Here is a 56,475-nt window from a genome sequence, read left to right on the forward strand (position 1 = left end):
CGATTTCTTCCGTGTGGCGCCCGGAAAAGTGCACACGGGTCAGTTACGGATCCAGGCTTCATTGCCGGGGCCGCTCAGCTCTGCGCGCACGGATTCGGTTTTCAACTTGTCGGTCCGAACTTCCCCAGCAAAGCCGATCCTCCACCGCCTCAAGTGGTGTAATGCAAAGTTAGGTCGCACCCTGCCGCGAAAAAAGGGCCAATAGTCCCTAGCTTTGAGCCCCCGCGGACACGTCATGAAAAAAGGGCCGGAGGATCAATTAATCCGACGTCCACGCGGTCGGAAAATAATGGCGGGAACCGCGATTTTGTGGCTCGTTCACCCTTTATTACGCAATGGATGGCGATGTTTACGCTGCGGTTCAACGCCCGTTGCGCAATGGCCATATGAGCGCGGAAGAGTCTTTTGGGTCAGCAGTGACTGACGCGCAATTTAGATAAACCTTCCTATCGAGGAGATTGTCCGTGACGCCTTTGGCTGCACAATCGAGCACACACGATCGACAAAAGCAGTTTTTCCGTTCCTTCCTTGCCGGTTCACTCACGCTCGCAGCCCTCTCCGCCGCAGTGGGCCCGGCATCAGCGCAGGCGCCGGAGCACACCCGCGACATCACGGTCATTGCGCACCGGGGGGCCTCGGCCGACGCACCGGAGAACACGCTCCCCGCCGTCGACCTTGGGGCAGCGGTGAAGGCGGACTTCGTCGAGATCGACGTCCAGCGGACCCTGGACGGCGAACTCGTCGTCATCCACGACACGACCCTTGGCCGTACCACCGACGTCGAGGAGAAATTCCCCTCCCGCGCACCCTATCGAGTCGCTGACTTCACGCTTGAGGAGATCCAGACGCTTGACGCCGGGTCCTGGTTCGGGAACCGTTTCGAAGGAACAAAGGTCCCCCCACTGCAGGAGGTCCTCGACACCCTGCACGGCAGGGCGGGCCTGCTGCTTGAGGTGAAGAGCCCTGAGCTGTATCCGGGAATCGGCGCCGAGATCGCCGCCGAACTCGATTCCGAAGGGTGGCTTAACGCCGATGCCCGAGCCGGGCGGCTCGTTGTGCAGTCCTTCGACTGGGATTTCATGCGCGAGTTCAACCGGATCGCACCCGAGGTTCCGGCCGGGCTGCTCGGCGGCCCGCCGAAGGCGGCTGAGTATGCCGAACTGTCCACCTGGGCGGACCAGATCAACCCGAGCAACACACGGGTGGGCCGGGACTTCGTTGAAACCGTTCACCGGCACGGGATGGAAACTTGGCCGTACACCGTGGATGACCCGGCCCGCATGCGCACGCTGATCGGGCTCGGGGTCGATGGGATCATCACCAATAAGCCCGCCGTTCTCGCCGACGTCCTCAAGACGGACGCGAAGGCCGCACGGTAAACGACCAGTCTCACTGGAGCCATCGGCCCGGTGTCGGACGTTCCGCTGATCCGCGGCGCGTCCCGGCACCGGGCTTGTTGCGTCACGGCCTGAAGGACCGGTCCGCGGCGGTCCCGTGATCCTGTGCAACGGTTGAGTGACAATCGGGACGAATTCATTTATTGGGACACACCTCGGTCGGACAATTATCGGATCATCCGCAGCTAGAGGAGGTTGTGATGCGCCGTCCCAGACCGTCAACCATCGCCCGCTCCGGAGCCCTGGGGCTTGCCCTGCTCCTGGTGTCCTGCGGGCCGCCGGCATCGGAGCCCGGCGCGGATCCCGGGAACAGCCCGGCGGCGATCACGCCTGCCGGCGGTTCAGGCGCCACGCCGTCTGCTTCACCATCGACAGCAGATCCGACGCCGGCCACGGAGTCCCCCACGGCGGAACCGGCGGCTGGCTGGACCACCTACACGACGGCGGACGGCAGCCTGACCTTCGACCATCCCGACACGTGGACCCTCGAGGAGAAACCGGAGGACGCCGCGCCGGGCGGGGTTTCCGTCGAGGTGTTTACCGATAGGGGAAAGCCCGCCGCGACGCTCCGCACCAACATGGTCACCGGAGCCGAATGCACTGAAATGTACTACTACTCCGTGGTGGACTCCGAGCCGCTGCCCGCACTGGCACAGGAGGGGGGAGTGCCGCGCTTCACCTTCGAAACCCGGACCGACAACACGCAGACGGACCCGAAGAAGATGATCATCGCAATGTACGGGATCACCTCCGGTCCGGAGCCGACCGGGGAGAAGGCGTGCCCCATCTTCCATTTCTTCACCTGGCCGCCCAGCGGTGCAACGTTCTCCGGCATCTATGACCCCTTCGACACGACACCGGGGAATCCAATGCATGTTGACACGCCCCAGGCCTATACGGAGACCCCCGAGTACAAGGACATCAAGAAAATGATCACCTCCCTGCGGCCGGCCGGCTGAACCACAGACAGCACACGCCGAACGCGGCCGGGCATGGCAGACTGGGGAGCATGTCACCGAGTCCTGCCGAGCAGCCAGTCGACCGTCAGCCCGAAGAGAAAACGGTTGTTGAATCAACGCCGCCCGAACCTGAAAAGCCGGGCGCCAACGTTCCCGGGGCGCAGATCAAGGAACGGACCCACCTCGGGATGCGGCTCGACGACACCTGGCTTTCCTTCCAGCGGAAGCTTGCGCGCAAACGGGGCCACGTCGAAACGGTCATCCCGTACACCGGCTACGGCACCTCGAGCTGGGTGCGGGTACTCGCCCGCGTGGTTCTTGCCCACCCGCGCGACAGCGGGCCGATCGAGGGCACCGGCCCGCTCAAGCCGTTGAAGGAGGGGATCCGCGGCTGGAGGAACTTCACCAGCGCCCCGGTGCAGAACGCCGTCGTGAAGGTGGTCGTCAACGGATCCACCTTCGAAGTGCAGGCCGACCACGGCGGAGTAATCGATGTCCGCCTCGACGTGTCCCTGACGCCCGGGTGGCACACCGCGCGCCTTACGTCCGGGGATTCCCGGATGGCGGAGGCACCTATGCGCGTTGTCGATGACTCGGTGGACTTCGGCGTGGTGTCCGATATCGACGACACCGTCATGGTGACCGCGCTGCCCCGCCCATTCCTTGCAGCCTGGAACACCTTCGTCCTTGACGAGCATGCCCGTACCCCCACCCCGGGCATGGCGGTGCTCTATGAGCGCATCACACGCAGCATGCCCGCGGCTCCGGTCCTCTACCTTTCGACCGGTGCATGGAACGTAGCGCCCGCGCTTACCCGCTTCCTCTCCCGCAACCTCTACCCGGCCGGGCCAAAACTGCTCACCGACTGGGGGCCCACCCGCGACCGCTGGTTCCGCAGCGGCCAGGACCACAAGCGCACTTCGCTCGAACGTCTGGCCGAGGAATTCCCCTCGGTGAAGTGGCTGCTGGTCGGCGACGACGGCCAGCACGACGAAGCGATCTACGCCGACTTCGCCCAACGCCACCCCGACCGGGTCCGCGCCATCGCCATCCGACAGCTGTCAATCGGCGAAGCTGTGCTGGCAGGTGGACGCTCCAAGTCCGACCACACGGCCCAGACCCCGGGAATCCCCTGGATCTACGCACCCGACGGCGCCGGCATGTCCGAACAACTTGAGGCGCTGGGCATCATCGACAAGGACTCCCACGCCGAAGGCGGGCACTAGCCCTCCACCGGCTGCGCCGGGTGGGTGTCGAGCCGGATGGTGAGCAGGATCCTCCGCAGCGCCATGCCGGAGGTCGCTGCGGCGTCGATCCGCTCCTTCTCAGCAGCGCTCGCATGAACGCCCTGCATCAGCGCATCAACTGCCGCCTCGGCCCGGATGAGGCAGTCGTCGTGGGCGTCCCACACCTCAATCGCTTCGGCGGTGAGGCCGATGGCTGCGGCCAGCGGAGCGGCGAGGGACACGGGAAGCGGCGCCCGGGTTTCGGAACGCCAGATGGCGTCAGAGATGACCTCCGTCATGTCCTCGACGTAGAAGGCCACCCGTTCCATTGACTGGAGCGCGTGGTAGTCGGCATCGACGTCCCTGCGGTGCCGGCGCTGCCGGAGGTTTCCGCGTCGGCTCGCGTCGGCCAGCTGCACCGCCGCGCGAACCTCCTGGCTCAGCCCGAGCAACCCGTTGCTCCGCGAGGCCCACTCCTCATGCTCGGGTGGCCACTGCTCCTCAATGGCCGCCCCCATGTCCCTGAGCTGGCGGGCAAGCGCTGCCCGAAGCTCCTCCAGCCCCTGGGCGGCACCGTTGAGGTGAAGCGGCGGGAACACCAACGCGTTGACCGCGAGGCCCACGCCGACGCCGACGAGCATCTGCAGCGAATACCCAAGCGAATAGTTCCCGGCGTTGTCCCCGCCCAGCAGCAGGACAAACAAGGCCGCCATCGGGATCCAGTCCCTGCCCGCGCCGAGCCGGGGCAGACCCGCCAAAAGGACCCCGGCGCCGACCACCAGTGCCACTGTGATGCTTGAGGCGTTGCCCAGGAAGATCACCGGAAACGCGAGGAGTATGCCCACCGCCAGCCCGGTCAGTGTCTCAACTGCCGCCCGGGCGGACCCGGCTACGGTCGGGTACATGCTGACAAGCGCGCCGAGTGGCGCGTAGTAGGGGTAGGCGGACGCGACGCCCGGCACCAGCTGGGCGACCCACCAGGCGATGCCCGCGGCCAGCGCCGCTTTGAGGGCGAGCTGCAGGCGCGCGTGGCGCAGCACTGTGGAAAGGCGTCCCTTCAGCCGGGTACGGGCCGGAATTGGAAGTGTAGCCATCGGGCCAGTATTGCAAAGCCGGCTGGATTGCCCCTGAAGACGGATCCGGCGCCTGCGGCTTCTGGTTGACTTGAGGCGTGATGCGAATGGCGCGCCCGGACGATCTCCACAGGCTCCAGGCAATCGAGGCCGCGGCGGGCGAGGCGTTCCGCAGCATCGGCATGGCCGCCATCGCCGACGACCCGCCGCCGGAGCTCGACCACCTCGCGGCCTTCCAGGAGGCCGGGCGCGCATGGGTTGCCACCGACGATGCTGACACGCCTGTCGCCTACATCCTGGCGGGCGAGGTGGACGGGCACGCCCATATCGAGCAGGTCACAGTCCACCCGACGCACGCCCGGCGTGGCCTCGGGCGGTCGCTGATCGAGGAGGTTGCCCGGTGGGCCGAGGACGCCGGTCTTAAGGGTGCAACGCTCACGACCTTCGAGAACGTGCCCTGGAACGCGCCGTACTATGCCCGGCTCGGCTTCGAGCGCGTTCCCGAAAGCGAATGGTCCGAAGGGATTCGGCGGATCGTCTCCTCCGAAGCGGCGCAGGGGCTTGCGGCATGGCCCCGGGTCGTGATGCGAAGGCGCTGGCGGTGACGCCCGGCTGTCCGGCGGTCCGGCGGTCCGGCGGTCCGGCGGTTCAAGCCTGCCGGCTGGCGCCTTCCGAGCGGCTGCCGCGCCAGCGGTTCACACGGCGCAGGACATCCAGAGCCGTCTTCGGCGCCGGCCTCCGCAGCCCGGCGCGCACGTGCTGGATCGCCGCGTTCCACAAGGCGTCGTTGTAGGTCGGGTAGGGATGCGTCACGGCAGTGAGGTCGCGCGTCGTGAGCTTCCGCTCCACGGCGAGGGTGAGTTCCCCAAGGGACTCCCCGGCACGCGCCCCGACGATGGTGCCACCGAGAATCCTTCCCCTCCGGTCGAGGATGATCCGCGCGAACCCCGGCGTCCGTTGCTCGGTGATCGCGCGGTCGTTGTCCGCGAAGTGGAAGGTCGATGTGGTGTGCCAGGGCCCGGCGGGCTCGGTGACGCCCACGGCGGCGACCTCCGGCGAGGTGTAGGTCACCCGGGGCATGGCCTTGCTGACACGGCGGCGGATCCCGAGAACGGCATTGAACGCCGCGGTGCTTCCGTGCACGCCGGCGAGGTGGGTGTACTGCGGATAGGCAGTCACGTCACCGGCGGCCCAGATCGAGGGACGGGACGAGCGCATTGTCGCATCCACCAGGATCCGGCCCGATCCGTCACGGTCGACGCCGGCGAGCTCCAGGCCCAGGTCCTCGGTCCTCGCGCGGCGTCCGACGGCGGACAGGATGACGTCGGCTCCGAAGGTGCGGCCGTCCCGGGTGTGGACGGTGCTGCTGCCGTCGTCGTGGTTTTCAACGTGGTCGATCCCGGCATGCTCAAGAACCTGGACGCCGTCCGCCTGCAGGCTCGCGCGGACCGCAGCCGCGGCGTGGCCGCCTTCCCGGCGCAGCAGCGTTGACCGGGTGAGGATTGTCACCTGCGAGCCGAGGCGCGCAAACGCCTGGCCCAGCTCGCAGCCGACGGGCCCACCGCCAATAATGACAAGGCGGCCGGGTAGGTGATCGAGTTCCCAGACGGTCTCGGAGGTGACGACGTTCGCCGCACCCAGTCCCGAAACGTCGGGAATCAGGGGAGAGCTGCCGGTCGCGACGAGGGCCTGCCGGAAACGGATCCTGCGGCCGTCGACGTCGGCTTCGTGCGGGGAGGTGAAGCGGGCGGTGCCGGATAGGACGGCGACGCCGGCCGCCCGGAGTGTTTCGGGTGAATCGTCGGGTTCGATCGCCGCGATCGCTGCCGAGACGCGTGCCCTGACGTCGCCGTAGTCATCCCCCTCCCCGGCGAGGGTCCGCCTCCGCGCCGACGCCGCAGCCGCCCACAGGAGGGTCTTCGACGGGACGCACCCGGTCCACAGGCAGTCTCCGCCGGTGCGCAGCCGCTCCACGAGCGTCACGCTGGCGCCAAGGCTGGAGGCGGTCGTGGCTCCGACAAGGCCGGCGGTTCCACCGCCGATCACCAACAGGTCGATCACTGCATCGGGAGAGTCCATCGGATCCACCTTCTCAACGGCTGCTCGGGGTCCAAGCCTATGCTGTAGCTGTCGTCCGCCGGCGGCCTTGTGCCGGCCCAATGCCAGGAGTGAGGCCGATTCCGGACAAATACACAACTTTCGCCCCCTTCTATGACCTCCTCTCCGGTGAGTGTCCGGTCTACCGAGCTGGGCGCGTGCTCGGCATCGGGGCGCTTGGCCTGCGGCCCGGTGACCAGGTTCTCGACGTCGGATGCGGCACCGGGCTCAACTTCGGGCTCCTGCAGGAGCGCATTCAGCCAGGGGGAGTGATCGTCGGCATTGACCGCAGTGCCGACATGCTTGCCCAGGCCCGCCGGAAAGCGGTGCGCAACGGCTGGACGAACGTGATCCTGCTGCGGGCCGACGCTACGGAGGCCGGTCCGGAGGAGCTAGCGGAACGGGTCGCGGCTGCGGGGGCGCTGCCGCGCTTCAATGCGTCCCTGGCCACCTATTCCCTTTCCCTGATGCCCCGGTGGCAGGCAGCGTGGGAGACGATGCTTGGGCTCAGCGCACCGGAGGCAATGCTGGGCGTCGTTGACATGCGGGAGCCGGTTGGCCGCTTTGCCCTCGCCGCACCGCTTGCCCGGGCCGCCTGCCGTCTGGGCGGAGCCGACATCACCGCACACCCGTGGACGGCGGTGGAGCAGGACTGCATCGAGGTCGTTGCCCGGGCCGCGCGCGGCGGACACCTGCAGGTGCGGGTGGGCCGCCGCGCTTCGTAACCTACGGCTGGTTCTGCAGCAGGCGCCGGACGACCAATCCGCCTCCGGTCAGCAGGGCCGCGCCGGCCAGCGAGCGCTGGAGGGTCCTCCGCTTCCCGCTCCAGCCGCCGGTCACCCCGGCGGTGTCGGGGTCGAGGGAGGAGGCGTAGAGGTTCCCGCTCGTGTCCTCAGCGGGCTCGGTGCGGGACAGATGAGTCTTCTCCACCTGATGGGCCATCATCTTTTCGACCCGCCGCGGATTGAACCGGTGCTGGCGGACGAGGGAGCGGCCCAAGCGGCCCAGGACCACTTCGGGGCGCGGCGACGCGGCGAGGCCCACGATGGCGGAGGCAACCTTGTCGGGACTGTACACCGGGGGCATGGCCACCGCCCGGCGGCCCGTGTAGTTGGCTGCCTGATGGAAGATCGGGGTATCAATGGTCGGCGGGAGCACCGTGCACACGTGGACCTTCCGGGCCTTGTCGAGCAGCAGCTCCGAGCGCAGGCTCACCCCGAGGGCACGGACAGCGGCCTTGGACATCGAATAGGCGGCGGTGTACGGCTGCGGAACCTCGCCCACGATCGACGAGACATTGATCAGCGTGCCCGAGCCCTGCTCCCGCATCCTCTCCAGGGCGGCCCGCGCACCGTAGACGTAGCCCTTGATGTTGACGTCGAGCACCCGGTCAAAATCCCTGAGCGGCACCTTGAGGAAGGGGGAGAACAGCGTCACGGCGGCGTTGTTCACCCACACGTCGAGGCGCCCGAACTCGGCAACGGCGCGGTCGGCAAGGGCATCGACGGCATCGGCGTCGCTCACGTCGGTGGGTACGGCCAGCGCCCGCCCCCCGTAGATCTCGCACTCCTCCACCAGGGAAAGGAGCGCCTCCTCCCGGCGGCCGGCGAGGACGAGCAGTGCGTTGGTCTTGGCGAACGCAAGCGCGGTGGCCCGGCCGATCCCGCTCGACGCGCCGGTGATGACGACGACCCGCTGTTTCTTGCCCACTGGCTTTCCTCTCGACGCTGCATCATCCGCATGCGGCAGGAAGCCGGCATGCCCGTTTTCGAGGCTAGCGAGAGGCCCGGAGGCCGACAACGTTTTTCCCGGCGGAAAGCCTGCTGGAATTTACGAGGGAATGTGCTTGGGCTCGATGCTTTGTTCCTTGAGGATGTCGGCCAGCTGGTCCATGAACAGGCGCACCCTCGTACTCTGGCGGTCGCTGGTCTGCAGGGCGAAGATACTGCGGGCCAGGCGGATCTCGGGAACGTCGAGCGTCACGATTCCCGGAGGCCGGTTGAGCATTGCCAACTCGGGAACCAGCGCCGCCCCGAGCCCAGCGGCGGTCATCTCGAGGCTCGCGTTGAAGTCGTCGCAGTAGGCGACAACCCGGGGGTGCAGGTTGCAGCTGGCGAAGAGCCGCTCGATGACCGTGGCATCCGCGGTGCCGGGGTGGTGCAGGATCCAGGGCATGTCGGCGAGCTGGTCGGCGCTTACCGGCGATCCGGGGCGGATGCCCCAGGCCGCAGGAAGGACGACGCGGAAGTCGTCGTCGCCGATCCACTGCCTGCTCACACTGGTGGGCCAGGCAAGGCCGGCCTGGCCCACCTGGTAGACCAGTGCGAGATCGAGTTCGCCGCCGGTGCGGAGCCCCTGGATGGTCTGGGCCGGCTCGGCGACGTAGACCTTGAGGTTGATGCCGAGCATCCGCCACTGGGGCGTGGAGAGCAGGCGCGGCAGGGCGTAGGTGGCAAGGCTGGGGAAGATCCCAAGCCGGAGTTCCTGGGCGGTCTCCGACTGGGTACGGGTGGCGGAGGCCAGCAGCGCGTCGATGTCGGTGAGCACCTTCGCCGCGTGGCGGGACATGACAACGGCGGCCTCGGTGGGGACCGCGCTGCGGGCACTGCGCTCGAACAGCCTGGCCCCGGTGTCCTTCTCCAGCGCGGACATTTGCTGCGACACCGCCGACGCCGTGTAGCCAAGAGTGGCGGCGGCACCCGAAAAGGACCCGTGGCGGATGACTTCGAGCAGGGTCCGCAGATGAACCGGGTTGACCACGCGCCGTCCTTTCCCTGCCTCATCCAACGCCCGCAATGCAGCGGAGCAACCGCTGCGCGGTTCGACTCCGAACAATAGCCGATACCACCGAGCGTTTTTCCCTGTGTTACCTACTGATCGCGGCGCTGATGGATTAGGCTCTGGCTCCACGGCCCGTCCTCCGCTCCGGCCGCACCGAGAATTCCAGGAGGCAGTGAGATGAGCACCCCGGTTATCCGTTCCGAGTCGGGAGTCGATCCCGCGGCCTGGCCCGATGTAGCACTCGTTCCCGCAGGGGCGAAGGCCAAGGTCGCCGCGGCGGTAGCGAAGCGGCTCTTCACCTCCGCAGTGGCCGGGCTGCCGCTGCGGGTGGTCTACGACGACGGCACGGTGCTCGGCGGTGGCACGGGCGGTGGCACGGGCGGCGGGCCCGTCCCGGAAATGCGGATCCACCGTCCCGCCGACTTCTTCGCCCGGCTCGGTGACAGCTGACTGATCGGGCTGGGGGAGGCGTACATGGCCGAGGACTGGACCTCCCCGGACCCCGCCGCGCTGCTCGAGGTCTTCGCGGCGAGCGTTTCGAACCTGGTTCCGGCGCCACTGCAGAAGCTGAGCGCGATCCACCTGCCTAAACCGCCGCACCGCGAAAAGAACACCACGGCAAACGCGCGTTCGAACATCGCCCACCACTACGACCTTTCAAACGACCTGTTCGCCCTGTTCCTTGACGAGACGATGTCTTACTCATCCGCGCTGTTCGACGCCACCGGTCCCGCGCTCGGCCAGGTCACGTGGGACGCGCTCGCCGAAGCGCAGCGGCGCAAGATCGACCGCCTGCTCGACCGCGCGCGGGTTGGTGAAGGCTCCCGGGTGCTTGAAATAGGGACGGGCTGGGGCGAACTGGCGCTCAGGGCGGCCGCACGCGGAGCGGAAACTGCCTCGATCACCCTCTCCAGCGAGCAGAAGGAGCTCGCCGAGCGCCGCATTGCCGAGACGGGCGCGGGGGACCGGGTACGGATCGAGCTCAAGGATTACCGCGAGGTCGAGGGAGAGTACGACGCCGTCGTGTCGGTTGAAATGATTGAGGCCGTCGGCCACGAATACTGGCCCGTCTACTTCGATACCATCGACCGGGTCCTCGCCCCGGGCGGGAGGGCGGGCATCCAGGCCATCACCGTCCCGCACGAGGCGATGCTTGCCGCCCGCGGAAGCTACACCTGGATCAAGAAGTACATCTTCCCGGGCGGCTTCATCCCCTCGCTCCGGGCCATCGAGGAAACTACCGAGCGTTTCACGAGCCTGCGGGTGCGCGAACGGCTGTCGATGGGCGACCACTACGCGCAGACGCTGCGCCTCTGGGAGGAACGCTTCAGTGCCCGGCACGACGACGTCGCGGCCCTGGGATTCGACGAGGCATTCGAGCGGATGTGGCGGTTCTACCTTCACTACTGCCGGGCCGGATTCCAGGCCGGCTACCTCGACGTGCACCAGCTCATCCTCGATCGCAGGGCATAACTGGCGTTCACGGCCCCGGCGGAACGGCGCCATTTGCGGGCCCCGGGGGAGTCCGGGTGGAGATTGGCGCAGCTGTGCGTAGTTGCTATTGGCCCTGTGCTATTGGCCCTGTCGGTCGCGAATATGCGGGTATAGATTAATTGGGACGAGCGGGCCTTCGTACATTTTCCTGCAAGGGTGGTGCCGGAAAAGGCAAGGGTTCGCATTAGCATTCCTCAGCCGCGTCGAAGGAGCCGGCAATGGCACCCCTGATCACCCTTTTGGCCGTCACCCTGGTGCTCCGGGGAGCCGGCACAGCTGGAGTGCGGGCACTGCGGTCATGGCGGGTGTGCGTGCGGGGCGGGCTGGCAGCCATGTTCCTGCTCACCGGCACGGCACACTTCAACGACATGCGCGGGGACCTTATCGCCATGGTCCCACCGGTCCTTCCATACCCCGGACTGCTCGTCACCGTCACCGGCATCCTGGAGCTCCTGGGCGCGGTGGGGTTGCTCCACCGGCGCACCGCGCCCTGGGCCGCGGCAGGACTCTTCCTGCTCCTGCTGGCGATCTTTCCCGCGAACGTTTACGCAGCCACCGCCGGCCTCACCGTCAGCGGCAGTCCCGCTACCGCGCTGCTTCCCCGCACCCTCATCCAGTTGGTCTTCCTCGCGGCAGTGCTGTTCGTTCTGGAGCCCAGCATCCGTGGGTACCGGAACCGGCGGATCGGAGTAGAGGGAGGGCCTCCGCGCCGCGTCCCGCGCCGGAGGCCGGGTACCACTCGGGAGAGCTGAGGATGAACCTTTTCGTTGCCCTGCGACACGCCGAAGAAGACAGGACACAAGCAATTTTTTGCTGTGTGCAAGTACTCCACAGGGTGTGCACTCAGGGGTGCGAAAGTGCGGAAATCCGCGGCTCGGGGAGGGCCCCGCCTGTGGATTACATGTGGACTCAGGGCCGCCAAAATGACATACTTGTAATACATCATCTTGGGGTCTGTATCGGCAGCCCGCACTAGATGTAGTATCTAGATATCGAATCAACCGCTGGCCGGGCAGGAACCACAGGGCCGGAAGTTCCCCGGAATTTCCCCCTTTTCGGGACGCTCCACCAACACCCGCAGACACAGCAACACAGCAGGATTAAGAAGGGGACAGGGACATGACCGTAACGGTTTACACCAAGCCAGCATGCGTGCAGTGCAACGCTACTTACCGGGCTCTGGACAAGAAGGGCATCACCTACCAGACCGTGGACATCTCACAGGATCCCGCGGCGCTGGAACGCCTTCGTTCAATGGGCTACATGCAGGCTCCGGTGGTCATCACCGACCAGGATCACTGGTCCGGTTTCCGCCCCGACAAGATCAACGAGCTGGCCGAGCTGGCCGTCACCTCGGTCGCCTGATTTCCCTGCTCCTTCAGGACCAGGCCGGCCGTCACTGCCGATCATGACTACCACCGCGGATATCCTGACACCCCGCCTGGAGCAGCCCGCTCCCGGCGGGGTTACCGATGCGCCCCTGATCTACTTTTCGTCGGTCTCGGACAATACGCACCGGTTTGTCACCAAGCTGGACGCACAGGCGGCCCGGCTGCCGCTGCTCACGAAGGAACCAACCCTTCGGGCACTGAAGCCCTACGTGCTGGTCCTGCCCACCTATGGTGGAGAGTCCGGCAGGGGAGCGGTGCCGCGGCAGGTCATCAAGTTTTTGAACAATGAAGAAAACCGCTCTCTCCTTCGCGGAGTTATCGGAGCGGGTAATACAAATTTCGGCGAAACCTACTGCCTGGCAGCGGATATCGTCGCCGCCAAATGCGGGGTTCCCGTTTTATATCGGTTTGAACTTATGGGGACGTCAGAGGACGTAGACCGGGTACAACAAGGATTGGAAGAGTTTTGGAAATGAGTGTTGCAGAGACGGACACGGCTGGAGCGACAAAGCACAGCATCGATGCCCGCTACAAGGACCTGGGCTACCACGAGCTCAACGCCATGCTCAACCTGTACGGGCCTGACGGAGAGATCCAGTTCGAGGCCGACAAGGAGGCCGCGCACCAGTACTTCCTGCAGCACGTCAATAACAACACTGTCTTCTTCCACGACCTCGAGGAGAAGCTCGACTACCTCGTGAAGAACGAGTACTACGAGCGGGAGACCCTCGACCAGTACACGATGAACTTCATCCGCGACCTCTACAAGCGCGCCTACGGCAAGAAGTTCCGCTTCGAGACCTTCCTCGGCGCCTTCAAGTTCTACACCTCGTACACGCTCAAGACGTTCGACGGCAAGCGCTTCCTCGAGCGCTACGAGGACCGTGTGTGCATGGTCGCCCTGCACCTGGCCAACGGTGACGAGACGCTCGCCACCCAGCTTGTCGACGAGATCATCGAGGGCCGCTTCCAGCCGGCCACCCCCACCTTCCTCAACGCGGGCAAGGCCCAGCGCGGCGAGCTGGTCTCCTGCTTCCTGCTGCGCATCGAAGACAACATGGAGTCCATCGGGCGGTCCATCAACTCCGCCCTGCAGCTCTCCAAGCGCGGCGGCGGCGTCGCCTTCGCCCTGACCAACATCCGCGAGGTTGGCGCGCCGATCAAGCAGATCGAGAACCAGTCCTCCGGCGTCATCCCCGTGATGAAGCTCCTCGAAGACAGCTTCTCCTACGCCAACCAGCTCGGTGCCCGCCAGGGCGCCGGCGCGGTGTACCTTCACGCCCACCACCCGGACATCAACCGGTTCCTCGACACCAAGCGTGAGAACGCCGACGAGAAGATCCGCATCAAGACCCTGTCCCTCGGCGTCGTCGTTCCCGACATCACCTTCGAGCTGGCCAAGCGCGACGAGGACATGTACCTGTTCTCCCCGTACGACGTCGAGAAGGTCTACGGCATGCCGTTCTCCGACGTGAACGTCACCGAGAAGTACTACGAAATGGTCGACGACGCCCGGATCAAGAAGACCAAGATCAAGGCGCGCGAGTTCTTCCAGACCCTCGCCGAGATCCAGTTCGAATCCGGCTACCCGTACATCATGTTCGAGGACACGGTGAACCGGGCCAACCCGATCGAGGGCAAGATCATCATGAGCAACCTGTGCTCGGAGATCCTGCAGGTGTCGGAGCCCACCACCTACCACGACGACCTTTCCTACGCCGAGACCGGCAAGGACATCTCGTGCAACCTGGGTTCGCTGAACATCGCCAAGACCATGGACTCCCCGGACTTCGGGCGCACCATTGAGACAGCGATACGCGCCCTCTCGGCCGTGTCGGTGATGTCCAACATCACCTCGGTTCCTTCGATCGCCAAGGGCAACGAGCAGTCGCACGCCATCGGCCTGGGCCAGATGAACCTGCACGGCTACCTGGCCCGCGAGCGGGTCCACTACGGCTCCGAAGAAGGCCTGGACTTCACAAACATCTACTTCTACACCGTGGTCTTCCACGCCATCCGGGCCTCGAACCTGCTGGCCATCGAGACCGGCCGGACCTTCGGCGGCTTCGAGAAGTCCAAGTACGCCTCGGGCGAGTTCTTCGACAAGTACACCGACCAGGCCTGGGTTCCGGAGACCCCGCGCGTGGCCGAGCTGTTCCAGAACGTCCACATCCCCACGCAGGAGGACTGGCGTGCCCTGAAGGCCTCGGTCATGGAGCACGGCATCTTCAACCAGAACCTGCAGGCCGTGCCTCCGACCGGATCGATCAGCTACATCAACAACTCGACGTCCTCGATCCACCCTGTGGCCTCGAAGATCGAGATCCGCAAGGAAGGCAAGCTGGGCCGCGTGTACTACCCGGCTCCGTACCTGACGAACGACAACCTTGAGTACTACCAGGACGCGTACGAGATCGGCTACGAGAAGATCATCGACACGTACGCCGCGGCGACGCAGCACGTGGACCAGGGCCTGTCCCTGACGCTGTTCTTCAAGGACACCGCCACGACCCGCGACATCAACAAGGCGCAGATCTACGCGTGGCGCAAGGGCATCAAGACCATCTACTACATCCGTCTCCGCCAGCTCGCGCTGGAAGGGACCGAGGTAGATGGCTGCGTCAGTTGCATGCTTTAGGCAACTAAATTGGGTGGGTCATTCCCGAGGGAATGACCCACCCGCCGGACATTCCACAACGAAGGCATTGAGAAAGCCGACTGCAGGTATTGCATCGAAGACTCAGCCAAATCAAAGTTTTACCTCAGAAAGCGAGTCGGAGTCATGACCGAAAAACTGAAGCTTCTCAGCCATGTTGAGGCCATCAACTGGAACCGCATCCAGGACGACAAGGACGTGGAGGTCTGGAACCGGCTGGTCAATAACTTCTGGCTGCCGGAGAAGGTGCCCCTGTCCAACGACGTCCAGTCCTGGGCAACCCTGACTCCGGACGAGCAGCAGCTCACCATGCGCGTGTTCACCGGTCTCACTCTGCTCGACACGGTGCAGGCCACTGTTGGTGCCGTCAGCCTGATTCCCGACGCGATCACCCAGCAGGAGGAGGCGGTGTACACCAACATCGCGTTTATGGAGTCGGTGCACGCCAAGAGCTACTCCTCGATCTTCTCCACGCTGGCCTCCACCAAGGAGATCGACGAGGCGTTCCGCTGGTCCACCGAGAATGTGAACCTTCAGAAGAAGGCGCAGATCGTGACGGACTACTACCGTGGCGATGACCCGCTGAAGCGGAAGGTGGCTTCCACCCTGCTGGAGAGCTTCCTGTTCTACTCCGGGTTCTACCTGCCGATGTACTGGTCTTCACGGGCCAAGCTGACGAACACCGCAGACCTGATCCGCCTGATCATCCGTGACGAGGCCGTGCACGGCTACTACATCGGGTACAAGTTCCAGAAGGGCCTCGAGGGTCAGTCGGAGGCGCGCAAGCAGGAGATCAAGGACTACACCTACGAACTGCTTTTCGAGCTGTACGAGAACGAGGTCCAGTACACGCACGACCTCTACGATTCCGTGGGTCTTGCCGAGGACGTCAAGAAGTTCCTTCACTACAACGCCAACAAGGCGCTGATGAACCTGGGCTACGAGGCGATGTTCCCGTCCACCGTGACGGATGTGAACCCGGCGATCCTGTCGGCGCTCTCACCGAACGCTGACGAGAACCACGACTTCTTCTCCGGCTCGGGCTCGTCCTACGTGATCGGCAAGGCAGTCAACACCGAGGACGACGACTGGGACTTCTAAGGTCTGTAGATGGACAACCCACTTGGCCCTTTGGACAACCCACTTGGTCCTTGGACAACCCAATTGGTTGTGAGTTGCCAAGATAGTTGACACAAGTGACAAGTTAGTTGGCGAGTGACAAATAACATGGCATCCGTGACAAGTTAGTTGGCAGTTGTTGAGACACCGACTACTCGGTGGACGTGAGCTTGTCGCGTCCTCCAAACCTGACCCGGACGGCCCCGCATGCAAGTGCGTGCGGGGCCGTTTTTCGACGAATTCAGGCTCGCTCGCTGCCGTCGACGAATCTTAAGGCTCAGCTAGGGAGCTTCCAGAACACAACTATTTGATGGGGAAGAAATGGCCGAGTACAACGTAGGACCCTTTACGTTTCCGTCAAAGAAAAAAGTACTGGACTACCTGAGCGAACAGCGTGAAAAGCACGATGACGGCCAGGTTGTGGTGGATGAAACTCTTGCCCGGATCCTGACTGAGCTGGTCAGCCTCCATGACAGTCCTCAAGAAAAGATCGGGCCCGGGATCAGTCATTGGGTAGCTACGAGAAATAACGTGGATGGAAAGCGGACACGGGGTTTCTCGATCATGCAAGAGGGCGGAACAGATACAGTCCCGTTCGGGTACTCAAAGATCATCAACAAACCCGGCCCTAGGGCAAAGTTGGCCGAGGCGCTTACCCAGGAAGCTATTCATCTCACGAGAGAGTTCCGCGAGCGTGCGTTTGCTGCGGACGTTGTCACCTGTGCGGATACGGGCGTGATAATCTCCGACGTCAGACTTGCGAATGCGGTGCATCGACGGCCGGCGCGCCGTGAGTTGCACCAATTGTTCATGACCGCGGAGGGCCTGACCGTCGAGGAGATTGGCCTTGTTAAGGCCAATCCTGGATCAGGCTACCGGCTGGAAGATCGGGAACTAGCCGAACGATGGGTTGCGTTCCAGCAGGCACGAATGGATGGAATGGACATCGTGCTCTGGGAGCACGCTAACTCGATCGTCTGACGTCCGATGCATGCCCGCGAGCCTGCCCTATCGCCCGGGGAATACCGTCTAAACTCAAACGGTAATAACAGGCGAAATCAAATCCCAGGTAGACAAGGTCTGGAATGCGTTCTGGACTGGCGGCATCTCCAACCCCTTGGAAGTGATCGAACAGATAACGTATCTGCTGTTCCTGAAGCGGCTGGATGAGAACCAGACCCGTGCGGAGAACAAGGCCAACCGCACCGGTAAACCGGTCGAGAACCCGGTATTCCCCACAGGCTTCGATGACAAGGGCCGCTCCTACCAGGACTTCCGCTGAAGCAAGTTCAAAAACTTCTCCCGCGACGAGATGTACACCGTTTTCGCCGAACACATCTTCCCGTTCCTGCGCACTGGTTTGGTCCAGTTGGCCAACGGCGAAGAGTCTTCCTACGCCCAACACATGAAAGACGCGCGCTTCACCATCCCCAACGCCGGGCTACTGGAAAAAGTCGTCGACATCATCGACGAAATCCCCATGGATGAGCGCGACACCAAGGGTGACCTCCACGAATACATGCTTGGCAAGATCGCTTCGGCCGGGCTGCGCATCGAGGAGTTTCCCTTTGGATACCTGTCCAGAGGCCGGCGATGGGTTACATAGAGACAGGCCAGTCTTTGGGGAGTATTTTGTTCGCATGTACTCATTTCGGGCCATTGATAGCAACGGTGAAGAATATGACGCCGCCCCACTGCATATCGTTGGGAATCAGGACCACTCCCGCGGCCCTGGCGGGGCCTACTTCCCACAGACCCAAATCGGGAACCTGACGATGGATCAAATCGACATATGGCCACGCTGGGCAACTACCAATGAATCGCTATTCAATCGGGTTGTCAGGGAGGCCGCAGCATCGGATCTCATGATGGGAACCACTCCGGAGACATGGAGTCCTATCGGTGCAATGAACCCCACGTCTTTCGGCACGTGGAGTGCCAACGAACAAACTGCCAGTAGGGCCCCGTCTTTTCGATGGGGTGTAGACGGGGCTCTATCAATCGGTCCCACGACGTTTAGCGCCGGACAAAATGCCATTCGTGCTCAGGTCGGGGACGAGACGGTTGGCGCGATTGCCTTCTGGGGGGATGGGTTCATCGTCCCGGTTCTACCCAACACCCGCCGCGTAGAGGTTAGATTCACCTTCGACTCGGAATACGAGAAGAGGGACCGCACCGCGATAGCAGAAGAACTGCGAGACTACATCCCCAACGAACCGCTCAGTCAGTTCCTGATCTGGCGCCTCTACACCGGGGAAAATTCCCGTGTCCTCGACGGAGTAGCGAAAGCTCCCTCGGGGTCTTCGGACCTGGACCTGGGACCGATCGCAACAGTTTCCTACCTGGTTGCCCGGCTCTTCCTGGGTGTCCATCAGATGTTCCACCGCGACCGGCCGGATCCCTTTGCCGCGCGGAGACGGTGGATTCAAGAGTTTGCAGACAGGGAAACCGCTGCATCATGCCCAGCAATAACAGAACTGAAAGCCGCTGAACCGGGGTCATCGGCCGTTATCGCCGTGCATGGAACGATGGCTTCTTCGATGCCTCTGGCCGCTGCCTTGCGCTCGGCACTGGGCCCAGGAGTGTCCATATCCCGTTTCGAGCATGACACGTGGCTGCCTGTCCACAGCAACTCCAAGGAGCTGGTTCAAGAGATAAAGAGGCTCGGGCTCGAGCATGTTGTCCTCGTTGCACATTCGAGGGGAGGGCTTGTCGCACGCGAGGCACAGGCCAGATTAGAAGGCAGGCCGTGCACCGTCAAGCTGATCTCTTTGGGAACACCATACCTTGGTACACCTATCGTGGATGTGGCGAGTGGAGGTCTCCTTGGTGTGATGACCCTGTTTGGAGTGCTCAGGTTCGCCGGGGGCGTGGCCATGGACGTAGGGACACGCCTGGCGGGACTCCTCATCATGACCAAGCTGCCTCGCGGGATAGAGGCGATGGGGCGTGACTCGTCGCATATCAACGATCAAAAGGACTGGCCGCTGGATGTGACCGCGGTCGGAGGAATCATTGATCCTAGCGGGACAGCCGACACTTACAGGGGAATCTTCTCGTCTGCCGTCTCTGGGCTTGCTGCCGCGGCTTTTCCACTTACCAAAAATGACGGCATTGTCTCTCTCACGTCTGCCATCGCAGATGGACAGGTAACCGAGACGATTGAAGTACTTTCTGACCATTTCTCTTACCTTGGAAATCCCCGAGTCAAAGAACTTCTGGCGTCAATACAACTACCACCGGCTTCTGCAGCGGTGATGAACGAAGTTCTACCTTGGTAGCCTCCACAAAAAGTGCCCGCTCAGGATCGCTCAATGCGACATTTCAAGTTGAGTCATGAGTTGTGGGATGTATCGTCCGGGTACCGTTGTCACGGTCGACGGGGGTGCATGCACTGCATCCGTTGCGACTAGGCTCAAGTGCCCAAGGTCGAAAATTGCAGGCTTCGTCAATCAGGGGGAGATGTATTGACTGGAAAATGGACGCATCCTACAGTACGCCGCGGCACGATCTGGTGGACGATGCAGAGCATAGCTTTGGGCGGGATCACCGTTGCGTTGGTGTTTCTCGCCTTCTGGAATCCTTCCACCGAGGCGACTATCGCAGCCGCTGTGTCTCTTGTCCTTGGGCCCGTTCTAATTTTCATCGCTCTAAAACAGATCAAGAGCCTTCGCCATGAGTATCGATACTCCGACGAAGACATGTAGCAAGCCGAATAGAGGACGCTCGCAGGCATTAGTCAACTCACCCGTAGGCTCCCTGTTCGAGCGCGCGGACGGCTTCGCGGACCGGGGCGGTGCCGTGCAGGATCAGGACATCGATGGGACGGGCTTGGAGATAGCTGTTGTCCCCGTTGAACCAGTCCCATGCCACGGCCGGGAGAAGTTGTTGGAGGAGTGCGTCGAGGAGCGCATCGAGATCACCGGGCACCGCGCGTCCCCCGAATTGTTGAAGGACCGCGTCCTTCAACTCTTCCGCCGTGCGCGGTACGGGCAACAAGTAGATAGTTGGGGAGCCGGTCCGTCCAGGCTGTGTTCGCGCGTCGGCGTCGGCGACCATCTTCAGCACCGACGCAGGAGTGACCCGGCCCAGCCTGCTGTCCAGCACGATGCGTTCCCGGGCCTTCTCAATCGTCAGGTCGGAGGGCGGGAGCCGCAGCTGCCGGCGGAGGGCTTCGGGAAGTCTCATGGCGGTCTCGCTTTCGTCGCGCCCTGATTCTTCCGCCCACGGCGCGTGCCGTCCAGCGCGTGCATGCGACGCGGACCCGTGGGCCCGTCGACGAGCCGTGGCGGGAACCATTGCAGCCGTGCCGGGTCCACTTCACGCAGGTCGAATACAACCCACGGGACGACAGATGTTCTTTGGTCAACTCCTGCTGCGCCTGCGGCACTACAGGGACCAGATGATGTCGGCCAGTGCGGCCAGTTCGACCCATGCCGATCCGATGCTTCCGGCTGCGGCGGTGCGCATCTGGGGCATCCGGTCGACGGCGGCCAGCCGGTCCAGCCCGAGCCCGGTCAGGGCGGCGATGTCGGCCACGGGGACCTGGAAGGTGCGGAACGGGCCCAGCGGCGGAGCGTCCCCGAGGAGCCGGCGGGCCTCGTCCAGGTCCGGCAGCACCGGTGTCTGGTCCACGATGTACCCGGTGGAGGCCAGGTTCCCGCCGTGGAGGAACGCGGCGACCTTGAAGAAGCGCAGCGGGATCCCCACCCCCCGGTACACCGGGTCGGCCTCACCGAACACGGGCCCGGTGAACACGATCAGGCGCCGGCGGTGATCGGCGGCATTGTTCAGCAGGTAGGACTCCAGGCCAAGCCAGAGCTCCATGCCCTGGTTGAAGCGGGCGGCCTGCGGGGCGGCGTTGGTGTAGTGGAAGGTGTCCCGGTTGGCCCGTTCGGCCTCCTCGGCGGTGTCGCCCCAGACGGCCGAGGCCCGGCGGGCCATGTGTCCGCGGTCCAGGTCGTTGCCGGCGTAGACCCGCTCCCCGGTCTGCTGGTCCTCATCCAGGCGCGGATCCAGCCGCCAGCGCATCCCGTCACGGTCCCGGTCCATGAGCCGTGCGCCGTCGATCCCCAGGGCGGCGACGGCGGCCAGGCGTTTGTCCAGGCGCATCAGGACGCTGAAGTGGGTGTAGGGCAGCAGGACGGTTTCCACGTCCAGGGTCAGCTGCGGCACGGGAACATCCACGCCCAGGAACCGCTCGTCGAAGCCGGTGCGGCCCGCCAGGTTGTCACCGGGCAGGGACTGGGGGCCGGGCAGGGGTGCGTCCATCAGGTGAAGCTACGATCGTGGACCGAGGGAAGGCAGTATTGTCCAGGAGCTGCCGCCCCGGCGCTGCACATTGTGCGGCTCACGGATCGGGGTGTGGATCGTTGCGGGTGCCGGGCGTGTGGTGTCTACACCGTAAGAGACCAGTTCCATGAACCATTTGCCCTCCTTGGCGGCCGGCGCCGGTTCCCAGGGAGGGGTGGCGGTCAGTGCCGATTCCCGGACGTGGATCTCGAAAAGCCTCAACGCTGAGATGCCGACCGTGGCAGGTGCATCGGCGTATCTGGCACGGACCTGCTCGGCGAGGTCTCGCAGCAGAACGGGGAACTCGAAGACGCCGTTGTAGGGAGGGTCGAGGTGGTATTGGAGACGCTCCTCATCATCTTCGCCGACGATCTCAAAGTATCCGTCGGGGTCGGCCTTGCCCCGAAAACAGTCCCGGAATTCCGCCGATGCATCGCGCGCGGGTTCCATCGATTGGTGAAGGAAGCAATAGCTGATCCGGTACGTTCCGCACTCGAGGCGCGGACCGGATGGCGATGAACACACGCGGATGGGCGTGGACGCAAGCTGGTGTGACGGCACCGTGCTGATGGCCAAGCTGGACTCCTTGGGGGGTGGAGCACCTGGCAGCATGATGAGAGCCCATGGCGTGTCCGCTCGCATGAGGGCAAACATCACCCCCTTCGAAACGGACACACCACGGACCCTGCCTTGCACACGATCGATCGCGCATGCGTTGCGTGGGCGACGCTTCTACGGCTCGCGTTACCTATCTATCGGGGGTTGTTCGTGTTGTCACTAGCATGTCGGCGCCTGCCGTTCCCAGTACGGAGGCAGGGTGTCCCAGGGATTCGGCAAGCCATCGTTGGTCATGTAGAGGTAGCCGGCGAACCGCTCCTTCGAACGTGCACAGACGGTCCGGAATTCGCGGTCGTTCGCTGCGTAGACGAGGTGGCTGAATTTAGAGGCGGGCTGGGATTTGACCCACGGTCGAGGAGCCCACGACCGATATTTTGCTGCCGTTCCCTCGAAGATGACTAGAATGTCGGCGATCGGGGTTGCGCCTAGCTGCCAGGGGCCGGAAGCTACATCACCGGGGTTGCCGACGACTGTTTCCCACGCCGGGGTTTTGGCTTTGATGGAGGTGTAGAGCTCGCGGTAGTAGGCCCTGGTGGTGCTGGAATCGGTGTTGCTCATCTCGTCCAAGAAGACCCCGTCCACCTTGTAGAGCCGGTAATACTTGTCGATGTCCGCCTTGACCTGGGCGATGGGCCGTTTTCCGTAGTTGGTGTGAACGTAGCCAATGACCTTCTGGCCTTTTGCGTGGCAGTACGAAATGACGCGGGTGTAATCACGGTTGGCCGTTGCGCCCGTACCGGGACCATTGCCAGGGTTCATTATGGCGATGGAGCCGCCCCCGCGCGTGTTCATGCGGTTACACATGCGTTCCCATTTTTTGTCTGCACTACTGGGGTAGAAGTAGGCGGGTACGAGCTGGTGCTGATTGCGAACAGTGAGAGGTGCGGGCTGCCACGCTCCACCTTTCGTCCTGTATCTGATTGAGAAGGCCCTTTCGTTTACCGACCGGTCGGTCCAGCTAAGGCGGACCTGCCGGTCGCCGTCATGCCATGCCGTGAGGTTCGAGGGCGCTTGTGGAGGCGCCGCAACGGCTGCCGGGGCGGCAAGGACGGGTATCAGCAGGCCAAAGATAAACAGAGAAAGCAGTAAAACGATCCGGTGCCAGACCGAGTTCTTCGCAGGTGACTTCATGGGGTTCTCCGTGGCATATAAAAGAGATGGATCCCCTTATCCGCCGCTCGTGCGGCGGGTGCCGGCTCGACCGACGACGTAGGAGGGTCGGCCACACGGCACGCTGACGTAGCGCGGGTGGGAATCCCGGGTGTTGTTGTCAAGCAAACGCTCAGGAGCACTGCTCACTTGGTGACAGCTCTTGTGGAGCACGCATCTTCACGGCGGTCCACTGGGAACCGAGTCTCCCGTGTGCATTGATCATAGGAACGAGCGAAGATACGCCACCATACGTAGAAGTGCGTACGGTGTGCGGATCGTACAGACCTTCCAGCATGTTTCGAAACATGCGACTATGTTCTTGAGGGTTTAGTTGCAGGCCAGCGGCAACCCACTGTCGATCGACGCCGGACCTTACGGTCAGCCATCGCCGATGGCTTGAAGATGCCCTCCGGATCGCCGATGTGCAACAGCGACGACCTCACGACGGTCAGTTCGCCGGAGATCTTTCGAGCACCAAAATCTCGGCCCGGCACAGTCCGTGCTAGTGGGCCACTTCTCCAGGAGTACGTGATGACCGTTCATCACAGATCTAGCCGAAATCTGCGCAAGCCCACTGCCGAAAGTGCCCGTGGCCCGCGGGCTCGCCCAAGAACCGGGAACGGCTGGCGCAGACGGATCGGCGCATTCGCCCTGAGCCTGCTGGTCTTCAGCGCAGGGATAGCCATAGCAGGACCAGCACCAGCCGCAGAGGCCCCGAGCGCTACTTGCACAAACGGCACCAAGAAACTCAATCTTCGGTTAGGCGGCGGTATCGCATTGCCGGCGCGGCTGTCCAACCCGACATCGTCCACGGTCACGTTCACGATGCGCATGAAGTCCTCGGCTTTTTTTGGCCAAGCGCGCGACGTTATGACAATCACGATGCTACCCCGCACAGGTCGCACCCTGGGATCCGTGGTGCCCACTTACTTGCACACCCCGATCGGCAGAGCGCCTGTAGTGATTGAAGTTCGGACAAATCGCACCGGAGAACAAGTCGTGGGCAAATGCGACTACATGGTCAACCTGTTTCCACCGCTCGTCAGGAGCGTGCCTGAACAGATCCGTCCGTCAGGGTTCCTTTTCTACCAGGTGCCTGTTCGAATGTGCGCCGTACAGGGGAGCGCCCCCGCGGGTCGATCTTGGCCGGGCGCCTTGGTCCCCGCCGAGACAATGCTCAACGCCTTGAAGGGAGCCAATGCAGAGATATGGTTTCCCCAAGCCCATATCGCCTTCTCGACTGCTTCCGAGTACATTCCGGTGATCAATGATCCGTTGCCGCCGAGCGAATTCAACGGCGAGCTCGGTGAGCTTGATGCGTCTTTCGGTTATGGTGAAATCAAAAAGGCTGTCACTTATTGTGAGATCGCTTGGGAGGCTAAATTTCCCGGCCGACATGGCATTCCCGTGATCGCCGCTCGGGCGTTCCTCGATGAACCCGAAACATTGGGCTACGCCCTACCGCCCGACCGAGGACTAAATGTGGCCAGCCGAAAACCCGGCACTGGACAACGCGGGGATGCGCTGTGCGGCTCGCCTGTGAGGCTCGAACGCAGCGACGTCAGTAGCGATAAAAGGAGGCCCTTTGTTGCGATTGTAGACAAAGCCTGGAAGTTGCCGCGCGGGTCCATGACGCTCGCTCATGAGCTGGGCCACGAACTATTCCTTGGGCATGGAAACGGGCTTGATGACAACGGTGACGGCAAACCTCCCGGGACCCCCGGACCGCGTCGCTACGACGAAATCTGTGACCCTGGCTGGCTCGTGCATCCTAAGAATGAGGTCGTCGCTGAGGATGTCGAAAGCTCCACGAAATGCAGTCTCATGCATACGCATGCCTGCTCCAGCGACCTCCGTCCGCTTCAGATTGAGACCGCTCGCGGCGTCGCCCCATACACTCCTGGATTTCGGCCAGCACCCCTAACCCGGTAGTTGCACCGGAAGACGTGAAGCTGAGTTGCCAAGGCAAGTGAGCCGTTTTAGCGCAATGCGGTGCATGACGACTTTATCAACCCTTGCTGATACTACTGACGCTGCTAAGTCGCGCCTTACCACGCTGCCCAGTACATGACGGTGACAATCGGTCCCTTGCCCCGGGCAGGGTCCAGCAGCGTAGAAGGCCTCGAAAACCCGAAGCGCTGGAGTTGATAGCCGCTTCGTACGGGCGGATCTGAATTCACCGAGCAAGAGTCAGCGGACAACGACCCCCTGCACGAGGCAATAGAGACCCTTGTAGCGCTCGAACTCGGACGGTGGGACGACTTCGGTGCCTACCTGGCCGTTGAGAGCTCCAGGCGAACACGCGATCAGCCGAACAGGCGCATTGGGCTGGCCGGTATGCCGCAAAACGCCACCTCGAGGCCAACCCGCTCGAGCAGGGCGCCTGAACTAGCGGCTCAGCCTGCCACCCGATGACAGTGTCCCCGTGCCGGTGAGCCACCTCCTATTCGCCGTCTTCTTGGCTTGTCTCGGTGTCGGGGTGCTGATCCTGCGCAGGAGTGGCGGCCAGTGGTTTCAATAGTCCCAGTTCGTGTGCCGTTTGGACTGCCATCAGGCGGTCGCACACGTCCAGTTTGCGGTAGATGTGTTCCAGGTGCTTTTCCGCGGTGCGCGGCGAGATGTTGAGCCGCCTCGCCAGGCTCTCCGCGGTCAGCCCCTTGCTCAGTAGAGTCAGGATCGACGTCTCGCGGACGGTCAGACCTGGATCGGAGCGCTGCATGGAGTCCCCGGCGCTCGTCGGCGCTAACGCGAGGTGCAGGGCAAGGCCGGTCAGGACTGGCTGCAGCAGTCTGGCCAGGTCCATCTCCTGCTCGGTGAAGTCGCGGTCGGGCCGTTGGATGAGGTAGGTGTTATGGTCGACTCCGCCCACCCGCAACGGGATGGACAACTGCTGGTCCACGTTCCAGGGACGGGCCGTTTCCTCCCAGGCCTGTTTTAGTCCGTTGCCGGCCAGTGCGTCAGGAACGCGCCCGCAGGACTGGGGTTCGGACTGTCCGGTGAACATGTACCAGCGCAACAGCGGTTGCTGGCGAAGGTCATAGCCCCCGGGCGGTTCGTCGGGTATGTAGTTCCGGGGCCAGACAGCGAGGATGTGATTGTCCCATGCAGGGCCCACAAGGTTCCGCCCGGAGAGAGCCGAGTTGAACGACTGGTTGAGGAGATCCAGGAGCTGCTCCTCATGGGCCATGGGCGGCCCAGGCGGCTGCTGAAGGATTTCCCCCACGAGCTCCAGCCACATGCGGTACTGCGCGTCATTGCGAGCCACGCCTCAATTTTAGGTTCGAGCGTGCCGCGGCGACACGGGTAATGGTGCTCTGGACACGGCGCTGACAGCCGATCCGGATATACGTAATAGTGCGTATGGGTCCACATGCCGCCCTCAAATAGTCTGGTTTCAGCAGTCATACGGCCACGACAGAAGCGTGGTCCCGTTGCGAAGGCCGCGCCGTTCCCGCACAGACGGGCGGACGGCCATGTCCCAGCCCCTTCTGTCGGGGCGGTGAGCCATATCGGCCAGCAGCTAAAAATCGGCGGGCTCGAACCAAAGGAACGCCGCTGAACTCAAGAGCGCAGCACGAGTGTGCCCTGTCGAGTTCAGCATTACTCATCGAGGATTTCCCATGAAAAGCACAAGCACTTCATACCCGCCCGTTCCCGACAACGCGGTCGAGCGAGGCGGAAGCAGCCATCGACACGCGTTGCGCAGACGTGTCGTCGGAGCCCTCGCCGCCGGCGCTCTGACCGGGCCGGCACTCCTTCTTGGTGCGGTTCCGGCACAGGCTGCAGCAACAGGTGTCTACATCGAGAACGGCATCCTGGAGGTGAGGGCCGGGGCGGCAACAGCGAACAGGATCACAGTTGAACGCGTTCCCTATGGGCTTGGATGGCGGTATGTAGTCAGGGACACCGGCGGCACATTGACGAAGGGAAATGGTTGTGCCTTGCTTGATGCGCATACCGCCCGGTGCAACTACAGCGGCGTCTCAACCGTTGCTGTCAGGACCTTGGACGGAAATGACAGGATCACCCTGAGGGTGGGGGTGGGAACGTGGGTGAGCGCCGGGGACGGCGATGATTACCTGGACCTCAGCGACGTCAAAGACACTGTCTACACTGGGCGGGGTGCCGACGAGATACATGGCCGGGGCGGAGGAGACCGCATACTGGCTGGAACCGGCGACGATAGTATCTTCGGCAATGCCGGGAATGACACACTATACGGCGAAGACGGAATCGACCGGGTGTATGGCGGTGATGGGGCTGACACCATCAATGGTGGGGTAGGCACTGACTGGCTTCACGGTGAAAACGGCAATGACGCCATGTGGGGCGTACGGGGTCCGGATCAGATGTATGGCGGGGCCGGAAATGACCGGATGTACGGGCAGACGGGGGGAGATACTCTGAGCGGGCAGGACGGCGACGACACGGTGGACGGTGGCCTGGATAATGACACCTTGATTGGCGGGCTCGGGAAGGACGGCCTTTCCGGCGGTGACGGCAATGACCGACTCTTTGCTACGGACAAAACGGCCGGCAACGACACTCTCCGAGGGGACAATGGAGTAGACCATTGTGAGATGGATCCCGGCGATAAGAAATTCACCTGTGAACCCTGATCTCCTACCAGGACGCCTGTAATTGCTCACGATCAACGTGTCGGTGCCCTACCATCCGAGGAACGGGGCACCGGCCACGTTGTCCGAGTAGCCCCCGCGCAGGCGCCATTTCACGACGTGCACAGAGGCCTCCGGCTAAGCTCCTGACGGCAGTCAACGAGGAGCTGACCGGCCAGATTGAGCCCCATGGGGGCTGAGTAAAAGCAGATGATCGGGTTTGTCGCGGGCTTGAGCGTTGCAGGATTGGGGGCTGCATCTTTATGATTCCGGCCCTGGCCGGCCGTTGGGCTGGCTGGCTTTCATAGCCGGGATCACCGTGAGCCTGATCTACTTCGTCCTGCTCGCACCCTCACGGCGCGACGACGAGTAGCGTCAGCCCATGAGCAGACACTGGAAAGCAATTCTGGGGAGCGTGTGCGCTGCCGTTGCCGTTGTGCTCGTCGTCGGGTTCCTGTTCGGCTGGGACAGTTGGGCAGTGGTGATCGGCCTCGGAGCTGCGCTGAGCATGTATGTGGGAAGCCAGTGGGAAAACATACAGGCCAAAGCGACACACGGCCACCGGGAAGATTGGCTGGCCCGGCGCAGGAAGAGATCAGTCAGGCGGGATCAGCCCGAGGACTAGGGGTCGAGGCGCGCCAGGCGCGCCCGGATGCGCTCCCTGGCCGAGTTGGACCGGGGCCGCTTTTCCGGCCAGTACTCCAGCCAGCGCCTGAGCGTGTCCGCCGCGGCCTTGCGGTACCCGGTCTTGGCGTAGAGGCGGGCGGCGAGCTCGTACCAGTACTCCTGCGGCTCCCGCGGATCGTACTGCTCCAGCGTCTCGGCGGCCGCCATGATTTCCTCGAGCAGCCCCAGCGCCTCATCGATCCGGCCCGCCCTGATCAGGTCGTCGAGCTCGGTCAGCCAGTCGTTGAGGTCCCGGCCGCAAACCATCCGGCGGGCGTAGCACTCCTCCATGTTGATGCTTTTGATTGCCCGGTCGGTGTCACTCGGAAAGCCCATCGGTTACCCTCCCCGTGGTTGCAGCAATGGTGAACCTTCTATCCACGCGAACTCCTCGTCATGGCCAAGAGCCCGAACGAGGCGGTTTCGGCGATGCCAGTGCTTTCCTAGCCCGTGAGGACTGGATTGTGATCCTCCCATCAAGGTGTTGCCAGGTATAGGAATGGTGAGATGAACAACCCCGTCCAAGAAGCAGGATCACTATCGGGAGCTTACGTTCCTGGTCGATGGGCTCCCCACTTTGACCAGGATGGCGAATCGCCCAGACGATATTGATCGTCGCAAACAATAAGCCGATGACATCAGTGCCGACGAGATATACATCGAACTCCTACCTGTTGTAAGCCAAGAGGATACGCGAGACACTTCGCTGGCGACCCGGCGGCAAGGGCTCCTGCGCCCTGCACACCTCTCGGATCGCTCTACTGGTCGTTGTTTCCTGCCGACCGATTCAGGATTGTGAACACCACCAGGGTCGCGATGGCAACGGTGCCTATCAGCCAGATCATCACGGGGATGAAGTTCGGCTGCAGGAACCCTGCCATCCCCAGGGCAAGAATCAAGAGGAGCCCCACGAAAGCGAAGGTCGCCTTGTGATTTTTCATGGTAATACCCAATCCAAAATGTGTTCACCGAACATGCGTCGCTGAGTCAAGTAAGGGACGCATGCTACTTGGTCGACAGGATCAGTGGCTTCATTCCTCGGCCGATCTCAACAGAGAGAATGATGATCAAGATCAGGAAAATCATGCCCCGAACAGGTGCCTCGCTCTGTAGTACCAAGCTGGCGCAGAAAACGAAGCAGCCGGCCAGCGCCACGATCGCAATGATCTGCTTGCTCTTCCGCTGCTTATCGTCCGCGGTAGGAGGCATTCGTCGCCCTTTCATTTTCGAGTGGCGGATCGGATCCAACACTCACGGTTCTTCTCGGATCTGGTTCCGCTTTATGAGCTACTCGCGGTTGCTATCTTAATGCCGTGGATACACGCTACGTGCCGCCATTTTGGTCTCGGCGACGCTCCTTCATCGACGAGACCGCTCCACCACGATTATGGTAACGGCGCCCAAGGCGAGAAGGAGCGGTATCACGAAGAGGAGCGCCGGGTTGGAGTGTAAAGCGCCGGAGGCACCGAGCGCGATCATCGCCACAAGAACGGGAACCATTATCCCGAGCCTAAACTTCACCATCAGCTCCTATGCGCTGTCGAACCGCCAAATGAAGGTGTCTTTGTCCAGGCACTCCCCGTACTCAAGATAGTCGCTGCCGAGCGGTCCGATCCTTTCTCCGCTTTGATTCGCAAGGCCGCAAGAGCTGGTCATGCCCACCGCCCAATACGCCTTATGAACCTCATTCTATTTGGTCGCTGGGTTTCGACTCGGGCGGGTGCCGCACCATTTGTGCGCCGAGGTTCGCCATATAGCCGACGAAGAGGTACCCCGGAATGGCCGCGATGAACCATAGAGCGTCTCCTGGGAGGATCAGCTGCAAGATCAGGAAAGTAAGCACTGATACCGCCAGCCAGAACAACACCTTTGCTGGCTTGGACCAGCTTTTCATGAGGCCTGCTTCCTTCCGAGTGCCGATGTTATTTCTCAGACTACGTTTACACCGGTTCCACTCGCGGCTTGGTCGAACCTGCCAGACCACCGAAGTCAGCGTGTTCCGGCGGCCTACTCTCCGCCCCATCACTTGACTCCGATCCGGTCACCCAGCCCAGTCATCGAATACAACCAAGATGCCTAGACCGGGGGCGCCGCGGAGCCAACGGCCGGGGGCGGACTCAAGCGACGAGAGGTGAGCCGGCCCGAGAGCCAAGCCAATGTACAACCTGTCCAGCACCGAGATGCTACGTGTCGGTCGGCATCCCAGCCCTCTCCCTCCTGCGCTTCCGGTGACCACGAAGGACGAACCAGACCATGCAGAGATATAGGACGTTTCCCACTAGAACGCCGGGCAAAAAACCAAACAATTCGTAGACAAGCCATCCCACTGGCGGAGGGAAAGTCAACAAGATCAATCTCCATGTGCTGAGTTCACGGCCAGTGATGTTCAGTAACTCCGACTGGCGCTGGAGGTGCTGTGAGATTTTCCTTCGCGGCTGTGATTCGCCCGATTGAGCTTTTTCCATACAAGGGTTACGAATACAATCTGGTCGAAGCACCGCTCTTGCGCCGGTCCGCCCGTCCCCATAGGTGCGACGAGAAGATCGCACCTAGCAAACATGCCGAACCAAACCATTCGGCACCGCCTTCGAAGAAGGAGAGGATAGCGGCGACTGCAAAGACACCGACCGCGACCATGTAGCTCTTCTTTCGCTTTAGATCCATCTCATCTGTCCTAACGTCCTCGGTAGTAGGCGCCAGTGGAAACGGTGTCAGCATCCCCTATGCACGCATCGTGCCAATTGAGAGCTGCAGCACTGAATAGTAAGCCACCGCCGACTATAGCTGGAGTCGTTGCAGCCCCCGTTGAAGTTATCCCAGTACCAAGCAATGCGAGTGTGGCTGAAACGCAACTGATTAGCCCGCTGAGGTCGCGCATGTTGCACGGATTGTTCATGGCGTAGGTGTAGTGGGGGTCCTGGCCGGATGGGTCGAGCTGGGTGAAGCGGCCCATGCCGGGCCGTAGTAGCGGGCCCCCATCTTGTAGAGCCCGGTGGCGTTGTTGTACTGGCCGCCGACGTAGCGGAAGGCGTTGGCCTGTGCTTCGGTGCCGTTGATGCTGCCGCCGGCCCTACCTCTTCCGGCCGGGCAATCTGCTGCTCAGGACAATGTTGATCGCCCAAAATACGAGAGCTAAGCCCAGGAGGGCAGCCACTTTCAGGGGCGTCCCTCCTTCCGCCCAGGCGACAAGCCCGATTGCCACCGCGCAGAACGAACTGAACCGTAAACCATGCCGGGTGGACCGGACCCAATGCTCGCGGTTGTTCTCGGACCTCGCTCCGTGATCCGTCATGTAATCCGCCTCGAGAAATCACAGGAACGAGCTGTTGAACCCGCTATCGCTGTCGAGCTGGACTCGGTCCACACGCTTGGACCGGATCCAGCTCGACAGCTTCATGCCTTAGTGTGCCGTCAACATCGCTGCGGAGCTGGCTTCTAGCTGCTTGCCAGGTATAGGAATGGTGAAATGAACAGCCCCGTCCCAAGAAGCAGGATCATCATCCGGAGCTTTCGTTCCTGGCCCAACGGTTCCCCGCTTTTCCTAGGATGGCGAATCGCCCACACGATATTAATCGTCATGGCCAATAACCCGATGAACGCCAGTGCAAACGAGATATACATTGAACTCCTACAGGCAAGCGAAGCAGGTGAAGACGCCGGGCACTGCGGCTGGGGCTCCAGCCTCCTATCGAATAGTGGGGCTTATCCGGTTCCGATGTTTCGGACGAGGCGACGTCCGTTCACCGCTGCCGTGACCATGCCGAGCGAGAAAATCATCAGGAGTATTCCTCGTGCCACTTCACCGGTGATCAGTACGACTGTCGAGGAGAAGAGCACCAAGGCAGCTACCCGTGGACCCAGCCGGGCGGCGAATCTGTGGATCGGCGTGACCGAGCTCGGCCGTTTTCGATCAGGCATCATCTCTCAGCACTCCTTATCGTCATCCCTGACACTTTTGCGGGAGCATAGATACGAAAGGAGGGCGGCTCATAGGCCGTCCCTCCTTCCGTATCTATGCTCTACTCCTCCGCCGACTTGGCTGAACCCAAGCTCTTGCTCCTGTCGAGTATGAAAAACAGAATGAACATGGAATTCAGCGCCAAGACCAGCCCCGCGAGGTACGGAGAGAGGCCCGTAAGGATAGCCACAACTGCAAAGGTTGCACATATCGCCGACGCAGTAACTGCCAGGTTGAGCGATCGTCTTGATGCCGACTGGGACTCTCGTTTGAATCTGACGAGATGTGCTATCAGTCGGTAGGTGATCACCAAGGCAGCGCACGAAATCGCGAGGAGCGCGACCGCGATGCTTGATCCGCCCTTCGACGCTGCCGTGACGAAAGCCAGCGCAGTGCCGCAAATTACCGAGACGAGAGCCAAGACGACAACGATCATCGATTGCTTATTCATAATACCGCCCTGTACTTTGTTGAACGCGGCCTCGGCTTTGCAGCAGTAATTTACCAGCCAGACAGGCATCCGTACCCGCCCACCGTACCTGTAGCAATTAGGCCATTCCCAACCGCTTGCTTCCCCGAAATTCCCCGGTAAAGCGCGTACCGAGTAGTTGCAACAGCACCGCCGCGCGCCCAGGCGAGTGGCCCAAGGGCCAGGGCCTCAGCGCTGAGCCTGCAGAAAAACGTGTTGCCTGGATGATTCGAGAAGTCTCCACCGCCAGATGCCCAACTGCCCTGGTATGCAGTACCGCCGCAGCTGTTGTCGAACTGGCAGGTAGCGAGGCCCGACGGGTCCGACCCATTGATGGGGTTGTTGCCCGCGTAGGTGTAGTGGGGGTCCTGGCCGGAGGGGTCGAGCTGGGCGAAGCGCCCCGTGGCCGGATCGTAGTAGCGAGCTCCCATTTTGTAGAGCCCGGTGGCGTTGTTGTACTGGCCTCCGATGTAGCGGAAGGCGTTGGCCTGTGCTTCGGTGCCGTTGATGCTCCGGGTCAGGCGGGTTCTGGCGAGTTCGAGGTCCTCGTCCTTCACTATCCGGTGTCAGATAACCGAGAATATGAAAATTGCGACCCCTGCAATCAGAATTCCCGCCATGATGACTCTCGTGCCACCTATGGGCGCGCCGCTTTTACGAGGGTGCCGGGCCGACCAGATAAGACTTACGGCCCCAAGAGCCAACCCCAGCAACATGCCTATCAAGGACATCTTTCTCCTATCATCTAGTTACATAAGAAATGTGCAGAGACCCCAAATAGGCCTGCAAACGCGCCTGAGATTGCAGCTCCCCCAAGAAGGACGGGTGCGGCGGGCAGAGCGGCGATCGATCCCCCTGCAACGAAGCTACCCAGCCCCAGAAGACCGCCGGTTGCCGCGAAGCCTACCGCTGCCGCCCTGGTGAACGTGCAAGCGCCACTTTCCAGGCCAGAAGGATCGCTCATGTTGCAGGGGTCGTTTGCCGCGTAGGTGTAGTGGGGGTCCTGGCCGGAGGGGTCGAGCTGGGTGAACCGTCCCATGACCGGATCGTAGTAGCGGGCCCCCATTTTGTAGAGCCCGGTGGCGTTGTTGTACTGGCCGCCGACGTAGCGGAAGGCGTTGGCCTGTGCTTCGGTGCCGTTGATGCTTCCGCCGGCCCTACCTCTTCCGGCCGGGCAATCTGCTGCTCAGGAAAATGTTGATCGCCCAAAATACGAGAGCTAAGCCTAGGAGGGCAGCCACTTTAAGGGGGGTCCCTCCTTCCACCCAGGCGACAAGCCCGATTGCCACCGCGCAGAACGAACCGTACCGTAAACCATGCCGGGCGGACCGGATCCAGTATTCACGATTCGTCCGGGGCTTCGCTCCGTGATCTCTTAGCGGGTGTTTCCGCACGCCGGCGGGTCAGAAGCGATTGGGTGAGCCAGGAGATGAGTAGGGAGATCACCGGGGGCCAGAAGCCATGCACTCTGGTCATCACGCCACACGCCACTGCAAACGGTATTGCCGTGAGGTAGAACAAGATTTCATCGTCTCTACTCTTCAGCCTTTCCGTGAGGATGCCTGCACCAACCCCCACCACGATGTAGATCAGGTACTCGATTACCATCTCCCCTCCCCGTTCTAGCTACAGCTTCTCGCACCAGTGGACGGGCTGACAAAACATCCCTGCGCATCCCTCTCGGGGGGCGACAGGGGGGCCGCCGGACCCCGCGGAGCGGCGCATCGGTCAGGGGCGAGAAAACCCATGCCCACGTCGAGGCCCAGCCCCAACGCCTGACCTGCCTTTCCACCCAGTCCGGCAATACCTCCCAGGACACCTATGCCCGCTGCGAACGTCGCGTCTTGAATGACTTGAATACCCTCACAGGTTGAAATCAAACCAGAAGGATCGGCGTAAAAAGTAGGAGCATTGAATCCATACAGGTAGTGGGGGTCCTGGCCGGAGGGGTCGAGCTGGGTGAAGCGGCCCATGGCCGGGTCGTAGTAGCGGGCCCCCATCTTGTAGAGCCCGGTGGCGTTGTTGAACTGGCCGCCGATGTAGCGGAAGGCGTTGGCCTGTGTTTCGGTGCCGTTGATGCTGCGGGTGATGCCGTAGGGGTCGTAGCTGTAGCCGCCGATCTTCTGGCCGGCGTCATTGAGCAGGAGCATGACGGAGCCCTGCCGGTCGGTGACGAAGTACGTTTTCGTGGTTCCGTTGGTTGAGCTCAGCAGGTTTCCCTGTGGGTCCCGGGTGTATTTCCTGTTGCCGGTCCCGGTCTGGAGCTGCCCTTCAACGCGAGCGGACATTACCAGTGGGCTGTCGCCGTGGACCTGGCCAACCGCCACAACCGCCACAACCGTGCAGTCTATGACCTGTGCCTAGACGCGGGTGACATTGGCGCAGGCGTCGGCCCAGCGGATGAGCGCGGCCCGTTCGTTGTTGTCCACCTTCAGACTCCACCGGATCTTCACCGCCACCCACTGGGCGATGTACGAGCAGCGGTTGGCCGGCGGCAACCACTTCTCCGGGCCGGACGCCGACTTCGCCTGGTTCAGCGCGTTTGTCTGCGCGTTGAGGGACCTGCCGTCGCCCATGTCGTTGTAGAACGCCACTCTGCGTGCCTGCGTCCAGGAGCGGGCGCCGGATCCCCACGCCTCATGCACGGGGACCAGATGGTCGATCTGGACTGTCGTGGCGAAGGTGTGGACCTTGTTGTCACCCACCGGCCCCGGGCCACCGTGCACCGCTTCGCCGAGGTGTAGCCGACCGCGACCCTGCTTTCCTGGATCAACACCTCGGAGCGGGTGTTCTGGCAGTCCCGGTTGAGGTCCCTCCACTCCCCGAAGTACCGGTCGCGGTCGTAGCCTGCGTTGTTCTCCGCGGCAACGGGCAGCGCGCGGGCGGCCTGGCGGAGAGTGCCCGTGTAGGTGGTTGCGGCTTCGGCCGGTACGCCGGTCCCGGTGAGGAGCAGACCTGCGGTGAGTGCGGCGACGATGCCGGTCCGTCTGACCATGGTCTACCCCTAGGAGCGAAGGCGAAAACGTAGGTCAACCATCGCACGCAGTGCACCGTTGGAAGCGGAAAACTTCTCAGGCTTTGCGCAGGTTCCTGCGTACAAGCCTGCGCGGTGCCAGGACCACGCGGAACGCCTGCCTGAGCGGATTGAGCCGGGTGACAGTGCGGAGATCGCCCGGCACGCGGCCATTGCCGTGCATGAGTTCCTGGCCAACCCGAGCAACTCCCGCAATTCCCACGGGCCCGAATGATTCCGCAGCCGGTTCAAGTTCACCGTGTTCAGCGACCGAGGAACCATCCCGTGCAAGACTGAGCCGCAGCAAAGGCACTGAACCATGGGGGATAAGTGGCGGAGACAGGCAAGAGCGAGGAACCACCCAGCCGCTGGGTGACGGCTGAGCGGTGGGCGCCCGGCACCCGGGACAATGGCATGGGTGAGGCGGTCCGGATCTACTACACCCGGTATTTCCCCGCTCTGGCCTTGCTGCTTCTCGTCCTGGGAGCCGGGGTTTCCTATCTGCTGGGCGCGGGCAGGCCTCCTGGTTGGAGCACCTTCGGATCGGCGTGTTCCTGATGGCCACCGGCTGCATGATCGGCGGATTCGTCTACAACACCAAGTGGGTCAAGCCCTCAGTGGACCTGGGCAGGGCAGAGGTAATGGTCGCGCTCAACAAGGCCGACCGGGCTTCGGTGAGGCGGCAGACCGCAGGCAAGGAGCCCCCGGACCAGGAACACCTGAGGGTGGTGCGGGCCGCGGCTGTGCAGATGCGAAAGCAGACAGCGACCTTCCTGCTGGTCGCGCCGTTCTACCTGTTCCTTATCGTTTCGCAGGACCTGTGGTGGACGGCTGCCGCCCTGACCCTAATCCTGCTGGTGACCATCTCCTTCCTCATGCGCGATTTCCGCCGGCAGGGCCGGTTCCTCCGGGAGACCGAGAGCTCCGGTCTGGGCCGCGACAATGCGCACTGAACCAGGGGGCAAAAAGGGGGAGCGCCCCAGCCTCTGGGGGGCGGCCGAACGGCGGGCTGCCGATGTGCGGGATAACGGCATCGGTGAGGCACTGCGGGCCTACTACACCCGGTACCTGCCAGTCTGGGTGCCGCTTCTCCTGGTGCTGGGGGCCTTCCTCTCTCACTTGCTGTTCGGCGGTGGGTGGGATCATTGGACCCGGCACCTTGACGTCGGCGTGCTCGTGATGGTCATCGGTTGCTGGATCGGCGGGTGGATCTACAAGAAGAGGCGGATGGCACCTCGGGTGGCGCTGGGCTGGGGCGATGTCCTGGTCGCGCTCAACGAGTCCGACAGGAAGGCCATGATGCGCCAGATCAGCGGCCGGGATCCCGTCGACCGAGACCACCTGAACGTTGCCCGGGCCGCCGCCGTGCAGCAACGCTGGAGTAACGCCACCGGGCTCCTGTACGTGCCATGCGCCGTGACCGTCTTCGGGTACGGCCCCGGGCCGTGGTGGACCATCCCCATGGTGCTTCTCGTGGCCGCGTTTGTCTACAGCCTGGTCCGGGACTTCCGACGGCACGGACGCTTCCTCCGGGACACGGCCCGCTTCATCGAGAAGGCTCCCTGACCCCGTCGTGATGGGCGCTCGGCCGCACTCGGGAGGTAAACACATCTGGGTTCTGAGCCAACAGATTGTCTGACCGGTAGACAGCCGGAGAGGCGGAACGGTATCGAGGTAGTGCGTCGTATCTCTGCGGAAGGTTAGAGTTTCGGCATGGGCGCAGCGGAGTGGGCAGTGGATTTGGCCGAGTCCCTCGGTACGGCTCCCGGGGGTCCTTCCTCGTTGACGGTGGGTGCAGGCGCGGACGCTGCAGCGATCGAGCGGATCGTCGAGACTGCGCGGCGGGTTGCAGAAGCGTGCGGTTACCCTGTTCATGAATTCTCGGCGTTCGACGTTACGGGAGATCCGTCGGTACTTCCGGAGGATGGCTTCATCATTCTGCGCGATGTCCGCCGGTCCTTCCCGGTGGCGGTGCCCATCCTGGTGGGCGCCTACCAGCTCCTTGTGCAGCGGGGGCTTCGCGTTGGGATGCTCGTCGTGGGATCTCCCGCGGGAATCAAAGCCCTGCGCAGATACCCCACCATGGGCTTTCTTAGCCGCGCCGACTGGGTGATTGAACCAGAAGCCGGGTAACCAAGCGCGGGGTATCGGCGCTCGGGAGGATTGCCCGCACCGCGTCCTCCGCGCCGCGCGGGTTGTGCTCAGTTCGGCTCAGCGGACAGCCTGGACCTGGTGTTGCTCTTTGCACTGCCGCGGCGCTGAGGCTCGACCGTCGGAGCGCTGGAGGGCTCGGTGAACAAATCGGTGATGTCGACTCCGAGCACGTCGGCGACGTCCCAGAGGCGTTCGTAGGCGATGCTCTTGCGGCCCCACTCAAGGCCGATAACCATGGTCCGGTGCAGTCCGGCCTCCAGCCCCAGCGCCTCCTGGGTGAGGTCCTGCGCGATGCGCAGCTCCCGGATGCGCGCACCGACCTGCTCGCGGCGGTCCTGCCATGCCTGGAGGCGGGCCGGTGGGGTTTGGGAAGGTCGAATGGGCACACCCCATGCCACTAGAATGGAACAGGGTTGTCTGTCGCACTAGTGCGATATGAGAGGTAGATCACCAACTCACACGGAAAGGTCCTCCCATGGCAGTCTCAGTCATCCTTGATCTGACCGAGGTGGTGTCCGTGGAGAATCTGAGGCAGTTCCTCAGTTTCATTCCGGAAGGATTCGACCCGGGCCGGGACCTGCGCGCGGTCTCCACACAGGGATCGCCCACCGAGCGCCTGCCGGATTATCTGCAGATCCTGCTTCCACTTGATACACCGCAGGGATAGGTTCGGCTGCCGGCACTATGGATTACGAACCGCAGGTTCTGACGGACGACTCTCCTGGGTCCTACGCTGTCCGGACGGCCTCGGGAACCGTGTACGCCGTGCACCTGAATCCACCCCGGTCGGTTCTGCGGCTGGCCAATGATCAGGAGCCTACGACGGAGTATGCCCATCTCGATACTGCAATGCTGCGCCGGGACGGCGAGGCGATCGAGCTGCTTCAAATCGTCGAACTGCGCGTCGGACGGCCCGGGCTGATGTGGCTGGATGTCCGATGCGACGGGGTTGCCACCCTGCGCATCACGACCGAGGTGGTCTCCATCGCCCGGCTCCACCCGTGAAAACTGACCGGCGGCAGCGCTTCCCGCCAGCGCGCTGCTCCCGGTGCCAGCCGACAGAATAGGACCATACTCTTGCCGAACCGGCACCGGATGACATCGACGAGAAGATTGGAGGCACCGCCGTGACACGGAGTGAACCCAATGACCAGGCCCGGCCGGATCCGGCCTGCGTGAAACCGTCGGGCGGCTCAACAGGTCTCTGGGTCCCACCCTTGCGGGGAGTTGGCCGGAAACCCCGTACCGAGGATCAGCTTGTCGTGGGAAGGCAAGAACGGCCCGGAACCGAGTGCCGGTGAGGAGATGCGACTACGGACAGCCGATCAGGCTTTCGCCGCGATCACCGCTTCCGACGGCGCGGACATCGCCCGGCTCTGGTTCATCGGGTCCAACCCCATGCTGGAGGGTGACTCTCCCGTGAGCGCAATCGGCGAGGGAAGATTCGATGCGGTCTTAGCGGCCGCCGATGCAATGGTGGAAGAGCGCTTCGGCGGGTGATATGGCCGGTGGTACCGCGCGAGCACAAACGCCGTGGGACTGCATGCCGCACCCATGGGTAGGAGAATGGCTATCGAAGAAGATTATCTACTGCGGCGCCGCCGCTTGGGGACTGAGCGCCATCGAACTACTGACCCTCCACAGACCGCCCTTCGTTGTGGCCGGCGACTGGCACGGCGACCTGGGCTGGGCAATCACCGCCAGCCGGTCGGCAGCCCGCGACGGAGCCACCACGATCCTGCACGTGGGCGACTTCGGCCTGGACTGGCCGGGACCCAAACGAGGACGCTACGAGGCGAAACTCAACAGAAACCTGATCGACCTGGGGCTGACGCTGATCGTCTCCGGCGGCAACCACGACAACTGGGACACCCTTCAGAAACTCCCCGTGGAAGCAGACGGGCTGGCAACCCGCCGCTCCAACATCCGCGTCCTGCCACGGGGCGGACGCACCCAAATCGACGGGCTGACCGTTGGTGGCCTCGGCGGGGCCTTCAGCGTCGACTACGACCACCGCACTGAGGGCAGGAATTGGTGGAACAACGAGGAACCCACACGCGAGGACGCCCAAAAGCTGATGGACGGCGGGCCCGTTGACATCCTCATCTCCCATGACGCGCCGGCCGGGGTCCCGCTGAAGGGCGATTTCCAACTGTCACCGGAACTCATGGCACGGGCTGAGGAAACCCGAGTTCTCCTCCGCGAGGTGGTCGATGCCCTCGCTCCTCCGCATGTGTTCTGCGGCCACTGGCATCAACGGCAGATTCACGAACTCCAACACACTGACGGACGCATCACTCGCGTCGACGTGCTCAACATGGAGCACCACCCCCAGGGCAACGCGGTGCTCGTCTGGCCGGGGGAGGCACCGCTGCCCATCGAGCCCCTGCACATCAAAGGCAGTTAGTTCCGACCGCACTGCTCGCCCCCCGAAACCGCGGACCGCCGACGCCGACAACAGCACCTGTGAACGGAGTAGACAATGCCCAAAGGCTTGTTTTTCTTGGACGCCGACGGGGTTGTCTTGCCCCCACACACACGCTGTTCCCGCCCGACAAAGTTGGCCAACGCATTGCCACACCGCCCGGGAGCAGACAGCATTCGAATCCGACCTGACGTCTCGGAGGCTGTGCAATGGTCGGCGGCATCCGGGGAGTTGTGCGCGGGCTGAAAATTCCTGTGGCTGGCGCACGAGGTCACTCGATTGGTTCCGCGTGCCACCTCTGCCGGTTCTTTCTAAGCCATGTCGAGGCAATTTGGAGGAGGGGTCGGAGCGAGCGCCCCTGGAAGTAGCCGGTGGTCTAGCGTCTTGCCGCAGCCCCGACAGACCCTACTGCGTCTCGCCTGGATCCACGATGACACCTTTTCTCCTGCGCGAAACAGGTGCCTTTGGAGGCCCCAAAGTTGAGCCCATGTCCGCCGCATTCCTCCTGATTGAGCCCCACTGCTGATGGGGCCTGAAGGACCACGAGATTGACTTGGCCGACGGCTTCCACGGCACATGAGCTCCAACGCCCAGGAAGGGCCGTCGAAGGAAGTCTGATGCGATACTGGCTGGATGGGGGAGAGGGCTATTGGTGACTTAGCAGCAATTATCGTGGAGCAAGAGCGCAAGGCTCAAAGGACCGCGCTCAGGCATGCCCTCGATGAGGCTGCTAAGCCAAGATCGGGGTCAGCACTCCTGCAGGATCAGACACTCATCCGGAACCAGGATCAGGTACGCAGGGTGAACCTCGAAGGCCTAGCTGCAGGCCTGATTCAGGAGGTCTTCGAGATTCTGGGCTCGGCAGATCAATTTGCCGCGGCGCTGAAGGAAATCTTCACCACCGAGCACATGTTGCCGCTGCCGGCCTCTTCTATGGTCAGGTCCATTCACGAATCTGCTCTAACAATCAGCAGGCTGTATGACCCGCGTCTGACGTCTGAGACCCGAATAGCCCGGATGGGCGCAGTGCAGCTCAGCAACGTACAAGGCGGCCTGTTGGCACTGGCGGCGTTCCCGCAGGAGTACCAGAAAGAGAAGACGCGCGTCACGGGTGCAGTCACTGGCATCCGCGCCTACATGGAGAAAGCCGGCTATACGATCCACGTACGCCGCGATGACCCGTCGGTTGTAACTGGTGTCTCCTGGGGCGCGGCCAAGGAGACGCTACGGGAGAACACCACGGCGGCAAGTCTTCTCTACACTCCAGAAATTCACTACAACTGGGTGCTCGGCTTTGGAGCTGCCCACGGCAAACCCTGGTACACGCGAGGTATCAGCGGTCCGTGGGAAACCCTCGTAGTCGGTGCGCTAGCTCCCGTGTTGGACATCAGTGACCTGCTAATAGACATCCTCCTTGGATATGTGGGGCTACCAACTGATGATTACCACCGCGCCACACACCTCCGTCGGTGCACACTATTCCACCGGACCAACCCTCATTTGGGATTCGCCACATATGAGCATTACCGACAGCAGGCGGAGAATGTTCGCGATCGCATGCGTGGCTCATAATGATCTGATCGTCGGCGATCCTGCCGAGATTTTGGCATCGGAAGCAACTTGTCCGTCATAGCTCCGTCTTGGTCAAGCATCACCCCCTTTGAGCTGCCGGCACGGCCGACCGACAGAAGCTGATGTCGCCGAGTTAGCGACTCGCATCGCCAACCCGCAGCTCGTGCGTCATGTACGCGCAGTGACGGCCTCAAGATTGAGGTTCCCTGGAATCAGGGTTGGGCCGACAGGTGGGGTCCGCGGCCTCACCCGCACTTATCGCGGCGGCCATAAATTCCCTTGCGAGCTCGAACTTTGCCCGGCGACGCAACGTAGCATCAAGCACAGGATCGACAAATGGCAACCCGCGGCACTCCAACATCGGGGGCACGATGGAGCCAAGTAGCCGTTGGGCGTCCGCGACGTCCTCGAGTCTCATCAGCGCCTCGCCCCGAAGGACCTTGCCCATGCGGTCGTAACTGACGCCGGCGCGTTCCGCGTAGTCGCTGATGCTCTGGCCCCTGTCTCGGAGTGCTGCGGTGATCTTCACAGCAAAGGCATGTTGCAGACGCGCCGCGGCGATCCGCTTGTCCTCCAAATCCGTGCCGCCGTCCAACCAAGAAACCTCCACAACCTTGCCGAAGCGGTGGCGGTCCGCCGGCACGGCCATAAGGCGAGGTTGGAACCGAGGGTCGCTCATAATCAGATGTTAAGCGAGTCTCGGCCAACTCTCCCTCCTTCGGACTTATAGCCACGCGTCGCGAGTTGCATAGATGCCTGCTATGAGTTCAAAGATTCACACGCCCTGATTATGTCGCCTTTTAGACTATTGGTATGAGGTAAGTGGCGGAGTACGCTGGTGGGACCCTGGCCGGAGCTATGTGATTCCAGAAAGGCTGGGCTTAAAGAGGATCAGCGCCGTGCCCGGCTCCCGGGACGGCGGTGAAGTCCGTCGACGCTCAACGAACCCCCCGGTGCGTCTGAATGCCGGCTTGCATGGCTCGTCCGGGCGACTCATGCCGAACCGAAATGTCATGGTGAACCCAGAGCAGGACGTCGACAAGGCGCGGCTCCACACCGTACGCAACGATCAAGCGACTTAAAGACCGCCACGATCGCTGAGCCACACAGAGGCTTTTCATCAATGCAGGCGAATGCGCCGCGCACCATGCCATGCAGTGCCCAGGGAAAGCGCAGTGCGCGGGTTCGACCCCTCGGTCCAGTTCCGGGCCGGTGATCGGCAAATCAAGGACCGCCAACTGCGTCACTATTCATGGGACAACAACGGTGAAGGATTAGGACTCGATGGGTTTTTTCAGCGCCGAAGAAGCGGCGGGATTTGACCTCGGAATTCGTCGGCTGGGAAAGAACCAGGCGAAGTCGTCCCACCCTTACAGGGGGATCAGGATCAAGGACGGCCTGGAAGAAGTTCGTTGGTATTACCCCGCATCGAAGCGCGGCGGCGAAGTGCATGTCGTGGACGGAACCCCGTTTTCAGGAGACCTCGCACGAGCCGTTCCCGTTCGCATCGGATACAAGTACCCCCAGCGAATCAACCACGAGGGTCTTTACGTCGTAGGACAGACTGGCGAACAGGTCTGGTATGAGTCGATGGGGGAATACGTGGCGCTCATGCAGATCGAGCACGAAATGTCCGTCACCGCCATAGCCTCGCAGCCCTGCTGCTTCCTGCTTCGCGGCGAAATGGCACATTATCCGGACTACGTGGTCAAGACCAGCGGGGATGCGACCATCATCATCGATGTACGCAGCGCAGACTGCACCTCTCTGCGAGACATCCTCAAGTTTGATCGAACCGCTCACGTCTGTGAGCAGCTCGGTTGGGGGTACACCCTCATCGAGCCCCTGCGCGGATACGAAAGGCACAACTTGGTGTGGCTCGCGGGATACCGCCACCGGTATGCCGCGCCCGGTTCAGAGCTAAAGAAACGTATTGTTACTGCTGCCGCCGAGCCCATTGAGCTGATGCATTTGGCGCGCGAGTTGGATCCGGACCTTGAATGGCGGCACCTGCCGGCTATTTTTCACCTCATGTTCACCCGGGTCCTTGCCTATGACTGCAGCGCTTCCCTGTGTGACGAAACCCGGGTATGGAGCCGGGAGAAGTCATGAGCAGCCCGCTGGAGTTGGACCTGGCGCGGCCCATCGTCATGGAGGGGGTTGGCTACATGGTGGAGGGACGTCAAGGATCGGACCTTGCACTGTTCAACACGCAGACCGGGCAGACCCTGACCATGAGCTACTCGGCGGTCATGCGTCGCTGCGGACTATCGGACCTTCCCCTCGAGAATGTCGCCAAAGTCCGCGTGGCGGACGAGCATCTCAATCCTCAGGCGAAGTGGAAGAAGGACTTCCTAACCGGCCATGTCGAGGAGGTGGTTTATGGCAAGCCCCTCGACGCGGAAACGTACCGGCCCGAGTACGACCCACGGACTTCCAACCAGAATGAACGGCTCGACCGGAAGGCTCGCGAGCTTGCAGGGGTGCATCTGCGGGGCACATCCCGCTCAAACCTGAAAAAGCTCGTTTACAAACTAAGGAAACCGGACTCGATCGGATTGGTGGATGGCCGCTCCATCCGCATTCAGGATCCATTGGCCCACCTCGACCCCCGGTTGCGCACGTTGATGGTCCACCGGGTAGAGGAAAAGAAGGACGACTCCACCCCCACGATCCAGCAGCTCGTCACCGAGGTTCGTCACGATTGGATCGGAAAGTATCCGGGCGAAATGGACCTGCTGCCCTCCGACAAAACGTTACGCCGCCAGTTCGAAATACTGACGGCGGGCCGCTACACCACAGGCAGCTCCAACAACCGTCGCACCAATGAGGGAAGTCCAAAACGCTATGTCGCTTCCCGACCCGCGTACGCACCGGGGGAGCAATGCCAGATCGACTCCACGCCGATGGACATCAAGGTGCTTGATGACAATGGGCAGTCCGTTCGGCCGACTCTCACCACGTTGATCGACGTCGCGACTCATACAGTCCTCGCCGCCGTGGTTACGATCGGCGTCAAGGGCGTCGATCTGGCGTACTTGCTGGCCAAAGCGCTATCGATCCCGGAACTGCGCCCCGGACCCGCCCTGCCATTCAACTTGAACGAGATCCGCACGCTGCCATGGGCAGCGGCACTTATCGAAGCAGAATTGGAAGGTAAGGACACCAGCCGGCCCATCATCCGAATCCAGCGCCTTGTGATGGACCTCGGCCGCGATTTCCAGTCCAATGCCTTCCTTGCTGCCTGCCATATGCTCTGCATCGACACAACCAACGCTGCACCCGGAACCGGGAGCGACAAGTCCATCGTCGAACGGTCGCACCGAACCATCAAGGACCTTTTTGTCAGATACCTTGGCGGATTCACGGGAGGCAACCCGGACCAATCCGGCAAGAACATCGAAAACCATGAAGACCTGATAAGCATCCACACACTCGCCTACGTGCTGGATCTGTGGATCCGCCAAGTATGGCAAAACCTGGAAACCGATGCGCTACGGAACCCGGAGTATCCCGGCCGCAGGTATAGCCCAAATACGATGTATGAGGCCCTCAGTTACCGGACTGGATGCATTTTCACCCCCATCACTCCCAAAACCTACATCGGCATGCTGCCGTGCCAGGAACGAAAGATCAGCCGCGTCGGAATTCGACTGAATAACAGGCGGTACGACAGCACCGCTCTGGATCCATATCGAGACAAGACGTCGGGAAATAAGCTGGCCAAGGATTGCTGGCGGGTCCATTACGACCCGGACAACCCTGCCGTGGTTTGGGTTTACATTACTAAGCTGGACTGTTTCCCCGACGCTGGTGAATACATTGAATGCCCTTGGGTAAACGCCGACGCATTCAATTCGCCCTTCTCGCGTGCAACCCGCGAGAGTGCCACCAACATCGCAAGCTTGGGCCACCAGATCACGGGAAAAGAACGCGGCAATATATCCATGCAAATTGTCAAGGGCGCTGCCGCAGCAGCCGAGAAGGAGTTCCAGACGGAGGCGGGTCGTGAGCAAAAGGAAAAACTGGCCGACGCACAAGGCATCGGACGTCCGAAACCCGGGGCAATCGTGGAACCTGAAGACAAGTCTGCCGTGTGGGCGAACTCCGCCGGGTCCGGCGCATACAACTTGTTCGACCCAGACGACCTCGTGAATGGAACCAACCAAATGTACGACCGCTTTGAGGGCGCCACCGCGGACTCGCAGGAACACCGAGAAAGCGACAAGGGAGGCGTCTAGATGGACGACGATCCTGCCGCGCAATCTGGAGCGGACGGCCTCGAGGTCAACGTCCTGCATCGACCCACTGGTGCCATCGAGAACGACAGGTCGCTCATGAGGTGGGAGTCCCTTAACAAGCTGCTCGGCCCCGGTCGGGAGCGCTTCCGGATGATCGACCGGCCCACCTACGACGCCCTAGAGCCCGAGATGAGGATGAAATTCAACCTGGCTCGCACCCGATTCATGGCGGGAGGCATGATCGTCGAGACTGGCACGGTCATCAACCTTATCCGGCAATTCACAAAAGCGGATCTTATGAACGACGGTTCGCTGATTGGCAGACGCGGAGTGATGCTCTCCTCGGCGGCTTCGACCGGCAAATCCACCGCCTGCCTGGCGCTGATGCAGTTCCATCTGGCCCGATTCGAGAAGGACCATCCCGGTGCCATTGCAGGGGGCTGTGTTCCGGCGATCTACGTCTCCATACCAGCTACTCGCACAGTCAAAGGTGTCCTCCAGCGGATCGCGCAGTTCCTCGCGCTACCGTTCAAGAATTCCGACACCGAAACTGACTTGGCAGCCATGCTGCAGGCCACGCTGCCCGCTGTGGCAACGAAGTTGATCGTCCTTGACGAGGTCCAGATGCTGGGCAGCGCAGCATCTATCTCGCGCCCCGCAGTGAACAATCTGAAGGACCTGACGAACTACTTTGAGGGCACCATCGTCTACTCAGGGCTTGGCCTGAAAGACTCAGAGCTTCTGCAGAACGACGAGGGCCTGCAACTCAAGCGCCGTGTCTTCAACGTCGATGTCATCGACTTCACCGGAAAAATGAGTCTTCAAAAATCGACGGAATGGACCAGAATCGTCGCTGGATTCGGCGCTAAGCTGCCCCTCTACGCAACAAATCCAGACGTACTGGGGGCAGAGGCTGAATGGCTCCATTGGTTTACCGGCGGCAACATCGGAACGTTGAAGGCCGTCCTGCTCGATGCGGCCGCCAGCCTCATTCTAGAGGGCGAATCAGGACGGGAGGCGATCACCCGGAAGCTTCTGGAGTCGTCTGTGCGTGACTATGCTGCCGAAACCTGGAGCGCGAACTCGATACCAACGGCGCCGCTGCAGGGAGCCGCTAACCGGAAAAGACTAGGCCATGCCGGAAACTGAACCGATCCATTCACTGCCGGTGGCCCTGCGAATCAAGGCGTGGCCGGGAGAAACTGCATATAGCTTTGCCGGCCGCCTGGAACGCGGCCTGCACGCCAGTAAAGGGGTCGTAGCCCACCTGGCCTACATCGACGCGACCCGCAGCACCGGCAAACGGGCGACGGCGAAACAAAGAACTGAGCGCATGGCGGCGATCTGTGAGGCGATGTGCGTTCTGCCAACGAGAACGCTGAACGCCACAATGAAAAACGCACCCCACGCCTCGCACCTGTGCAGCGAGTGCATCGGCGACCCGGTCTCGGAGTACACGTGGAACGAAGGAAGATACACCTGCGCGGTTCACAAACGGTGGATCGCACCGTGCCCCTCGCTGAGACGGCCGTCACGATTCGAGCCTCATCCGCCCGTAGACGACGCCTTTCTCTCTGTGAGCCAAGCCGTTGTGGACGCCGACCTGCGACTTGAAGCTCTCCGAATAGAGGGCCGGGACACCCGCAGGCTGGTTGACGAGGTGGTGCACAGGGTCGATTCTGCACAGTCAGGCGACCGACGAGATTTTTCACGGCCCGAACAACTCCCCGCTGTGGCCGCCGTTCTCGCCACTATCGCCGACGCGGAAGTGCAGGCCGAAATTTTGGATGAAAATGTTTCGTTTGCCACCAGGTACTCCAGGCTCGCCTCAGCACTGGGGACCGCGTTGCCGGCATGTACTCCGGAACTGTGTGACCAGGTGTGGCTGCTCCTGCGACCAACGGCCGTCTGGCTACGCACGACGCTTTTCGGTCAACCCTCCGTAGACAGCTTCGAGCCCATCCTTGTACCGGCACCGACTTCAGCCCTCCCAGCCTCCCGCAAATCGCTGGAACCTTTCAGCCACTTCATGAGCTGCTTGCAGACAAAAGGAAAGGACAGCGAACAATGGTGGCAAGACCGGTACATGATTCTACAGCCGTCGAAAGATCCCGCATTCCTATTAATCTGCGACAACGGGCACGTCCAGCGAACTGGAAAGGGGCACGCCCGCAGGTTCAAGGAGGAGGCTTTCCACTGCACCATTTGTTCCGGCCAACGAGTCGTACCCGGCATCAATTCACTGGCTGATGCCATGCCCGGGCTCGCCCTCGAATGGGACCAGGCCGCCAATGGTCAGTTGACTCCCTCCGGGGTGTCGCGTGCATCCAGCAAAAAAGTCGGCTGGATCTGTGCCCAAGGCCACCACTACCCGGCATACATTACGAATAGAACGCTCCGAGGTACCGGATGCCCCGACTGCGCTAAGATACGATTCCGGCCAGGCACTAATGACTTCGCCTCACTGCACCCCGACCTGGCTGCCCTGTGGGACTACGAAGCAAATGGTGCCCTCACGCCGCGAGACGTCTCGGCCCGCAGTCACGTCAAGATCCACCTACGCTGCCACAGTGGGCACCCTTTCATTCGTACTCCTTCCGACCTTGTGCGTCTGGCCGGCCGGTGTCAAACCTGCTTCGGCAGGATACTTATCCCAGGGGCGAACGATCTGGCCACACTTCGTCCCGACATTGCCTCCTCCTGGCATCCCACAAAGAACGGTCACCTCACCTCTGGGATGGTAAAGCCCGGGAGCGGTCTGGTTGTGTGGTGGCAGTGCGGCGACGGCCATGAATTCTCTGCGTCGGTAGCATACAGATGTAAGCAGAAGACGAAGACCTGTCCTGTGGACACCGGACGCCTACTGCTAAGCGGAGTCAATGACATCGCCAGCAAGGAACCAGCTCTGGTAAAGGATTGGAACTACTCCCTGAACGAGACGGACCCCACCCAGACGGTGCGCGGCCGCAGAAAATGGTGGTGGACATGCCGGTTTGGACACACCAAATGTGCCCCAGTAGCTCAGAGACGAACGAGCGGCGGATGCACCGACTGTGCACCAGAGGACCGGGTGGCACGACCAGAGCGATCGTTTGCCCGGGGCAGGCAGGGGTGGGACACGCGAAAGGCGTAAATAGCCAGGCCCGTATCGAGACAATTCACTGCGCTTTTGGGCGACCATATAGGTAAATCTCGATGCCAGCGTCAATCTTTACGGCCTTTCGATTTGCATCTCCGTGCCTCAATGGGTTTTCTCATAGGCCCGTTGGAAGCGCCTAGTTGCGAGTCAAATTTTGGAGGGGGATCTGCCAGCCGCAGGACAAGGCCATTCTGGTCCCCGAGCAATTCGACGGCCACTTACACGCCTGAGCAAGCCCAGGAACTGACTCGGGTCCGACGCACGGTCGAGTTGCGAGCATGCCAGGCCCCTGACCTCCGCGACGTTCTTCTCTGTCATGCGTGGGATGACCGCCGCGGTACCGCCAAGGGGGACTACGATTTGGCCGAGGCCGAGGGCGTGTTACCGCGGTTCAGGCTCGCGGACCCGGAACGAGATGCGGACATGATCCCGAACGGACGCACGTGGTGGGAAGGTTTTCGACTAGGTGCGTCTTTTCGTCTAGTCCGAGATGGACCGGACGGTGACGTCATCGCGAGACGGAAATTGAGTTGGCCAGCCAGCACAACTACGGGGCGAAGCTAGGCCGCAACGATGATGGATCCGGCACCCGGTCATAGGGTGGTGCAGCGAGTACCGGGACTGCCCCCGGTTTTGTTGACTCCTTGACCGAGCAAACTTGTGCTCGTGGAAGGTTCGCCGCCCGCGGCATCCGGGCAGAGCGGGTCCTGTCCGATAACGACTCGGCCTACAAATCCCGCCTCTGGCGTGAGACCCGCACCGGTCTTGGCATCAAGGTGAAGAAGACCAGGCACTACCGCCCGCAAACCAACGGGAAGATCGAGCGCTCCCACCAAACCCTCGCCGACGGGTGGGCTTCAGCCGCCACTACACCAGCGAAGCAGCCCTCCGGGCTGCCCTGCCAGCATGGCTCCATCACCACAATCACCACAAGCGCCACTCCGCCATCGGGGCCGCGCCCATTAGCAAACTCAACAACCTGCCTAGACATCACACCTAGAAGTCGCTGAGCACCGTTTCAACGGTGCCTTCAGCGTCGATGACGACCGATTCTTCCGGGCGGAAACCTGGCTTGGTCAGCTCCAGACTGGCTAGGTGCTTTTGCAGCCGCTTACACATGGGAAGAAATGTGCTGAAGGTGAGGCCTCCAGAAAGGACTGCCCCCACGACGGGGATGGCCTTCACGACACCGCTGGTGAAGAGTTTTTTCGTCATGCTGACGCCGAGGTGCCCAGCTACCTTCTTCACAATTGGGTAGATAACCCCCTTGGTGAGTGCCTGCTGCGGTAGTTTCTTTGCCACATTGGCGGCAATCATGCCCGCGACCCTTGCCACTCCTCCCTGAGCGATTTGCACGCCGAACATCACACCCACGAACAGAATGAGCATGCTCTGAGTTGCCTCATCGATGTCGTCACCGTCATTGGCGAATAAGTCGGGCCAACTGTAGATGTAGGCAAGTTTTTGGGCAATCCGGAGCATGTGGCCCATGTACTGCACAAGGTCGGCTGGCACAGTGCCGAGCATTGCGAAGCCACCGGGGATGCCCGAGAGAGTTGACAGGCCGGTGACCTTGCTCGTCTCGTAGACAATGGAGGTATTGGCGACCTCGGAGATTGTGCTCAGCGAAATGCCTGCTGCCGCTGGCGTGCTGGCGATGGCTTCCTCAATCTGCTTTTCCATGCAGTGGCGTTTGAGCGCTGAGCGCAAGTAGGAGTCCCTGTCAATCCCGACTCCTGGCAGCTTCGCAGCAGCGTCCAGTACTTGAGTGAAGTTCGATCCGGTATTCGCGATGTCCTGAGTGTCGGTCATTCATGAATAGTAACGGTGGCAGCCGATCCGATCCTCGGCGACCGATCTCAAGGAAAGAGTCAGATACAGCGAATTCAGCCGTCTCGTCAGCCGATATTAATCGATAAAACTGACTTCAACACCGAGCGAGCCGCACAACCCGGTCAACATATTCCGTGTGTTTTCAGCCGCACGCGCGCGAAGATCGCTCTCCTCCGCTGCCGCTGCCATGTCCGCCTCTGCAAGCTGATAGAACTCTTCCTGCTGCGGTTTTTCAATTGCGTCTGCCACGCGGCTCAGTAAACCCCGTTCGGTGGATACGAGTGTTCGATCTGTGTCGAGATTCGGTTCCTCCAGCGCTGCGTCCGGTAACCGTATGGTCGCCGATGTGCCGTCGGCCGAGAGTATGACGTCATTCTCAGTAAGCCCGGCAAGGTCGACGTAAGCGTCGACCGTGCCTGCGGCGACGAACAGGGTGCTGCGCCCATCGATGAAGTTTGGAAGATTGAGGAATGCAGGAGCTCCTACGGCGTTGTCTTCGTCGCTGATGACGACCTCAAAATTCCCTGTTGCCGCCGTAAACCGACTCGCGTCCTGAATAGATTCCAAAAGCGCCGGGCGACTTCTGTTCTCACCGATGGACTGAAGCGGATTGAACCCAAAAGCCTGGGCTGCGCCGAGCCCGACCACCGCCAGCAGAGCTCCCACCAGTACGAGCGCCAGGCGTTTGATCATGCCGTCACTTCCGTTCGAGAAACGGGCTCGTGCTCGCTTCTTGCGGGGCTGCCCCCTGCCGCACCGCGGATGATCAGTTCGCCAGCAACCCCGAGGCCGATGAGGAACAGGAGGGTGCCGTTGCGTGCCGAGGTCGCGGCGAGGTAGGTGTTCTGCTTGCCTTGAACAACCGCGATGTCATTCGCGTACCAACCGTTGACGACGGCCTGTTGAGGAGCGCCCTCCGTTTCTTCGTTGTTCAACGTATTGTTCGTTGAGGCGAGGGCGAGATCAGAGGACCAGTCCGAGGGCGAGCCGGCGTCGTTGATAGCGGTCGCACTCCCTAGCCAAGTCGCGGTAAGTAGCACGGCGAGCACCGTCCCGAGGATGAATCGCGCGATCTGAGCTGGACCAGCGGTCCGCCGAAGCATCTGCAGCTTTCCCTTTCGCACTGACCCTTCATGGCTGGGCGAGTTCTCCAACGCCAAGCGCGGTTCCTCCGCAGGCGCCGGTGGCAGGTGGTGCGCGCCAGGGGCAGTTGATTGATCGTAGGCGGACATGTTTCCCCTTATTGAGTGATTGAGACCTGAAACAGTGAAGACGAGCGGGTGGCTAGACGCGGGCGTCCACGAATCGCGGTGCCATGGATTCCATCTGCTCCATGACGAGCTTGATGGCTTCGGGCTGCTTGTCCGGCGGGTAGCCGAACCTGACGAGGAGCCGTTTGATCGACGAGCGGAGCTTGGCACGGACGTCGTCGCGGACCGTCCAGTCCGTACGAACGTCGCGGCGCATGACCGCGACCAGCTCGCGCGCGATGTCAGCGAGCACCCCTTCCCCCTGAACCTCGACCGCGGACTCATTCGTCGCGACGGCGTCGTAGAACGCCAGCTCGTCCGAGTTCAGCGGGGGAGTGAACTGCGCACCGCGGTTGCCCTCCGCGGCAACTTCCCTGGCGAGTTCGACCAGCTCGGCGATGACCTCCGCCGATGTGAGCTGCTGATTCGTGTACTTCTTCATAAGTTCGGTGATCCGCTCCGAGAAGGCGCGTTGCCGAATGACATTGTTGCGCGTAGAAGCTGCCGACTCGTCGGCAATGAGCTTCCGGAGCGCCTCAATGGCGAGCTGCGGGTTCCGCGCCTGCTGCGTCTTCGCGATGAATTCCGGGGTCAGGTCATCCAGCGACGGCTTCGGCATGCCCGCCGCCTCGTAGATGTCCAGCACCTCGCCCGACGACGTCGCCGACGCGATGAGGTCGCCCAGCAGCCGCTGGATGTCTTCCGGTACCGGCTCACCACTGGCCTGCCGGTCGGCGGCGTCGTACTTCGCCATCCAGACGCGGATCTCCTCGTACACCTGAATCTCAGGGCGCAGCTCCGCAAGCGTCTCGGAACCTGAACTCAGGGCCCAGGCGCGGGAGAGCTGACCGGACAGACGACGGTACGTGGACGCCAGCGTCTCTGCGCCGTCGTCGGGCTGGTTCCCCGGTGTTCCAGGGCTACGGAGGTAGCTCACCGCGCCGGTGACGGCGTTCAGGAAAGCCTTGGGGCCACCCCTCTTCAGCACTGCTTTCCAGTCGTAGCCGAGCAGCAGGCCGCGGAGGGTCTCGACCAGCGATACGGTCAGGCCGACGGCCTCGTCGATGCTCTTGCCGACCGGCTTGTTCGTCCGGTCATCCTTCGTGTATTCACCCAGCGCCTTTGCGAGATTGTCGGCCAGCGGTGCGTACGCGACCAGCAGCCCGTCCTGCTTGCCGCGGAAGGTGCGGTTCACCCGCGCGAGGGTCTGCATGAGCAGGGCGCCCTTCAACGGCCGGTCGAGGTAAAGGGTATGCAGGGGAGGGGAGTCGTACCCGGTGAGCATCATGTCCTTGACGATCACCAGCTCAAGCTCGTTGTCGACGTCCTTGAGCCGTTCCTTCACCAAAGCATTCAGCGAGTCGCGGCGTACGTGATCGGCAACCGGCGGCACATCGGACGCTGTTCCCGAGTAGACCACCTTGATTTTTCCCTTGGACAGATCATCGGAGTGCCAGTCAGGCCTCAACTCGACAATCGCCAAGTACAGCCGGGCGCAGATCTCCCGGGTGCCGCCCACGATCATCGCCTTGCCCGGCGCCTCGATGAACTTTCCCATCCGGGTGCGGCGGTTCTCCCAGTGCTCCACGAGGTCGGCAGCCAGCGCCGCGATGCGCTCCGGCGCGCCGTAGACGGCATTGATGACGGCGACGCTCGCCTCGAGGCGCGCCCGCTCGGTGTCGTCCAGCCCTCGGGTAGCCTCGTCAGCCGCCTGATCGAGAATCTCCTCGGTAACATTCTCGGCGAGCCCGACCCGGATCAACCGCGGCTCGAAGTAGACCGGCACCGTGGCGCCGTCCTCCACGGCACGGGAGAGGTCATAGACGTCGATATACTCGCCGAAAACGTCCTGCGTGTTGCGGTCATCAAAGGAGATCGGCGTGCCGGTGAACGCGATGAGTGTCGCGTGCGGCAGCGCGTCCCGGAGGTGCCGGGCGTAGCCGTCGAGGTCGTCGTAGTGGGAGCGGTGAGCCTCGTCCACCACCACGATGATGTTCCGCCGGTCGGACAGCAACGGGTGATCCGTGCCAGCATCCTTTTCGGATTTGCTGCGTCCGAACTTCTGCAGGGTGGTGAAGTAGATTCCGCCGGTGGTGCGGTTGGTCAGTTCGTCGCGCAGCTCGGAGCGCTTCCTGATCTGTCGTGGCGATTCCGCGAGCAGGAGGCTCCGGGAGAATGCCTCGAAGAGCTGGCCGTCGAGTTCGTTGCGGTCGGTGATGACGACGACGGTCGGGTTCCTGAGTTTGGGGTGGCGTGCCACCAAGTTGGCGTAGAGCTCCATCTCCATCGACTTGCCGGATCCCTGGGTGTGCCAGACGACGCCGGCCTTGCCGTTGCTCTCCACTGCCTGGACCGTGCTGCCGACCGCTTTGGTCACCGCGAAGTACTGGTGCGGTTTGGCGATGCGCTTGCTCACGCCCTCCGAGCCCTCGTCGAACACGGTGAAGTTGCGGACGAGCTGCAGGAAGCGCTCCTGGTTGTAGAGACCCTGAAGGGCGATCTCCAGTGCGGTCACGGCTTCGCCGTCCTCCATATATCCGGGCGCTACCGGCACGCCGTCGTCATCGACGTTCCACGGCGAGAAGTGGTTCAGGGGTGTGAACGGGGTGCCGTACTTCGCCTGAATGCCGTCCGAAGCAAGCGTGAAGACGCAGAAGCGGAAGGCCATGGGAAATTCGCGCAGGTAGGTCTGGAGCTGGGCGTGCGCGGCGGCTACGTCGGCGGTGGCACTGCCGGCCTTCTTTAGCTCGACGACGCTCACCGGCATGCCGTTGCAGTACAGCACGACGTCGAAGCGACGCTTGTGGTCACCCTGCAGCAGGGTGACCTGCGTGACGGCGAGCCAGTCGTTCTGGTCCGGGTCGGCGCTCAGCAGGTGGATGGTCGGATTGGCCTCGGTGCCGTCCGTGTCGATGTAGCTGAGCCGGTACCCGTTCACCAGGTGGCTGTGGATGCGGTGGTTCTCGGTAATTGCGTCGTTCGAGGTCGGCGACGCAATCTCGGAAAGGGCCTGCTGCAGGTACTGCGCCGGCACGGAGGGATTGAAGCGCTGCAGGGCGGCGAGGAGCCGGGGCCGGATCAGCAGCTCGTCCCAGGAATCGCGCTCTCCGGTACCTGGTGCAATCGCTTGCCCGGAGGCCGGCCGCCAGCCGAGCGGCTCGGCCAGGAGCTCGAGCGCCATACCCTCCCAGTCGGCTTCCGAAAACGCTGGTGCCGGTGTTGTTGTCATTGATCTTCCCCCTGATAAACCTGACGTTGCTTGGGACACTCCTGCAGGCCCTGCCCGTGGAGTCAAAGGTGGCGCTTAGCCTAAATCGCTTGACCTCATACTCTTGCGTCCTCCAGCACTCTCTCGACTTCCTTGACCCTGAGCTTGCCGGACATGAGCTGAGGGAGAAGTGTGTCGCGCACAGCGGCGAGATACCGCCTTTCCTCACTCATTGAGTGAACCGCTTCTCGTAACGGCTCCGCGACGCTCTCAAAAGAACGGCGTATCCCTTCGGGTGCAAGGGGGACGAGCGCTTCCCCAAAACACTCAGCACGAACCGCAGGATAAGCACTTCCCTCCGCGACCGATTCCAAGTAGGTGGTGAATTCAGGGCGACGAGTGGCTTCATAGAGGTAGGCCCACCCGACAGCTCGCGGAGTCAGGACAGCTAGACCGGTGGACCCGACCAATAGGGGCTCATCGGAAAGGTTGAGTGCGTGGGATCTACGATTTGGTCGCACCGTTGACCAGAGGGTGTCTCCCCTACGCACCTTTCGCCGGGCTCTAGATGGTGCGTCCTCCCACGAAGTAGCGGTCGGCATGTCGTAGACTCCGACGCCCACCGACGCGATGTCCAAGTACCTGAGTTCCGTGTCGGGTAATGGTTTGACCGTTG

Annotated in this window: 59 protein-coding genes and 1 pseudogene (1 of these 60 cut by a window edge); 32 read left to right on the forward strand and 28 right to left on the reverse strand. The window is 62.3% G+C overall.

From position 1 onward, the window contains the following. Positions 1-464 precede the first annotated feature (464 nt). From AC4D2R_RS12505 to AC4D2R_RS12515, 3 genes are all read left to right on the forward strand, one after another. Complete coding sequence (locus AC4D2R_RS12505; RefSeq protein WP_490940258.1) at positions 465-1,379, forward strand: glycerophosphodiester phosphodiesterase; 915 nt, start codon at positions 465-467, stop codon at positions 1,377-1,379. Positions 1,380-1,597: 218 nt separating this feature from the next. Continuing rightward, positions 1,598-2,356, forward strand: a complete 759-nt coding sequence (locus AC4D2R_RS12510; protein ID WP_490940259.1) for a hypothetical protein — start codon at positions 1,598-1,600, stop codon at positions 2,354-2,356. A 188-nt stretch (positions 2,357-2,544) separates the two neighbouring features. Next, positions 2,545-3,582, forward strand: coding sequence for an App1 family protein phosphatidate phosphatase (locus AC4D2R_RS12515; RefSeq protein ID WP_490940344.1), 1,038 nt, complete (start codon positions 2,545-2,547; stop codon positions 3,580-3,582). Here AC4D2R_RS12515 and AC4D2R_RS12520 read toward each other — a convergent pair. Beyond that, positions 3,579-4,676, reverse strand: coding sequence for an FUSC family protein (locus AC4D2R_RS12520; RefSeq protein ID WP_490940260.1), 1,098 nt, complete (start codon positions 4,674-4,676; stop codon positions 3,579-3,581). The genes AC4D2R_RS12515 and AC4D2R_RS12520 overlap by 4 nt on opposite strands. Before the next feature lie 86 nt (positions 4,677-4,762). Here AC4D2R_RS12520 and AC4D2R_RS12525 point away from each other — a divergent pair, with 86 nt between their 5' ends. Beyond that, on the forward strand, positions 4,763-5,260 hold the full coding sequence (locus AC4D2R_RS12525) for a GNAT family N-acetyltransferase (RefSeq protein WP_490940261.1): 498 nt from the start codon (positions 4,763-4,765) through the stop codon (positions 5,258-5,260). Positions 5,261-5,303: 43 nt separating this feature from the next. On the opposite strand, the gene AC4D2R_RS12530 is transcribed toward AC4D2R_RS12525, so the two are convergent. Next, a complete protein-coding gene (locus AC4D2R_RS12530; RefSeq protein ID WP_490940262.1) occupies positions 5,304-6,734 on the reverse strand; it encodes a dihydrolipoyl dehydrogenase family protein in 1,431 nt (476 codons plus the stop codon). A gap of 89 nt (positions 6,735-6,823) precedes the next feature. On the opposite strand from AC4D2R_RS12530, the gene AC4D2R_RS12535 reads away from it, so the two are divergent. Beyond that, entirely contained in the window at positions 6,824-7,477 is a 654-nt protein-coding gene (locus tag AC4D2R_RS12535) for a class I SAM-dependent methyltransferase (RefSeq protein WP_490940263.1), read from the forward strand. A 1-nt stretch (position 7,478) separates the two neighbouring features. On the opposite strand, the gene AC4D2R_RS12540 is transcribed toward AC4D2R_RS12535, so the two are convergent. Next, positions 7,479-8,462, reverse strand: coding sequence for an SDR family oxidoreductase (locus AC4D2R_RS12540; RefSeq protein WP_490940264.1), 984 nt, complete (start codon positions 8,460-8,462; stop codon positions 7,479-7,481). Positions 8,463-8,582: 120 nt separating this feature from the next. Next, complete coding sequence (locus tag AC4D2R_RS12545; RefSeq protein ID WP_490940265.1) at positions 8,583-9,512, reverse strand: LysR family transcriptional regulator; 930 nt, start codon at positions 9,510-9,512, stop codon at positions 8,583-8,585. A gap of 198 nt (positions 9,513-9,710) precedes the next feature. Here AC4D2R_RS12545 and AC4D2R_RS12550 point away from each other — a divergent pair, with 198 nt between their 5' ends. From AC4D2R_RS12550 to AC4D2R_RS12600, 11 genes are all read left to right on the forward strand, one after another. Further along, positions 9,711-9,983, forward strand: coding sequence for a hypothetical protein (locus AC4D2R_RS12550; RefSeq protein ID WP_490940266.1), 273 nt, complete (start codon positions 9,711-9,713; stop codon positions 9,981-9,983). A 24-nt stretch (positions 9,984-10,007) separates the two neighbouring features. Next, positions 10,008-11,006, forward strand: a complete 999-nt coding sequence (locus AC4D2R_RS12555) for a class I SAM-dependent methyltransferase (protein ID WP_490940267.1) — start codon at positions 10,008-10,010, stop codon at positions 11,004-11,006. A 239-nt stretch (positions 11,007-11,245) separates the two neighbouring features. Further along, on the forward strand, positions 11,246-11,779 hold the full coding sequence (locus AC4D2R_RS12560) for a DoxX family protein (RefSeq protein WP_490940268.1): 534 nt from the start codon (positions 11,246-11,248) through the stop codon (positions 11,777-11,779). Between the two features lie 367 nt (positions 11,780-12,146). Then, complete coding sequence (nrdH, locus tag AC4D2R_RS12565) at positions 12,147-12,392, forward strand: glutaredoxin-like protein NrdH (protein ID WP_490903549.1); 246 nt, start codon at positions 12,147-12,149, stop codon at positions 12,390-12,392. 43 nt (positions 12,393-12,435) lie between these two features. Next, entirely contained in the window at positions 12,436-12,894 is a 459-nt protein-coding gene (gene nrdI / locus AC4D2R_RS12570; RefSeq protein WP_490940269.1) for a class Ib ribonucleoside-diphosphate reductase assembly flavoprotein NrdI, read from the forward strand. Further along, positions 12,891-15,056, forward strand: coding sequence for a class 1b ribonucleoside-diphosphate reductase subunit alpha (gene nrdE, locus AC4D2R_RS12575; RefSeq protein WP_490940270.1), 2,166 nt, complete (start codon positions 12,891-12,893; stop codon positions 15,054-15,056). Before nrdI ends, nrdE begins: the two co-directional genes overlap by 4 nt. 144 nt (positions 15,057-15,200) lie before the next feature. Next, entirely contained in the window at positions 15,201-16,175 is a 975-nt protein-coding gene (gene nrdF, locus AC4D2R_RS12580; protein ID WP_490903546.1) for a class 1b ribonucleoside-diphosphate reductase subunit beta, read from the forward strand. 339 nt (positions 16,176-16,514) lie between these two features. Continuing rightward, positions 16,515-17,174, forward strand: a complete 660-nt coding sequence (locus AC4D2R_RS12585; protein ID WP_490940271.1) for a DUF3223 domain-containing protein — start codon at positions 16,515-16,517, stop codon at positions 17,172-17,174. A 76-nt stretch (positions 17,175-17,250) separates the two neighbouring features. Next, complete coding sequence (locus tag AC4D2R_RS12590) at positions 17,251-17,475, forward strand: type I restriction-modification system subunit M N-terminal domain-containing protein (protein ID WP_490940345.1); 225 nt, start codon at positions 17,251-17,253, stop codon at positions 17,473-17,475. Positions 17,476-17,505: 30 nt separating this feature from the next. Continuing rightward, positions 17,506-17,799 carry a hypothetical protein gene (locus AC4D2R_RS12595; protein WP_490940272.1) on the forward strand — a complete coding sequence of 98 codons (294 nt, stop codon included), beginning with the start codon at positions 17,506-17,508 and terminating at the stop codon, positions 17,797-17,799. Between the two features lie 169 nt (positions 17,800-17,968). Further along, a complete protein-coding gene (locus AC4D2R_RS12600; RefSeq protein ID WP_490940273.1) occupies positions 17,969-19,474 on the forward strand; it encodes an esterase/lipase family protein in 1,506 nt (501 codons plus the stop codon). Positions 19,475-19,937: 463 nt separating this feature from the next. Here AC4D2R_RS12600 and AC4D2R_RS12605 read toward each other — a convergent pair whose 3' ends face one another. The 4 genes from AC4D2R_RS12605 to AC4D2R_RS12620 form a co-directional block, all read right to left on the reverse strand. Beyond that, positions 19,938-20,381, reverse strand: a complete 444-nt coding sequence (locus tag AC4D2R_RS12605) for a hypothetical protein (RefSeq protein WP_490940274.1) — start codon at positions 20,379-20,381, stop codon at positions 19,938-19,940. Between the two features lie 201 nt (positions 20,382-20,582). After that, a complete protein-coding gene (locus AC4D2R_RS12610; protein ID WP_490940275.1) occupies positions 20,583-21,464 on the reverse strand; it encodes a DNA/RNA non-specific endonuclease in 882 nt (293 codons plus the stop codon). A 9-nt stretch (positions 21,465-21,473) separates the two neighbouring features. Continuing rightward, positions 21,474-22,061, reverse strand: coding sequence for a hypothetical protein (locus tag AC4D2R_RS12615; protein ID WP_490940276.1), 588 nt, complete (start codon positions 22,059-22,061; stop codon positions 21,474-21,476). A gap of 201 nt (positions 22,062-22,262) precedes the next feature. Further along, positions 22,263-23,234, reverse strand: coding sequence for a spherulation-specific family 4 protein (locus AC4D2R_RS12620; RefSeq protein WP_490940277.1), 972 nt, complete (start codon positions 23,232-23,234; stop codon positions 22,263-22,265). A gap of 1,071 nt (positions 23,235-24,305) precedes the next feature. Between AC4D2R_RS12620 and AC4D2R_RS12625 the strand changes: the two genes are divergently transcribed. After that, positions 24,306-25,187 (forward strand): hypothetical protein, encoded by an 882-nt coding sequence (locus tag AC4D2R_RS12625; protein ID WP_490940278.1) that lies wholly within the window; start codon positions 24,306-24,308, stop codon positions 25,185-25,187. Positions 25,188-25,698: 511 nt separating this feature from the next. On the opposite strand, the gene AC4D2R_RS12630 is transcribed toward AC4D2R_RS12625, so the two are convergent. Then, a complete protein-coding gene (locus tag AC4D2R_RS12630; protein ID WP_490940279.1) occupies positions 25,699-26,520 on the reverse strand; it encodes a response regulator transcription factor in 822 nt (273 codons plus the stop codon). 355 nt (positions 26,521-26,875) lie between these two features. Here AC4D2R_RS12630 and AC4D2R_RS12635 point away from each other — a divergent pair, with 355 nt between their 5' ends. Together AC4D2R_RS12635 and AC4D2R_RS12640 are read left to right on the forward strand one after the other, a co-directional pair. Further along, positions 26,876-27,874 carry a calcium-binding protein gene (locus tag AC4D2R_RS12635; RefSeq protein ID WP_490940280.1) on the forward strand — a complete coding sequence of 333 codons (999 nt, stop codon included), beginning with the start codon at positions 26,876-26,878 and terminating at the stop codon, positions 27,872-27,874. Between the two features lie 379 nt (positions 27,875-28,253). Next, a complete protein-coding gene (locus AC4D2R_RS12640; RefSeq protein WP_490940281.1) occupies positions 28,254-28,496 on the forward strand; it encodes a hypothetical protein in 243 nt (80 codons plus the stop codon). Here AC4D2R_RS12640 and AC4D2R_RS12645 read toward each other — a convergent pair. From AC4D2R_RS12645 to AC4D2R_RS12700, 12 genes are all read right to left on the reverse strand, one after another. Further along, positions 28,493-28,873, reverse strand: a complete 381-nt coding sequence (locus AC4D2R_RS12645) for a hypothetical protein (protein ID WP_490940282.1) — start codon at positions 28,871-28,873, stop codon at positions 28,493-28,495. The genes AC4D2R_RS12640 and AC4D2R_RS12645 overlap by 4 nt on opposite strands. A 422-nt stretch (positions 28,874-29,295) precedes the next feature. Then, positions 29,296-29,478 carry a hypothetical protein gene (locus AC4D2R_RS12650; RefSeq protein ID WP_490940283.1) on the reverse strand — a complete coding sequence of 61 codons (183 nt, stop codon included), beginning with the start codon at positions 29,476-29,478 and terminating at the stop codon, positions 29,296-29,298. A gap of 64 nt (positions 29,479-29,542) precedes the next feature. Further along, positions 29,543-29,788 carry a hypothetical protein gene (locus AC4D2R_RS12655; RefSeq protein ID WP_490940284.1) on the reverse strand — a complete coding sequence of 82 codons (246 nt, stop codon included), beginning with the start codon at positions 29,786-29,788 and terminating at the stop codon, positions 29,543-29,545. A gap of 433 nt (positions 29,789-30,221) precedes the next feature. Next, positions 30,222-30,431 carry a hypothetical protein gene (locus tag AC4D2R_RS12660; RefSeq protein ID WP_490940285.1) on the reverse strand — a complete coding sequence of 70 codons (210 nt, stop codon included), beginning with the start codon at positions 30,429-30,431 and terminating at the stop codon, positions 30,222-30,224. Between the two features lie 1,541 nt (positions 30,432-31,972). Beyond that, positions 31,973-32,158, reverse strand: coding sequence for a hypothetical protein (locus tag AC4D2R_RS12665; protein ID WP_490940286.1), 186 nt, complete (start codon positions 32,156-32,158; stop codon positions 31,973-31,975). An 81-nt stretch (positions 32,159-32,239) separates the two neighbouring features. Continuing rightward, positions 32,240-32,455: a hypothetical protein gene (locus tag AC4D2R_RS12670; protein WP_490940287.1), complete on the reverse strand. Its 216-nt coding sequence runs from the start codon at positions 32,453-32,455 to the stop codon at positions 32,240-32,242. Between the two features lie 101 nt (positions 32,456-32,556). Then, on the reverse strand, positions 32,557-32,931 hold the full coding sequence (locus tag AC4D2R_RS12675) for a hypothetical protein (RefSeq protein ID WP_490940288.1): 375 nt from the start codon (positions 32,929-32,931) through the stop codon (positions 32,557-32,559). A gap of 65 nt (positions 32,932-32,996) precedes the next feature. Then, on the reverse strand, positions 32,997-33,521 hold the full coding sequence (locus tag AC4D2R_RS12680) for an RHS repeat-associated core domain-containing protein (protein WP_490940289.1): 525 nt from the start codon (positions 33,519-33,521) through the stop codon (positions 32,997-32,999). Between the two features lie 188 nt (positions 33,522-33,709). After that, the gene (locus tag AC4D2R_RS12685; protein ID WP_490940346.1) at positions 33,710-34,108 is read right to left on the reverse strand and encodes an RHS repeat-associated core domain-containing protein; all 399 of its coding nucleotides are present in this window, start codon (positions 34,106-34,108) and stop codon (positions 33,710-33,712) included. Positions 34,109-34,305: 197 nt separating this feature from the next. Further along, positions 34,306-34,572, reverse strand: a complete 267-nt coding sequence (locus tag AC4D2R_RS12690) for a hypothetical protein (protein WP_490940290.1) — start codon at positions 34,570-34,572, stop codon at positions 34,306-34,308. A 14-nt stretch (positions 34,573-34,586) separates the two neighbouring features. Continuing rightward, a complete protein-coding gene (locus AC4D2R_RS12695) occupies positions 34,587-35,252 on the reverse strand; it encodes an RHS repeat-associated core domain-containing protein (RefSeq protein WP_490940291.1) in 666 nt (221 codons plus the stop codon). A gap of 72 nt (positions 35,253-35,324) precedes the next feature. Continuing rightward, a complete protein-coding gene (locus tag AC4D2R_RS12700; RefSeq protein ID WP_490940292.1) occupies positions 35,325-35,669 on the reverse strand; it encodes an HNH endonuclease family protein in 345 nt (114 codons plus the stop codon). 835 nt (positions 35,670-36,504) lie between these two features. On the opposite strand from AC4D2R_RS12700, the gene AC4D2R_RS12705 reads away from it, so the two are divergent. From AC4D2R_RS12705 to AC4D2R_RS12715, 3 genes are all read left to right on the forward strand, one after another. After that, positions 36,505-36,930 carry a hypothetical protein gene (locus AC4D2R_RS12705; protein ID WP_490940293.1) on the forward strand — a complete coding sequence of 142 codons (426 nt, stop codon included), beginning with the start codon at positions 36,505-36,507 and terminating at the stop codon, positions 36,928-36,930. Beyond that, complete coding sequence (locus AC4D2R_RS12710) at positions 36,920-37,543, forward strand: hypothetical protein (RefSeq protein ID WP_490940294.1); 624 nt, start codon at positions 36,920-36,922, stop codon at positions 37,541-37,543. Before AC4D2R_RS12705 ends, AC4D2R_RS12710 begins: the two co-directional genes overlap by 11 nt. Before the next feature lie 147 nt (positions 37,544-37,690). Continuing rightward, the gene (locus AC4D2R_RS12715) at positions 37,691-38,110 is read left to right on the forward strand and encodes a hypothetical protein (RefSeq protein WP_490940295.1); all 420 of its coding nucleotides are present in this window, start codon (positions 37,691-37,693) and stop codon (positions 38,108-38,110) included. Between the two features lie 68 nt (positions 38,111-38,178). On the opposite strand, the gene AC4D2R_RS12720 is transcribed toward AC4D2R_RS12715, so the two are convergent. Further along, positions 38,179-38,517, reverse strand: coding sequence for a helix-turn-helix domain-containing protein (locus tag AC4D2R_RS12720; protein ID WP_490940296.1), 339 nt, complete (start codon positions 38,515-38,517; stop codon positions 38,179-38,181). A gap of 89 nt (positions 38,518-38,606) precedes the next feature. On the opposite strand from AC4D2R_RS12720, the gene AC4D2R_RS12725 reads away from it, so the two are divergent. The 5 genes from AC4D2R_RS12725 (at position 38,607) to AC4D2R_RS12745 (ending at position 42,128) form a co-directional block, all read left to right on the forward strand. Further along, positions 38,607-38,798, forward strand: coding sequence for a hypothetical protein (locus AC4D2R_RS12725; RefSeq protein ID WP_490940297.1), 192 nt, complete (start codon positions 38,607-38,609; stop codon positions 38,796-38,798). Between the two features lie 17 nt (positions 38,799-38,815). After that, positions 38,816-39,136 (forward strand): hypothetical protein, encoded by a 321-nt coding sequence (locus AC4D2R_RS12730; protein WP_490940298.1) that lies wholly within the window; start codon positions 38,816-38,818, stop codon positions 39,134-39,136. Positions 39,137-39,436: 300 nt separating this feature from the next. Further along, positions 39,437-39,631 carry a hypothetical protein gene (locus AC4D2R_RS12735; protein WP_490940299.1) on the forward strand — a complete coding sequence of 65 codons (195 nt, stop codon included), beginning with the start codon at positions 39,437-39,439 and terminating at the stop codon, positions 39,629-39,631. 43 nt (positions 39,632-39,674) lie between these two features. After that, positions 39,675-40,538, forward strand: coding sequence for a metallophosphoesterase family protein (locus AC4D2R_RS12740; protein WP_490940300.1), 864 nt, complete (start codon positions 39,675-39,677; stop codon positions 40,536-40,538). A gap of 651 nt (positions 40,539-41,189) precedes the next feature. Beyond that, positions 41,190-42,128, forward strand: coding sequence for a hypothetical protein (locus AC4D2R_RS12745; protein ID WP_490940301.1), 939 nt, complete (start codon positions 41,190-41,192; stop codon positions 42,126-42,128). 190 nt (positions 42,129-42,318) lie between these two features. Here AC4D2R_RS12745 and AC4D2R_RS12750 read toward each other — a convergent pair whose 3' ends face one another. After that, a complete protein-coding gene (locus tag AC4D2R_RS12750; protein WP_490940302.1) occupies positions 42,319-42,807 on the reverse strand; it encodes a hypothetical protein in 489 nt (162 codons plus the stop codon). Between the two features lie 605 nt (positions 42,808-43,412). Here AC4D2R_RS12750 and AC4D2R_RS12755 point away from each other — a divergent pair. From AC4D2R_RS12755 to AC4D2R_RS12775, 5 genes and pseudogenes are all read left to right on the forward strand, one after another. Then, positions 43,413-44,240: a TnsA-like heteromeric transposase endonuclease subunit gene (locus AC4D2R_RS12755; protein WP_490940303.1), complete on the forward strand. Its 828-nt coding sequence runs from the start codon at positions 43,413-43,415 to the stop codon at positions 44,238-44,240. Next, a complete protein-coding gene (locus tag AC4D2R_RS12760; protein ID WP_490940304.1) occupies positions 44,237-46,369 on the forward strand; it encodes a Mu transposase C-terminal domain-containing protein in 2,133 nt (710 codons plus the stop codon). Before AC4D2R_RS12755 ends, AC4D2R_RS12760 begins: the two co-directional genes overlap by 4 nt. Then, positions 46,370-47,518, forward strand: coding sequence for an ATP-binding protein (locus tag AC4D2R_RS12765; protein WP_490940306.1), 1,149 nt, complete (start codon positions 46,370-46,372; stop codon positions 47,516-47,518). Between the two features lie 1,105 nt (positions 47,519-48,623). Then, positions 48,624-49,502, forward strand: a complete 879-nt coding sequence (locus AC4D2R_RS12770; RefSeq protein WP_490940347.1) for a zinc-ribbon domain-containing protein — start codon at positions 48,624-48,626, stop codon at positions 49,500-49,502. A gap of 680 nt (positions 49,503-50,182) precedes the next feature. Continuing rightward, positions 50,183-50,508 (forward strand): annotated as a pseudogene (locus tag AC4D2R_RS12775) (integrase core domain-containing protein); the annotation flags it as partial. Here AC4D2R_RS12775 and AC4D2R_RS12780 read toward each other — a convergent pair. The 5 genes from AC4D2R_RS12780 to AC4D2R_RS12800 form a co-directional block, all read right to left on the reverse strand. Next, the gene (locus AC4D2R_RS12780) at positions 50,505-51,320 is read right to left on the reverse strand and encodes a hypothetical protein (RefSeq protein ID WP_490940307.1); all 816 of its coding nucleotides are present in this window, start codon (positions 51,318-51,320) and stop codon (positions 50,505-50,507) included. The pseudogene AC4D2R_RS12775 and the gene AC4D2R_RS12780 overlap by 4 nt on opposite strands. Before the next feature lie 96 nt (positions 51,321-51,416). After that, entirely contained in the window at positions 51,417-52,034 is a 618-nt protein-coding gene (locus tag AC4D2R_RS12785) for a DUF4230 domain-containing protein (RefSeq protein ID WP_490940308.1), read from the reverse strand. Continuing rightward, complete coding sequence (locus AC4D2R_RS12790; protein WP_490940309.1) at positions 52,031-52,465, reverse strand: hypothetical protein; 435 nt, start codon at positions 52,463-52,465, stop codon at positions 52,031-52,033. The genes AC4D2R_RS12785 and AC4D2R_RS12790 overlap by 4 nt, the downstream gene beginning before the upstream one ends. Positions 52,466-52,625: 160 nt before the next feature. After that, entirely contained in the window at positions 52,626-55,820 is a 3,195-nt protein-coding gene (locus AC4D2R_RS12795; protein ID WP_490940310.1) for a type I restriction endonuclease subunit R, read from the reverse strand. A 95-nt stretch (positions 55,821-55,915) separates the two neighbouring features. Next, a protein-coding gene (locus AC4D2R_RS12800) for a restriction endonuclease subunit S (protein ID WP_490940311.1) crosses the window boundary here: on the reverse strand, positions 55,916-56,475 show its 3' end. 646 nt of this gene lie beyond the right edge of the window; 560 of the gene's 1,206 nt are visible here — the last part of the coding sequence; its start codon lies off the right edge, out of view; it ends in the stop codon at positions 55,916-55,918.

The sequence above is a fragment of the Arthrobacter sp. TJ-217 genome (genome assembly GCF_058269255.1).

Bases quoted from the DNA above. Each gene is read 5' to 3' on its own strand.
- AC4D2R_RS12715 (WP_490940295.1), top strand. From the start codon at position 37,691: ATGGGCGCAGCGGAGTGGGCAGTGGATTTGGCCGAGTCCCTCGGTACG.
- AC4D2R_RS12645 (WP_490940282.1), bottom strand. From the start codon at position 28,873: ATGGGCTTTCCGAGTGACACCGACCGGGCAATCAAAAGCATCAACATG.
- nrdE (WP_490940270.1), top strand. From the start codon at position 12,891: ATGAGTGTTGCAGAGACGGACACGGCTGGAGCGACAAAGCACAGCATC.
- AC4D2R_RS12555 (WP_490940267.1), top strand. From the start codon at position 10,008: ATGGCCGAGGACTGGACCTCCCCGGACCCCGCCGCGCTGCTCGAGGTC.
- AC4D2R_RS12610 (WP_490940275.1), bottom strand. From the start codon at position 21,464: ATGGACGCACCCCTGCCCGGCCCCCAGTCCCTGCCCGGTGACAACCTG.
- AC4D2R_RS12785 (WP_490940308.1), bottom strand. From the start codon at position 52,034: ATGATCAAACGCCTGGCGCTCGTACTGGTGGGAGCTCTGCTGGCGGTG.
- AC4D2R_RS12740 (WP_490940300.1), top strand. From the start codon at position 39,675: ATGCCGCACCCATGGGTAGGAGAATGGCTATCGAAGAAGATTATCTAC.
- AC4D2R_RS12695 (WP_490940291.1), bottom strand. From the start codon at position 35,252: ATGTCCGCTCGCGTTGAAGGGCAGCTCCAGACCGGGACCGGCAACAGG.
- AC4D2R_RS12750 (WP_490940302.1), bottom strand. From the start codon at position 42,807: ATGAGCGACCCTCGGTTCCAACCTCGCCTTATGGCCGTGCCGGCGGAC.
- AC4D2R_RS12760 (WP_490940304.1), top strand. From the start codon at position 44,237: ATGAGCAGCCCGCTGGAGTTGGACCTGGCGCGGCCCATCGTCATGGAG.
- AC4D2R_RS12745 (WP_490940301.1), top strand. From the start codon at position 41,190: ATGGGGGAGAGGGCTATTGGTGACTTAGCAGCAATTATCGTGGAGCAA.
- AC4D2R_RS12585 (WP_490940271.1), top strand. From the start codon at position 16,515: ATGGCCGAGTACAACGTAGGACCCTTTACGTTTCCGTCAAAGAAAAAA.
- AC4D2R_RS12725 (WP_490940297.1), top strand. From the start codon at position 38,607: ATGGCAGTCTCAGTCATCCTTGATCTGACCGAGGTGGTGTCCGTGGAG.
- AC4D2R_RS12560 (WP_490940268.1), top strand. From the start codon at position 11,246: ATGGCACCCCTGATCACCCTTTTGGCCGTCACCCTGGTGCTCCGGGGA.
- AC4D2R_RS12550 (WP_490940266.1), top strand. From the start codon at position 9,711: ATGAGCACCCCGGTTATCCGTTCCGAGTCGGGAGTCGATCCCGCGGCC.
- nrdI (WP_490940269.1), top strand. From the start codon at position 12,436: ATGACTACCACCGCGGATATCCTGACACCCCGCCTGGAGCAGCCCGCT.
- nrdF (WP_490903546.1), top strand. From the start codon at position 15,201: ATGACCGAAAAACTGAAGCTTCTCAGCCATGTTGAGGCCATCAACTGG.
- AC4D2R_RS12530 (WP_490940262.1), bottom strand. From the start codon at position 6,734: ATGGACTCTCCCGATGCAGTGATCGACCTGTTGGTGATCGGCGGTGGA.
- AC4D2R_RS12600 (WP_490940273.1), top strand. From the start codon at position 17,969: ATGGATCAAATCGACATATGGCCACGCTGGGCAACTACCAATGAATCG.
- AC4D2R_RS12635 (WP_490940280.1), top strand. From the start codon at position 26,876: ATGAAAAGCACAAGCACTTCATACCCGCCCGTTCCCGACAACGCGGTC.
- AC4D2R_RS12710 (WP_490940294.1), top strand. From the start codon at position 36,920: ATGCGCACTGAACCAGGGGGCAAAAAGGGGGAGCGCCCCAGCCTCTGG.
- nrdH (WP_490903549.1), top strand. From the start codon at position 12,147: ATGACCGTAACGGTTTACACCAAGCCAGCATGCGTGCAGTGCAACGCT.
- AC4D2R_RS12525 (WP_490940261.1), top strand. From the start codon at position 4,763: ATGGCGCGCCCGGACGATCTCCACAGGCTCCAGGCAATCGAGGCCGCG.
- AC4D2R_RS12620 (WP_490940277.1), bottom strand. From the start codon at position 23,234: ATGAAGTCACCTGCGAAGAACTCGGTCTGGCACCGGATCGTTTTACTG.
- AC4D2R_RS12675 (WP_490940288.1), bottom strand. From the start codon at position 32,931: ATGATCGTTGTCGTCTTGGCTCTCGTCTCGGTAATTTGCGGCACTGCG.
- AC4D2R_RS12690 (WP_490940290.1), bottom strand. From the start codon at position 34,572: ATGGTAATCGAGTACCTGATCTACATCGTGGTGGGGGTTGGTGCAGGC.
- AC4D2R_RS12770 (WP_490940347.1), top strand. From the start codon at position 48,624: ATGCCCGGGCTCGCCCTCGAATGGGACCAGGCCGCCAATGGTCAGTTG.
- AC4D2R_RS12595 (WP_490940272.1), top strand. From the start codon at position 17,506: ATGTACACCGTTTTCGCCGAACACATCTTCCCGTTCCTGCGCACTGGT.
- AC4D2R_RS12520 (WP_490940260.1), bottom strand. From the start codon at position 4,676: ATGGCTACACTTCCAATTCCGGCCCGTACCCGGCTGAAGGGACGCCTT.
- AC4D2R_RS12665 (WP_490940286.1), bottom strand. From the start codon at position 32,158: ATGTATATCTCGTTTGCACTGGCGTTCATCGGGTTATTGGCCATGACG.
- AC4D2R_RS12730 (WP_490940298.1), top strand. From the start codon at position 38,816: ATGGATTACGAACCGCAGGTTCTGACGGACGACTCTCCTGGGTCCTAC.
- AC4D2R_RS12510 (WP_490940259.1), top strand. From the start codon at position 1,598: ATGCGCCGTCCCAGACCGTCAACCATCGCCCGCTCCGGAGCCCTGGGG.
- AC4D2R_RS12660 (WP_490940285.1), bottom strand. From the start codon at position 30,431: ATGAAAAGCTGGTCCAAGCCAGCAAAGGTGTTGTTCTGGCTGGCGGTA.
- AC4D2R_RS12515 (WP_490940344.1), top strand. From the start codon at position 2,545: ATGCGGCTCGACGACACCTGGCTTTCCTTCCAGCGGAAGCTTGCGCGC.
- AC4D2R_RS12735 (WP_490940299.1), top strand. From the start codon at position 39,437: ATGCGACTACGGACAGCCGATCAGGCTTTCGCCGCGATCACCGCTTCC.
- AC4D2R_RS12755 (WP_490940303.1), top strand. From the start codon at position 43,413: ATGGGTTTTTTCAGCGCCGAAGAAGCGGCGGGATTTGACCTCGGAATT.
- AC4D2R_RS12605 (WP_490940274.1), bottom strand. From the start codon at position 20,381: ATGAGACTTCCCGAAGCCCTCCGCCGGCAGCTGCGGCTCCCGCCCTCC.
- AC4D2R_RS12765 (WP_490940306.1), top strand. From the start codon at position 46,370: ATGGACGACGATCCTGCCGCGCAATCTGGAGCGGACGGCCTCGAGGTC.
- AC4D2R_RS12640 (WP_490940281.1), top strand. From the start codon at position 28,254: ATGAGCAGACACTGGAAAGCAATTCTGGGGAGCGTGTGCGCTGCCGTT.
- AC4D2R_RS12650 (WP_490940283.1), bottom strand. From the start codon at position 29,478: ATGAAAAATCACAAGGCGACCTTCGCTTTCGTGGGGCTCCTCTTGATT.
- AC4D2R_RS12780 (WP_490940307.1), bottom strand. From the start codon at position 51,320: ATGACCGACACTCAGGACATCGCGAATACCGGATCGAACTTCACTCAA.
- AC4D2R_RS12670 (WP_490940287.1), bottom strand. From the start codon at position 32,455: ATGCCTGATCGAAAACGGCCGAGCTCGGTCACGCCGATCCACAGATTC.
- AC4D2R_RS12795 (WP_490940310.1), bottom strand. From the start codon at position 55,820: ATGACAACAACACCGGCACCAGCGTTTTCGGAAGCCGACTGGGAGGGT.